This window comes from Streptomyces sp. bgisy159 (assembly GCF_965341775.1).
GTDB lineage: Bacteria > Actinomycetota > Actinomycetes > Streptomycetales > Streptomycetaceae > Streptomyces.
Window position 1 is genome coordinate 111,145 of record NZ_CBDQZH010000004.1, and the last position, 56,599, is coordinate 167,743.

A 56,599-nucleotide genomic window follows, 5' to 3' on the forward strand; every position below is an offset into this window, starting at 1 on the left:
CATGTCGGCCGTTCATATGGAGGCCGCTTGTCGGTTCTCCACACGTTTGGGAATCGCGAGGCGGCGGAGACCGCGCGCCCCACAGCGAAGGGGGATGAAACCCGTGTCCGGAACCGTCACACACGACCCGCCGCCCGCCGGTCAGCAGCGCCAGGGCAGGCCGCTGATCATCACCGAGGACACCGAACTCCTCGACGACCTGCTCCGGCTGTGCGCCGCCGCGGGCGCCACCCCGGAGGTACGCCCCAGCCCGCCGGACGGCCGCGAGGGCTGGGACACCGCCCCGCTGGTCCTGGTCGGCGACGACGCCGCGCGGCGGGTGCGCGGGACCGCGCGCCGCCGCGGAGTGGTCCTGGTGGGGCGCGACCAGGACGACTCCGGGGTGTGGCGCCGAGCCGTCGAGATCGGTGCCGACCACGTCCTGGTGCTGCCCGACGGCGAGCAGTGGCTCGTCGACCGCCTCGCCGACGTCGCCGAGGGCGCCGGCCGGCCCGCACTCACCGTCGGCGTCATCGGCGGCCGCGGCGGCGCCGGCGCCTCCACGCTCGCGTGTGCCCTCGCCGTCACCTCCGCGCGGGAGGGGCTGCGCACCTTGCTGGTCGATGCCGATCCGCTCGGCGGCGGACTCGACGTACTCCTCGGCGGAGAGACCGCCGAGGGCCTGCGCTGGCCCGCGTTCGCCGCCTCCCGCGGCCGGGTCGGCGGCGGCGCGCTGGAGGAGTCGCTGCCCGAACTGCACTCGCTGCGGGTGCTCAGCTGGGACCGCGGCGACTGCGTCGCCGTACCGCCGCAGGCCGTTCGCGCCGTCCTCGCCGCGGCCCGCCGGCGCGGCGGCACGGTCGTCGTCGATCTGCCGCGCGGCCTCGACGCCGGGGTCACCGAGGTGCTCGGTCAGCTCGACCTCGCCCTGCTGGTGGTCCCCGCCGAGCTGCGGGCCGTGGCGGCGGCCGGACGGATCGCCGCCGCGGTGAGCATGGTCGTACGGGACCTGCGGGTGGCGGTTCGGGGACCGTACGCACCCGGGCTCGACGACCGTGAGGTGGCGCGACTGCTCGCCCTGCCTCTGGCCGGTGAGGTGCCGGTGGAGCCCGGCCTGGCGCGGCCCGACGACGGCAAGGCCCCGCCGGGCGCGGTGGCGCGGGGCCCGCTGGCCCGCTTCTGCCGGGGTTTCTGGGAGCGCGCACTGGTCGAGGCGGGCGGCGTATGAACGCGCTGATCGACGGCGTCGCCGGCCGGGCACTGCTGGACGGGGTACGTCAGCGGCTGGCTCAGAGCGGGGCCGAGCCGACCCCCGCGCGGGTGGCACAGGCGCTCCGGGAACAGGGCCGGGTCCTCGGCGACGCGGAGGTCCTCGGCGCCGCCGAGCGGCTGAGGTCCGAACTGGTCGGCAGCGGGCCGCTGGAGCCGCTGCTCGCCGACCCATCGGTGACCGACGTGCTGGTGTCGGCCCCCGACCGGGTCTGGGTCGACCGGGGCGGCGGCCTGGAGGCCACCGACGTCTCCTTCCCGGACGCGGCGGCCGTACGACGCCTCGCGCAGCGCCTGGCCGCCGTGGCCGGACGGCGACTGGACGACGCGCGCCCCTGGGCGGACGCACGACTGCCCGACGGCACGCGGCTGCACGCCGTCCTGCCTCCGGTCGCCGTCGGATGCACCTGTCTGTCCCTGCGGGTCGTACGTCCGCGTGCGTTCACCCTCGACGAACTCGTCGCCGCCGGGACGGTACCGCCCGGCGGGGACCGGATCCTGCGGGCCCTGCTGGAAGCCCGGGTGTCCTTCCTGGTCAGCGGCGGTACCGGGACCGGGAAGACAACGCTGCTGAGCGCGTTGCTGGGGCTGGCCGGGCCCGGGGAACGCATCGTGCTCGCGGAGGACTCGGCGGAGCTGCGCCCCGATCACCCCCACGTGGTGCGGCTGGAGACCCGGCCCGCCAACCAGGAGGGCGCGGGCCTGGTGACGTTGGAGGACCTGGTGCGCCAGGCGCTGCGGATGCGGCCCGACCGGCTGGTCGTGGGCGAGGTGCGCGGGCCCGAGGTGGTCCATCTGCTGGCCGCGCTCAACACCGGCCACGAGGGCGGCTGCGGCACCGTCCACGCCAACGCGGCGGCCGATGTGCCGGCCCGGCTGGAGGCGCTCGGAACGGCGGCCGGGCTCGACCGGGCCGCGCTGCACAGCCAGTTGGCGGCGGCGCTGTCGGTGGTGCTGCACCTGGTCCGGGACCGGGCGGGGCGGCGGCGCATCGCCGAGGTGCGGGTGCTGGAGCGGGACGCCGCCGGACTGGTGCGGACGGTGCCGGCACTGCGGTGGGGGGAGCGGGCCTTCGCGGAGGAAGCCGGGTGGGGGCGGCTGAGCGGGGTTCTGGGGCTGGACTGTCGCGGCTGAGGGTGCCGCGGGGCGGGTGACGCGAGGGCGGACGTGAAGGGAACTGAGGATGAGCGGGGCACCAGAGGTGGTGACGCCGATGTCGATGGGCGCGGCGGTGGCGTGTGCCGGAGCCGCCGTGTGGCTGCTGGGAGAGCGGGAGGCCGGTGCGCGTCGCGCCCGGGCGCTGCTGGCCGGGGGAGCGGAACTGGGCGTGGGGCCGCCGGTCTGGCGGGAGTGGTCGACGCGGGTCCGGCGGCGATGGCGGTCTGAGGGCTGGGCGTTGGTGGCCGGACTGGTCCTGGCGGTGCTGGGCGCCTCGGTGCTGCCGGTCGTCGTGGGAGTGGCCGGGGTGCCGTTGCTGCGGCGGGTGCGGCGGACCCGGGCGGCGCGGCGGGCCAGGGAAGAGCGTGGCGAGGCGGTGATCGCGCTGTGCGCGGCGCTCGCGGGGGAAGTGCGGTCGGGGCGGCAGCCCGGCGAGGCGCTGCTGCGGGCCGTCCGGGACTCCGGCGGACTGGGCCGCGCCCAGGCCGCCGTCCTGGCGGCGGCACGGTTCGGCGGGGACGTGCCCGGCGCGCTCGTGGCCGCGGCGCGGGAACCGGGGGCCGAGGGCCTGTCGGGACTCGCGGCGTGCTGGCGGGTGGCGGTGGACCAGGGCGCGGGGCTCGCGGACGGACTCGATCGTCTGGAAGGGGCGTTGCGCGCCGAGCGGGACCAGCGGGCGGACTTGCGCGCCCAGTTGGCGGGACCGCGCGCCACGGCGGTGATGCTGGCCGGCCTTCCGGTTCTGGGACTGCTGCTCGGTGCGGCGTTGGGGGCCGACCCGCTGCGGGTGCTGCTGCACACCGGGCCCGGGCTGGCCTGCCTGGCCGTCGGGTCGGCGCTGGAGGGGGTGGGGATGTGGTGGGCACTTCGGATCGTGCGGGGCGCGGAGACCGCGTGAGGGCACGAGGTACGGAACGGGAGGGTGCGATGAGCGGGGAGTTCGTCCACAGGCTGGGGGTGACGGTGGGGATCGCCTCCGCAGTGGGCCTGCCGTCCTGGTGGGTGTGGGCCGGGCGCAGGCGGCGGCGGGGACGGCAGCGGGCGGCGCGTTTGCTGGGGCGGCACGCGGACGTGCGGGTGGCCCGCCGCGAGGTCCGGGGCGCTGTGCGGCGGTGGCTGCCCGAGGCGGGTGTCGTGACGGTGGGGTGGGCGCTCGTCGGGGGCGTCGCCGGGGTCGTGGTCGGCGTGCTCGTCGCCGCCGGACTGTGGCGGTGGCGCCGGAGGCGGGAGGCGAGCGACGCCGTCCAGGCCGCGGCGGCCGAGGACCGGACTGCCGCCGCCCGACAACTCCCGCTCGCCGCAGACCTGCTGGCCGCCTGCGTCGCGGCGGGTGCGGCGCCGGTCGCGGCCGCGCGGGCCGTGGGGGAGGCGCTGGGCGGTCCCGTCGGGGAACTGCTGGCCCGGGGTGCGACCGAGGTGCGGCTCGGCGGTGAACCGGACGACGCCTGGCGGGGTTTGGCGTCGGTGCCGGGGGCCGAGGCGTTGGCCCGGCTGCTGGCACGGGCCGATGTGTCCGGGTTGCCCGCGGCCGGACCGGCGGCCCGGCTCGCGGCCGACGTCCGGGCGAGCTGGGTGCGCACGGCGACGGCACGCGCCCGGCGGGCGGCCGCCCTGGTCACCGCACCGGTGGGGCTGTGCTTCCTGCCCGCGTTCATCGCGGTCGGGGTGGCGCCGGTGGTGATCGGGCTGGCGGGCGGGGCGCTGGGAGGGGGCGGGCGGTGATGCGGTGATGCGGTGACGGTCAGGGCTCCAGCAGACGTGACCGCGCACATGACAGCAGGCGTAACAGCGGTACGGACCAGTGGAATCGGCAAGAGCGAAAACCTGAGGAGGTTGCGATGTACAAGACGGTATGCGGGGTGCGGGCGCGGATGCGTGCCCTGGTGCGCGCGGTGTGGGGACGGCCGGGGGCACGGAGGGACGCGGGGATGGTCACCTCCGAGTACGCGATGGGGATCGTCGCCGCGGTGGCGTTCGCGGTGCTGCTCTACAAGGTGGTGACCAGCCCGGCGATCGCCGAACTGCTGCAGGAGACGGTGAAGCGAGCGCTCAGTGCGGGCACGTGAGCTGGGGCGCGGTCGGCCGCGGCGGCGGGGCGGCTCGGACCAGGGGTTCGTGACGGCGGAGTCGGCGGTGGTGCTGCCGGTGCTGGTGGCGTTCGCCCTGGCCCTGGTGTGGGGACTGCTCATGGTCGCCGCCCAGATCCAGTGCGTGGATGCCGCCAGGACCGGCGCCCGGTCGGCGGCCCGACAGGATCCGCCCGACGCGGTGGTCCGGCTCGCTCGTGAAGCCGCGCCCCGGGGCGCGCGGGTGACGGTCCGACGTGAGGGAGATCGGGTGCGCGTGGTGGTCGTGGCCAAGCCCACCTCGCTGGGGGTGTTGCCGTTCGAGGTCAGGGAGGAGGCCGTGGTGGTGGTCGAGGGGTCGGAGGTGGGGCCGTGACGGGGGAGTGTGCGGGGGGCGATCCCAGGCACGGGGCGTCCTGGGGCGGGGCCGAACCCCGGCACGATCCGCCCCGGGCCGGGGCCGGGCTCAACCGGAGAGCCCCTCTCGTGGGGGCGGGGGGAACAAGGTGGGGGCCGGAACGGGGGGCGAGGCGCAGGCCGACCGCAGGGCGTGCGGGCGCGGCAGCCGACGTCTGTTCGTCCGGGGTGGGCGCGCGTGCTGCCCGGTGCGCTGGGGCGCGAGACCGCGGCGCTGGGACGAGCACGGGTGCGGCGCGCACGCTCCCCGCCCGCCCGGTCGGCGCACGCGCGGCCGGGGACGGGGGCTCGGCCACCGTCTGGAGCCTGGCCGTGATCGGGGTGCTCTGCGTGGTGTTCGGGGTGGTCCTCGCCCTGGGGCAGGCCGTGGTGGTCCGGCATCGGGCCGCCGGCGGAGCGGATCTGGCGGCGCTGGCCGCGGCGGACCACTGGGCGGAAGGCGAGGCGGTGGCCTGCGCCCGCGCGGAAGAGGCGGCCCGGGCGCAAAGGGCGCGGCTCGTGCGGTGCTCGGTCGCCGGTGAGGTGTCGGATGTGACGGCGGTGTCGGGCAGGGGCCTCTTCACGGCGGAGGTCAGGGCGCGGGCGGGCCCTCCGGCTCACCTACCGGCCGCAGGGCCTCGGGTTCAGCCTCATGGCCTCGTAGACCTCGGCGGGTCTCCTCAGCCTCCACAGCCTCTGTAGCCGCAGAAGGCTCAGGCTCCCGAGCCTCGGACGCCTCCTCACCTGCGTCCGGGACTCCCCCAGCCCGACGACCTCCCGCGTCGTCCGCTCCCTCAGCGGGTGCCCCCCGCAGCAGTTCCGTGAGCAGCCGTACCGCGCCTCTCTTGTGCAGCGGGTCGTTGCCGTTGCCGCACTTGGGTGACTGGATGCAGGAGGGACAGCCGGCGTCGCACTCGCAGGAGGCGATGGCCTGTCGGGTGGCCGTGAGCCAGGCGCGGGCGGTGTGGAAGGCGCGTTCCGCGAAGCCCGCACCACCGGGGTGGCCGTCGTAGACGAAGACGGTGGGCAGGAGCGTGTCGGGATGCAGCGGCACGGACACGCCGCCGATGTCCCAGCGGTCGCAGGTCGCGAAGAGGGGCAGCATGCCGATCGACGCGTGTTCGGCGGCATGCAGGGCGCCGCCGAGGATTTCCGGATTGACGCGGGCCGCGTCGAGCTGGTCCTCGGTGACCGTCCACCACACCGCGCGGGTGCGCAGCGTACGAGGAGGGAGGTCGAGCTTCGACTCACCGAGGACCTCGCCCGTGATGAGCCGGCGACGCAGGAAGGAGACGACCTGGTTGGTGACTTCGACCGAGCCGTAACACAGGCGGCCCCGGCCCCACGGAACTTCGACGTCCGTCTCCAGGACGGAGATGGAGGTGGTGTCGCGGGCTACCGTCGAGTACGGCGGGGCGGCCTCCTCCACGAGGGCGACCGAGTCGTCGAGGTCCAGGGAGCGCACCAGATAGGTGCGGCCCTGGTGGAGGTGGACGGCGCCCTCGTGGACCGTCGTGTGGGCGGCGCCCGCGTCGACCGTGCCGAGGAGCCGGCCGGTGCCGGTCTCGACGATCTGAACCGGCCGGCCGCCCTCGCCCCGGATGTCGGTGAGGTCGGCGGCCCGTTCGCGGCGCGTCCAGTGCCAGGCCTTGGTACGGCGGCGCAGCAGCCTGGCCACCTCCAGCTGGGGGAGCAGTTCCTCGACCGTGGGGCCGAAGAGTGGGAAGTCGTCCTCGGTGAGGGGGAGTTCCGCCGCCGCGGCACACAGGTGCGGGGCGAGGACGTACGGATTGTCGGGGTCGAGGACCGTCGACTCCACCGGCTGGTCGAACAGTGCCTCCGGGTGGTGGACGAGGAAAGTGTCCAGCGGATCGTCGCGGGCGACGAGTACCGCCAGCGCGCCCTGGCCGGAGCGTCCCGCGCGGCCGGCCTGCTGCCACAGGGACGCCCGGGTGCCCGGGTAGCCGGCGATCAGGACGGCGTCCAGACCGGAGACGTCGATGCCGAGTTCCAGCGCCGTGGTCGCGGCGAGGCCGAGCAGCTCGCCGGACTGGAGCGCCTGTTCGAGAGCGCGACGTTCCTCGGGAAGGTAGCCGCCCCGGTAAGCCGCGACACGCCGGGCCAGGGAGCGGTCGACCTCGGTCAGCCGTTCCTGGGCGATCACCGAGATCAGCTCGGCACCGCGCCGGGACCGTACGAAGGCGACGGTGCGCACGCCCTGCACGGCGAGGTCGGTGAGCAGGTCGGCGGTCTCGGCGGTGGCGGTGCGGCGGACGGGGGCGCCCTTCTCGCCCTGCATCTCGGTGAGCGGGGGCTCCCAGAGGGCGAACACCAGTTCGCCGCGTGGGGAGGCGTCATCGGCGACCTCCACGACCGGCACACCGGTCAGCCGACGGGCGGCGACCGCGGGCTCGGCGGCCGTCGCCGAGGCCAGCAGGAACACCGGCGACGCGCCGTAGCGCGCGCACAGGCGGCGCAGTCGGCGCAGCACCTGGGCGACGTGCGAGCCGAAGACGCCCCGGTAGGTGTGGCACTCGTCGATCACGACGTACTTCAGCGCCTTGAGGAAGGAGGACCAGCGGGGGTGGGACGGCAGGATCCCCCGGTGCAGCATGTCCGGGTTGGTCAGGACGTAGTTCGCGTACTGACGGATCCACTCCCGTTCCTCGAACGGAGTATCGCCGTCGTACACGGCCGGGCGTACCGCAGTGCCCAGGGGATGGGCGAGGTCCCGCACCGAGCGGTGCTGGTCGGCGGCGAGCGCCTTGGTGGGGGCCAGGTAGAGGGCGGTGGCGCCGCGGCCGTTCGGGGCCTCGGCGCCGTCCAGGAGCCGGGACAGTACCGGGACCAGGTAGGCCAGCGACTTGCCGGAGGCCGTGCCGGTGGCGACGACCACCGAGTCACCGTCCAGGGCGTGCTCGGCGGCCAGGGCCTGATGTGCCCACGGGTGCTCGATACCGGCCGTCCGGACCGCCGCGATCACTTCCGAGCGAATCCGGTCAGGCCAGACGGCATGGCGGCCCGCTCGCGGGGGCAGGTGCTCCGTATGAGTGATGCGCGACGCCCGACTCGGCCCGGAGGCGAGCCGGCCCAGGACAGTGCCCGGAGACGGGTGGTGCGCGAGGTCCGCCGAGGGTCGATCGGGTCGGTGATTCTTGGCCATTGGCATCGAGTGTGTCACTGGCGTGACGGACAATGGGGTCAAGGCGTCGTGCACGCCTGCCGGTAAGTGATTGAATGCCATCGCGGCTGGCGAACCGTCCGGGGGCTGCAAGCCCAGGTGTCCCGAGGGGCGACCGCTCGATAGCAAGGTGCTGGAGGATCCGTGGACCTGTCCCTGTCGACCCGTACCGTCGGCGATCGTACGGTCGTCGAGGTCGGTGGCGAAATCGACGTATATACCGCGCCCAAGCTGCGCGAGCAGCTGGTCGAGCTGGTGAACGACGGGAATTTTCACCTCGTCGTCGATATGGAGGGCGTGGACTTCCTCGACTCCACCGGGCTCGGCGTGCTGGTCGGCGGCCTGAAGCGGGTGCGTGCCCATGAGGGCTCGCTGCGCCTGGTCTGCAACCAGGAGCGCATTCTGAAGATCTTCCGTATCACCGGTCTGACCAAGGTGTTCCCGATCCACACCTCGGTCGACGAAGCGGTGGCGGCCACCGACTGACCCGCCGTCCCGGGCGCGTGAATCCTGCGCGCCCTGGACGGCACAGTTGAACGACCGGGGGGCCGCGCCCTGGGCGGCCCGGCCCTCCGACAGCACGCCCGTAGTCGCGAGGGGGATGCATGGCCACCGTTGAGCTCCGCTTCAGCGCGCTGCCCGAGCACGTCAGGACCGCCCGTCTGGTGGCGGCGGCGGTGGCGCGCAGGGCCGGGGTGGACGAGGCCGTCCTGGACGAGGTCAGACTCGCCGTGGGCGAGGCCTGCTCGCGCGCCGTGGGCCTGCACCAGAGCAGCGGGGTCACCGCGCCCGTGAAGGTGGCGCTGATAGAGGACGAGAAGCAGTTCTCCATCGAGGTGGGCGACGAGGCGCCGCACGCGGTGCCCGGCCGGGCCTCCGGCGGTCCCGACCCCGACACGGAGGTCGAGGAGGACGAGATGGGCCTCGCGGTCATCAGCGGCCTCGTCGACGACGTGCACGTCACCACCGGGGAGCACGGCGGCCTCATCCGCATGACGTGGCCGACCGCTCCGAGCCCGGTGACGCTTTCCTGACCGGTTCCCGAGCCGGCATCCGGACCTGAAGGGCCCCACTCGTGGGGCCCTTTGGCGTGTGCGCACCTGGGCGATCGTGCTTACAGTGGTTCCGTCAGTGAATCATGGACGAACTGAATCTTGGTCTGGAATTTCGTGAAGGAATTCACGATCAACGCCTTTGGAGCATTACCCGGCGCGAAAATCAATGCGAAGGCGAATTCCGTTTGCCGCGCACTGTTTTGATCAGGTTCCGGTACCTACAATCCGTCCACATCTTGAGCTCAGCCCAAGCGTCAAGGAGGACGAATGGCGGGGCTTTCTACCCCTCATCGGTTGGACCACTCCACTACGTTCGCAGCCGCGGTGCTCACCGACGACAACCGCATCCTCGTGATGGTCATCGGGCTCGTGGCCCTGGCCGCGCTGGTGGTCGCCGGGGTGCTGCTGCGGCAGGTGCTCGCGGCCGGCGAGGGCACCGACAGCATGAAGAAGATCGCGGCCGCCGTCCAGGAAGGCGCCAACGCCTATCTCGCCCGGCAACTGCGGACGCTCGGCGTATTCGCCGTGGTGGTGTTCTTCCTGCTCATGCTGCTTCCCGCGGACGACTGGAATCAGCGGATCGGCCGGTCGGTGTTCTTCTTGATCGGCGCCGCGTTCTCCGCCGCCACCGGCTATATCGGCATGTGGCTCGCGGTCCGCAGTAATGTGCGGGTCGCCGCGGCGGCCCGGGAAGCCACTCCCGCGCCGGGTGAGCCGGAAAAGGATCTCACCGCCGTGTCGCACAAAGCGATGAAGATCGCTTTTCGCACGGGTGGCGTCGTCGGGATGTTCACGGTCGGGCTCGGTCTGCTGGGCGCCACCTGCGTGGTGCTCGTCTACGCGGCCGACGCGCCCAAGGTGCTGGAGGGATTCGGCCTCGGGGCCGCGCTGATCGCGATGTTCATGCGGGTCGGCGGCGGCATCTTCACCAAGGCCGCCGACGTCGGCGCCGACCTGGTCGGCAAGGTCGAGCAGGGCATTCCGGAGGACGATCCGCGCAATGCCGCGACCATCGCCGACAACGTGGGCGACAACGTCGGCGACTGCGCGGGTATGGCGGCCGACCTGTTCGAGTCGTACGCCGTCACCCTGGTGGCCGCACTGATCCTCGGAAAAGCGGCCTTCGGCGACGCAGGACTCGCCTTCCCGCTGCTGGTGCCCGCCATCGGAGTGATCACCGCGATGATCGGCATCTTCGCCGTCGCCCCGCGACACGCCGACCGCAGCGGCATGTCGGCGATCAACCGCGGCTTCTTCGTCTCGGCGGTGATCTCACTGGCCCTGGTGGCCGTCGCGGTGTTCGTCTACCTGCCGGGCAAGTACTCCGACCTGGACGGCGTCACCGACACGGCGATCAGCGGCAAGAGCGGCGACCCGCGCGTCCTGGCGCTGGTCGCGGTCGCGATCGGCATCCTGCTGGCAGCCGTCATCCAGCAGCTGACCGGGTACTTCACCGAGACCAACCGCCGGCCGGTGCGGGACATCGGCAAGACGTCGCTGACCGGCCCCGCCACCGTCGTCCTGGCCGGCATCTCGGTCGGCCTGGAATCGGCCGTCTACACCGCCCTGCTGATCGGCCTCGGCGTCTACGGCGCCTTCCTGCTCGGCGGTACGTCGATCATGCTGGCGCTGTTCGCGGTGGCGCTGGCCGGCACCGGCCTGCTCACCACGGTCGGCGTGATCGTCGCGATGGACACCTTCGGGCCGGTCTCCGACAACGCCCAGGGCATCGCCGAGATGTCCGGGGACGTCCAGGGCGCGGGCGCTCAGGTGCTCACCAACCTGGACGCCGTCGGCAACACCACCAAGGCCATCACCAAGGGCATCGCCATCGCCACGGCCGTCCTCGCGGCGTCGGCGCTCTTCGGCTCGTACCGCGACGCCATCACCACCGGCGCCCGGGACGTCGGCGAGCAGCTCAGCGGGGACGGCGCGCCCATGAGCCTGATGATGGACATCTCGCAGCCCAACAACCTGGTCGGCCTGATCGCGGGCGCGGCGGTCGTCTTCCTCTTCTCGGGGCTGGCGATCAACGCGGTGTCGCGGTCGGCGGGCTCGGTGGTGTTCGAGGTGCGCCGGCAGTTCCGGGAGCGTCCCGGGATCATGGACTACAGCGAGCAGCCGGAGTACGGCAAAGTCGTCGACATCTGCACCAGGGACGCCCTGCGCGAGCTCGCCACGCCCGGGCTGCTCGCCGTGATGGCGCCGATCTTCGTCGGCTTCACCCTCGGTGTGGGCGCGCTCGGCGCGTACCTGGCGGGCGCGATCGGCGCGGGCACCCTGATGGCGGTGTTCCTGGCCAACTCCGGTGGCGCCTGGGACAACGCCAAGAAGCTCGTCGAGGACGGCCACCACGGCGGCAAGGGCAGCGAGGCACACGCGGCCACGGTCATCGGCGACACGGTGGGCGACCCCTTCAAGGACACCGCCGGTCCCGCCATTAACCCGCTGCTGAAGGTCATGAACCTGGTGTCGCTGCTGATCGCGCCCGCGGTCATCAAGTTCTCCTACGGCGAGGACAAGAGCATCGGCGTACGGGTGATGATCGCGGTCCTCGCGCTCCTGGTGATCGTCGGGGCGGTGTACGTCTCCAAGCGGCGCGGCATCGCCATGGGGGACGAGGGCGAGGACACCGCGGGGTCCGCCAAGTCGGCGGGGCACGCCGTGGTTTCGTAGGTCTGTCCGCGCCAGGCCGGTCAAAAGGCGGGCGGGTGACGCGAGTTCCCGCGTCACCCGCCCGCCTCGGCGTGCCCGCGGACTCGGCCGTGAGCCTTCTCTCGCATGGTGCAAATGGTTCTTATGCGACGCATATCGGTCGTTCGTCTTCGAGTTGTCACCCGTTCGCCGTGTATGTTCCGGGGCCGAGAGCCATGGAAGGGACCAAACCGGTGAACAAGAAGCTCGCGGCCGCGCTGTCCGGCGGTGCGGTACTGGTACTGGCGCTGTCGGGATGCACCAGCGGCGACGACGGCAACGACAAGGAACTGGACGCCTGGGCCAAGCAGATCTGCGACGTCCTGCCCGCGCAGAAGGCGAAGGTCACCTCGGCGAGCGCGGCGATCACCAAGGTCGCCGACCAGGACAGCGCGCCCGCCGAGGTCCAGAAGACCGACTCCCAGGCCTTCCAGGACATGTCCGACGCCTACAAGGCGCTCGCCGACGCCGTACGCCGGGCCGGGCCGCCCCCCGGTGTCGAGGACGGCAAGAAGAAGCAGGAGGACGCCGTCAAGGCGCTCACCGACCTGTCCACCTCCTACGCCGGTCTGAAGAAGGAGATCGACTCCTTCGACACCAAGAACCAGGGGACCTTCGCCGGCGAGCTGAAGAAGCTCGGCACCCGGCTCGGCAACCTCAGCAAGTCCGGCAACGCCGCCCTGCGCAACCTGGAGGAGGGTGACGTGAAGGCGGCCGTCGCCCGTCAGGACAGCTGCCAGAAGGCGTCCCGCACGGCTTCGCCGACCGCCGGGTCGACGCGGAGCTGACCCGGCCGGTCCTTCTCGTCCCGCGCTGCGGCGGAGCGGGGCCGCCACGGGAGAGAATGGGCGCGTGAGTGACACCACCCCGTCCCCCCTGCCCTCGACCGAACACCCCGAGGCCGCCGCGCGACTGCGCGAGGCCCTGCTCGCCGCCTCCTTCACCGCCGACGGACTGCTCGACCTGCTCGGCGCGCCCGCGTACGCGGCGCTGGCGCGCAGCGAGACCGTTCCCGCGCTGCGGGCGACCCGCGGGGACACACCGCTGGAGACGCTCGTCCGGCTGTTCCTGCTCCAGCAGCCCGCGCCACGCGCGCGCGTGGCGGACGTGCTGCCCCTCGCCGCGTGCCTGGACAGCGGCTGGCTGGTGCCCGTCGGCGCCGACGAAGTGGCCGCCACGGTCGACGTACGGCCGTACGGCGGACTCGACGGCGAGGACTGGTTCATCGTGTCGGACCTGGGCTGCGCGGTCGGCGGCGCCGGTGGCATCGGCGGCCGACAGGCAGGCACAGCCGTGGTGCTGGGCGTCGGCGGCGCCTCCACCACGCTCGCCGGGATCACCGTCCGTACGCCCGTCGACTCCGCGCTCGACCTGGGCACCGGATCCGGGATCCAGGCCCTGCACGCGTCCCGGCACGCCACGCGCGTGACGGCGACCGACCTCAACCCGCGCGCGCTGCACATCGCCGCGCTCACCCTCGCCCTGTCGGGCGCGCCGGCCGCGGACCTGCGCGAGGGCTCGCTGTTCGAACCGCTCAAGAACGGCGAGACCTACGACCTGATCGTCTCCAACCCGCCCTTCGTGATCTCGCCGGGCGCGCGGCTGACGTACCGGGACGGCGGGATGGGCGGGGACGATCTGTGCCGCTCGCTCGTTCAGGGAGCGGGGGAGCGGCTGAACGAGGGCGGGTTCGCGCAGTTCCTCGCCAACTGGCAGCACGTCGAAGGGGAGGACTGGCAGGACCGGCTCAGATCATGGGTGCCGAGCGGCTGCGACGCGTGGATCGTGCAGCGCGAGGTGCAGGACATCACGCAGTACGCCGAACTGTGGCTCAGGGACGCCGGGGACCACCTGCGGGACCGGGCCGAGTACCAGGCGCGCTACGACGCCTGGCTGGACGAGTTCGAGGCGCGCAAGGTGAAGGCGGTCGGCTTCGGCTGGATCACGCTGCGCCGTACGTCGGCCGAGCCCGTGATCACCGTCGAGGAGTGGCCGCACTCGGTCGAGCAGCCGCTCGGCGACACCGTGCGGGCGCACTTCGAGCGGCTCGACTATCTGCGGGCGCACGACGACGCCGCCCTGCTCGAAGGGCACTTCCGGCTGGCCGGCGAGGTCGTGCAGGAACAGGTCGGGCTGCCCGGCGCCGAGGACCCGGAGCACGTGGTGCTGCGCCAGCACCGCGGGATGCGCCGGGCCACCAGAGTCGACACCGTCGGCGCCGGGTTCGCGGGCGTGTGCGACGGCACGCTCAGCGCCGGCCGCATCCTGGACGCCATCGCCCAGCTGATGGACGAGGACCCGGTGCTGCTGCGGGATCGTACGCCGGCCCAGATCCGCCTCCTGGTGGAGCAGGGCTTCCTGGATCCGGCGTGACCGCGTCGACCGGGACTAGGGCCTTTTGCGAAAGTCCCGCCCTTCGGGCGGACGACGCGACTTTCGCAACGGGCCCTAGGCGTTCCCGGGGGCGGTGCCCGGCGCCGCCGGCCCGCTGTGGGACGCCTTCCGCAGCCTGCGCCTCGCCCGGCCGCGCCGCGGTCCCTCCTGGCCGTACCAGTAGCGGGTGGACCACGCGCGCGAGGTGATCGACGGGGACGACGGGACCGCCCCGCTGCGAGCCCTCCCGAACAGCTCGCGGCACGGCTTCCCCGACTTCATGCTTCCCGAACCGATCGGGTCGCCGAGTACTGCCCCGGGACGGCCGACGACCCGCTCACGCGGCCGCACCCGACGGGTCCGCAGGCCGTCCGTGCGGCGCTCGCGGCCACCTGCGCCGCCTACTGGGGGCGCACGCCCCGCACCGCCCCGTGGCCGGTCATGCGGCGGCTCGGCGGTTCGCCGAGGATTCCGTGTTCGCTGAGGCGGGGAGCGTGGCGAGGGGCGTCACCCGCCACCGGATCGGCCGCGGCGTGCCGGCACCGGCTGCCTGGTGCCCGCCGTGCTGCTGACCGGGTGCGACCACGGCAGCCGGCGCCGGGCGAAGCTCGAGGTGAGCAGGCGGGGACGTACGGGGCGCGGTCGCCGCCCGGATGTGAGACCGGACACCTGGCGAATGATCGAATTCGCTCGGATTTCCGATGCGGACGACCGCCTGAAGATCGCCCCGGACGCGCCGGTATCGAACGGCGACGCATTCCGGCCGGTCTCGGCGCCGGCCGGCGCGCGGGCACGGCCGGGAAATCACCGCCGTGAATCCGGTCACCAGGCGCCGGGCGCGCGCTGTGCGGCGGCGGTGGCCCGGCGTTCACCCGGGGTTCGCCCGGAGGCCGTCCGCGCGTGTCAGTCTCCCCGGGGCTGAGCATGTGCGGCGACGCGGGAACAGGGGGCGGACACGGCCATGGAGAGCGGACCGGCGATCTTCGCGGGAGGGGTGTTCTCCCTGTTCGGGGGCGCCTTGCTGGTGTGGACGGCAGTGCGCGTCCGGCGGCGGGAACCCGTGGCCCACGGCGTGTCCCCGGCGGTCTCGTCGGCCTGCGCGGCGTTGGCCGCGCTCAGCGCGCTGGCGGTCGGCGCATGGTGCCTTTCCGGGCTCTGAGGATCAGCCCGGGCCGCTCGGCGGTGCCCCGCGCGGGTGTCGGCGCGGACAATTGAGAGGGTGCACTCCGGTCGGGCGGAAAAGCGTCGGTCGGTACTCCGGGCGGCAGGAATGGCGGTAGTCGGGTTACCGTTCGAGTGGCCGTTGCGGGCTTTTCCCGTTTGACACGGGGGCGGGATGTACCGTCACACTCCGCAGCGTCACCACGAGCCACCCCCGCCTGGGGAGAGAGACCCCCGCGTCGACCGGAGAGAAGAGCGAAGTTGTCCCCGACCAGCGAGACCGCGAAGGGCGGCCGCCGACTCGTCATCGTCGAGTCGCCTGCCAAGGCGAAGACGATCAAGGGCTATCTCGGCCCCGGATACGTCGTCGAGGCGAGCGTCGGGCACATCCGCGACCTCCCCAACGGCGCCGCGGAGGTGCCCGAGAAGTACACCGGCGAGGTCCGCCGCCTCGGCGTGGACGTCGAACACGACTTCGAGCCGATCTATGTCGTCAACGCCGACAAGAAGGCCCAGGTCAAGAAGCTCAAGGACCTGCTGAAGGAGTCCGACGAGCTCTACCTCGCCACCGATGAGGACCGGGAGGGCGAGGCCATCGCCTGGCACCTCCAGGAGGTGCTCAAGCCCAAGGTTCCGGTCAAGCGGATGGTCTTCCACGAGATCACCAAGTCCGCGATCCAGGCCGCCGTGGCCAACCCGCGCCAGCTCAACCAGAAGCTGGTCGACGCCCAGGAGACCCGCCGCATCCTCGACCGCCTCTACGGCTACGAGGTCTCGCCGGTCCTGTGGAAGAAGGTCATGCCCCGGCTGTCCGCCGGCCGCGTGCAGTCCGTCGCCACCCGGCTCGTCGTGGAGCGGGAACGCGAGCGCATCGCTTTTCGTTCTGCCGAGTACTGGGACCTGACGGGCACCTTTTCCACCTCCGACTTCGCTCCGGCGGGGGGACCCCCATCCGGCCGCGCCGGTGACTCGTCGGACCCGTCGTCGCTGGTCGCCCGCCTGCAGACCGTCGACGGCAGGCGGATCGCGCAGGGCCGCGACTTCGACTCCCGCGGACAACTCAAGAGCGCGAACACCCTCCACCTCGACGAGGCGACCGCCCGCGCCCTGGTCGCCGCCCTGGAGAACACCCGCTTCTCCGTGCGGTCCGTCGAGTCCAAGCCCTACCGCCGCTCGCCCTACGCCCCGTTCCGTACGACGACGCTGCAGCAGGAGGCCAGCCGCAAGCTCGGCTTCGGCGCGAAGGCGACGATGCAGATCGCCCAGAAGCTGTACGAGAACGGCTACATCACGTACATGCGTACGGACTCCACCACCCTGAGCGAGACGGCCGTGGCCGCCGCCCGCGCCCAGGTCACGCAGCTGTACGGGGCCGACTACCTGCCGGCGCAGCCGCGCACCTACGCCGGGAAGGTCAAGAACGCCCAGGAGGCGCACGAGGCGATCCGCCCCTCGGGCGACCGTTTCCGCACGCCCGCCGAGACCGGCCTGACCGGCGACCAGTTCCGGCTCTACGAGCTCATCTGGAAGCGGACCGTCGCCTCCCAGATGAAGGACGCGACCGGCAATAGCGTGACGGTGAAGATCGGCGGCAGCGCGGCGGACGGCCGGGACGCCGAGTTCAGCGCGTCCGGAAAGACGATCACCTTCCACGGCTTCCTCAAGGCCTACGTCGAGGGTGCCGACGACCCGAACGCCGAACTGGACGACCGTGAGCGCCGGCTGCCGCAGGTCGCCGAGGGCGACGCGCTGACCGCCGAGGAGATCACCGCCGACGGCCACGCGACCAAGCCGCCCGCCCGGTACACCGAGGCATCGCTGGTCAAGGAGCTGGAGGAGCGCGAGATCGGCCGCCCGTCGACGTACGCGTCGATCATCGGCACGATCCTCGACCGCGGCTACGTCTTCAAGAAGGGCACGGCCCTGGTGCCCTCCTTCCTGTCCTTCGCCGTCGTGAACCTCCTGGAGAAGCACTTCGGGCGGCTCGTCGACTACGACTTCACCGCCAAGATGGAGGACGACCTCGACGCCATCGCGCGCGGCGAGGCCAAGGCCGTGCCGTGGCTGAAGCGTTTCTACTTCGGGGAGGGCACCGGCAACGGTGGCGCGGCCGACGCCGGCAACGGCGACGGGGACCACCTCGGCGGCCTCAAGGAACTGGTCACCGACCTGGGCGCGATCGACGCCCGAGAGGTGTCCACGTTCCCGGTCGGCAACGACATCGTGCTCCGCGTCGGCCGCTATGGCCCCTACATCGAGCGCGGTGAGAAGGACGCGGAGAACCACCAGCGCGCCGACATCCCCGAGGACCTCGCCCCCGACGAGCTGTCCGTCGAGCTGGCGGAGGAGCTGCTGGCCAAGCCCAGCGGCGACTTCGAGCTGGGCACCGACCCGGCGACCGGCCACCAGATCGTCGCCAAGGCCGGCCGCTACGGGCCGTACGTCACCGAGGTGCTCCCCGAAGGCACCCCGAAGACCGGCAAGAACGCCGTCAAGCCGCGCACCGCCTCCCTGTTCAAGTCGATGTCCCTGGACACGGTGACCCTCGACGACGCGCTGCGCCTGATGTCGCTGCCCCGCGTCGTCGGCACCGACGCGGACGGCCAGGAGATCACCGCGCAGAACGGCCGCTACGGGCCGTATCTGAAGAAGGGCACCGACTCCCGGTCCCTGCAGGCCGAGGACCAGATCTTCACGATCACGCTGGAGGAGGCGCAGGCGATCTACGCCCAGCCCAAGCAGCGTGGCCGCGCGGCCGCCAAGCCGCCGCTGAAGGAACTCGGCGAGGACCCGGTCAGCGGGAAGCCGGTCGTCGTCAAGGACGGCCGGTTCGGCCCGTACGTCACCGACGGGGAGACCAACGCGACCCTGCGCTCCGGCGACAGCGTCGAGGAGATCACCCCGGAGCGCGGGTTCGAGCTGCTCGCCGAGAAGCGGGCCAAGGGACCGGCCAAGAAGACGGCGAAGAAGACCGCCGCGAAGAAGACGACCGCCAAGAAGGCCGCCCCGGCCAAGAAGACGGCCGCGAAGAAGACCGCCGCCAAGACGACGACCGCGAAGAAGACGACCGCGGCGAAGAAGACCGCCACCAAGACGACCGTGGCCAAGAAGACGGCCGCGAAGTCGGCGGCGTCCGCGACGCCGTCGGGTTCGTCAGGTTCATCGAGTTCGTCGGGTTCGTCGGTGGAGTGAGTACACGGCGGGTCCACTCGGCCCGCCGGTTCGCACAGCGAACGCCCCGGCGCCGCACCGGTGCCGGGGCGCCCCTGTGTCCGGGACGGACGCGGCGGCGTGTCAGTCGCTGCCGATAGGCTGAACGCATGACCCCAGCCGAGCAGCCAACGGCCCCTACTCCGGTACCGGACGAGACCCTGGTCGCCGACTCACGCGAGCGTGCCGTCCGCGCGCTGCTGCGCCAGCCGCAGTTGAAACGGCTGTGGAGCGCCCAACTGGTGGGAGGTGTGGGCGACACCCTCGCACTGCTGGTGTTCGTCCTGCTCGCCCTCCAGGCGGCCGTCGCCGAAGGCTCCCTCGGGGGCGGCTATCGGGGCGTGGCGTTCGCAGTGGCGATCGTCTTCGCGGTGCGCGTCCTGGCCACCCTGCTCTTCGGCGCGGTCCTCCTCGGACCGCTGACCACGCTCACCGCCAAGGACGGTCCCCTCGACCGGCGCTGGACCATGGTCGGCGCCGACGGAGTGCGGGCCGCCCTGCTGATCGTCGCCCCCCTGTGGATCGACTGGACGCCGGACAACGCCCTGCTGCTGCTCCTGGTCACCGTGTTCGTGACCGGGTTCGCCGAACGGCTGTGGACGATAGCGCGGGAGAGCGCCGCCCCCGCCCTGCTGCCCGGTCCGCCGCCCGAGGGCGCGGCCGTACGACCGCTGCCCGACCACCTGGACGCCCTGCGCCGCCTGGCGTTGCGCACCACCTTCCTGGCGATCCCGCTCGGCGCCGCCGCACTGGTCACCGCCGGGCTGCTCAACAACCTGCTGGGCGCGGGCATCGACTGGTTCGCCCAGCACCAGGCGGCGCTCTCCTCGTACGTGGCGGCCGGACTGTTCGCCGCCTCCCTGTCCGTCGTGGTCCTGCTGGAACTGCCCGACGCGCGCACCCCGCGCGCTCGGTCCCCGCTGGAGGGCCTGCGCAGGCCACGGACCGCCGCGGGCGTCGACCGCGGCCGCACCGGCGCCGTCCCGCTGCTGGTGCTCGCCTGCGCCGCCGTCGCCGGGGCGATCTCCGCCGCCGTCGGTGTGGCCGTGCTGCACGCCGCCGACCTCGGTGGCGGCCCCGTGCTCTACGGGCTGCTGGTGCTCGGCCTGACCGGCGGCGTCGTCGTCGGCATCCGCACGGCCCCCGCCCTGCTGCCCGCCCTGTCCCGGCGCCGCCTGCTCGCCCTGGCGATCGCCTTCACCGGAGTCGCGCTGCTCGCCGCCGGGCTGGTCCCGGACGTCGCCACCGTGCTGCTGATCGTCGCCCTGGCGGGTGTCGGCGCGGGGGTCTCCGCCAACACCGGGCACGCCCTGCTCGACCAGGAGATCGAGGACCACCGCCGGGCGCGCACCACCGAGCACCTGCACGCCGTCGTCCGGGTCGTGGTGGCGCTCGGCGCGGTGATCGCCCCGCTGGTGGCCGCGCTGATCGGGCCGCACCGGCTGGAGAACGGCAAGTTCGTCTTCGCCCACGGCGGTGCCGCGTTCACCCTGATGCTGGTCGGCGCGCTGCTGCTGCCGGTGGCCGTACTGGTGCTCGCCAAGATCGACGACCGCTCCGGGGTGCCGCTGGGCAAGGATCTGCGGGACGCGGTGCTCCGCGGTGACGACCCCGCGCAGGCGCCCGCGACGAGCGGCTTCTTCATCGCCCTGGAAGGCGGTGACGGCGCAGGCAAGTCCACCCAGGCCGAGGCGCTCGCCGAGTGGATCCGGGCCAAGGGCCACGAGGTCGTCCTCACCCGCGAGCCGGGGGCCACGCCCGTCGGCAAGCGGCTGCGCTCGATCCTTCTCGACGTGTCGTCGGCCGGGCTGTCCCACCGGGCCGAGGCCCTGCTGTACGCGGCGGACCGCGCCGAGCACGTCGACACCGTCGTACGGCCCGCCCTGGAGCGCGGTGCCGTGGTGATCTCCGACCGGTACATCGACTCCTCGGTGGCGTACCAGGGAGCGGGACGCGATCTCTCACCGGTCGAGATCGCACGGATCTCCCGCTGGGCGACCGACGGGCTGGTGCCGCACCTGACGGTGCTGCTGGACGTGGCCCCCGAGACCGCCCGCGAGCGGTTCACCGAGGCGCCTGACCGGCTGGAGTCGGAGCCCGCGGAGTTCCACGCGCGCGTGCGGTCCGGGTTCCTGACGCTGGCCGCCGGCGACCCCGGCCGCTACCTGGTGGTGGACGCCGGTCAGGAGCCGGAGGCGGTGACGACCGTGATCCGGCACCGGCTGGACCGCATGCTGCCGCTCTCCGAGGCCGAGGTGAAAGCCCGCGAGGAGGCTCGCCGCAAGGCCGAGGAGGAAGCACGCCGCAAGGCCGAGGAAGAGGCCCGGCGCAAGGCCGAGGAGGAGCGCCTGGAGCGTGAGCGCCAGGAGCAGCTCGCCAAGCTGCGCGCCGAGGAGGAGGAGCGCAAGCGGCGCGAGCTGGAGGAGGCACAGCGGCGCGAGGCGGAGCGTCAGGCCGAGGAGGCCCGTCAGCGCGCCGAGGAGGCACGCCGTCGCGCCGAGGAGGAGCGCGCCCGGCTCCTTGCCGAGGAGAAGGCCCGCGCCGAGGAGGAGGCCCGCCGCAAGGCGGAGGAGGAACGGCGGCGCAGGCAGGCCGAGGAGGAGGCCCGGCTGCGCGCCGAGGCCGAGGCGCTGCGGCTGGAGAAGCAGCGCAAGGCCGAGGAGGCGCTGCTGCGGGCCGAGGAGGCCCGGCGGGCGGCCGAAGCGGCGGCCGCGGCCGCCCAGGCGGGCCCGAAGGTCCCGACCGGTCCGGCGGTCCGGCCGGACGCGGCGACCGTGCCGACGCCCGTGGTCAAGCCGGAGCGGCCCGCGGAGGAGACCGTCACCCTGCCCAAGGTGCGGATGGACAAGGATCCGGCGGACCAGGAGCCCTCGGGCCAGGACCGCTTGGACAGGGATCGCCAGGACAAGGATCGCCTGGACGAGGACGGTGCCGGCACGGATTCGGTGGGCTCGGAGGCGGAAGGGGCGTCGACGCGCGGGTCGCGGTCGTCGACCCCGTCGCGGTCGGCGTCCGATGCCGACGCCGAGGTGACCGCCGAACTGCCGCAGCCGCCGTCGCCGCCGACGGGGGCCGCCGACGAGACGGCGGTGCTTCCGCCGGTCCGTGACGCCGACGAGACGGCGGTGCTGCCTCCCGTCCGCGACGCCGACGAGACGGCCGTCCTGCCGCCGGTGCGCGGCGACTCACCCGCGGACCGGGTCCCCTCGGGCTTCTTCCGCGAGGAGGCCGCCTCCGGCACCGACGACCGCACCCGTGAGCTGCCCCAGCTCGACGAGGACGGCACACCCCGCCGGCGCGCCCGCCCGGACTGGGCCGAGGAGACTCCCCTCGACGACCTGCCCTCCCTGGCGGACGAACTGCTCGGCCCACGCGGCGAGGACGACGGTTACGGCAACGGCCACGACCACGGGAACGGCGACGGAGGCGACGACCGGGGTTGGGGCCGTCGCCGCTGACGGCCGCTGCCGTTGGGGTCTCCCCTCGCCGCTGAAGGTCCCCTCCGCTGCCGATGCGGCGCCCGCCGCCGCACCCGCCGAGGCTGCGCGGGCGCGGCAGGGGTGCGGGGAGCTGCGCGGGCGACGGGTCAGGAGGCGCACCGGTGCCGTACTCGCGCCCGGCGGCGGATGTGCCCCGGTGCCGGGTGTCGCCCGGCCTCGGCGGACGCCCCAGGACGGACGTCGCCTGGGGCCGGCGGATGCCGCTGGGGCCGGCGGATGCCGCTGGGGCCGGCGGATGTCGCCCGGGGCCGGCGGACGTCCGTCACGCCCCGCTGTCAGTGCCGACCCGCACAATGGAACCGGCAACACGAAACGTGACGAAAGGGCGGCCTGACCCATGACCGTGTGGGACGACCTCGTCGGACAGGAGAAGCTGTCCGAGCAACTGGCCGCGGCCGCCCGCGACGCCGACACGCTCGTCACCGCGGCCGCCTCACCCGACACCCCCGCTCCGAGGACGGCCGCTCCGGAGCCGGCCGCTTCGGCGTCGAAGATGACCCACGCATGGCTGTTCACCGGCCCCCCGGGCGCCGGCCGCACCCAGGCCGCACGGGCCTTCGCAGCCGCCCTGCAGTGCGTCAGCCCCGACCGCGCGCTCGGCGGAGCCCCGGGCTGCGGCTTCTGCGACGGCTGCCACACGGCCCTCGTCGGCACCCACGCCGACGTCACCACCGTCGCCGCCGTCGGCACCCAGATCCTCGCCGAGGACATGCGCGACACCGTCCGCAAGTCCTACACCTCACCGGCGAACGGCCGCTGGCAGATCATCCTCGTCGAGGACGCCGAGCGGCTGAACGAGAAGTCGGCCAACGCGGTCCTCAAGGCGGTCGAGGAGCCCGCCCCCCGGACGGTCTGGCTGCTGTGCGCACCGTCCCTGGAGGACGTCCTGCCCACCATCCGCTCCCGCTGCCGCCACCTGAACCTGCGCACGCCGTCCGTCGCCGCCGTCGCCGACATGCTGGTCCGGCGCGAGGGCGTCGAACCGGACGTCGCCTCGGCCGCCGCCCGGGCCACGCAGGGCCATGTCGACCGCGCCCGCCGCCTGGCCACCGACCCGGCCGCGCGAGAGCGCCGGGCCGCCGTACTGAAGCTGCCGCTACGGGTGTCGGACATCGGCGGCGCGCTGAGGGCGGCGCAGGAACTAGTCGACGCAGCCGCCGAGGACGCCAAGGTGCTCGCAGAGGAGGTCGACGCCAAGGAGACCGAGGAGCTGAAGGCGGCGCTGGGCGCGGCGCAGGGCGGACGGATGCCGCGCGGCACGGCTGGCGTGATGAAGGACCTGGAGGACAAGCAGAAGCGGCGCCGTACCCGCACCCAGCGCGACAGCCTCGACCTCGCGCTCACCGACCTCACCGCCTTCTACCGCGATGTCCTCGCCCTCCAGCTCGGCTCGCGGATCGCCCTGGCCAACGAGGACGCCGAGGACGCCCTGCAGCGGCTGGCCCGCGAGGGCACCCCCGAGGCCACTCTGCGCCGCATCGAGGCGGTCGCCGCGTGCCGCGGGGCCCTCGACCGCAATGTGGCACCGCTGCTGGCCGTGGAGGCGATGACGATGGCACTGAGATCCGGCTGAGAGCGGCCGGTCCGGGCTGACCGCCCCGGCGTTCACTCGTCCGTGGCGGTTACCGCACGCACCGCATCCACCTGACCGCACAGCGTTACGCTCGTTCGATGCATGCCAGGCGTTCCCCCCACCGCAAAGCCCTCGTCGGCCTTCCCCGCCCAGGCCTCACCTTCCTGGCCGTGGCCGCCCTGCTCGCCTCCGCCTGTTCCGCCGGCTCGGCGGGCGGCTCGGCCGGCTCGGGGCCGTCCGACGCGTCCACCGCGGCGCAGGCGGCCCACGCCGCGCTGGCTCCCCTGCCGGAGGCCACCCCCTCGGCCCTCTCGCCGTACTACACCCAGCGGCTCGGCTGGCGCGGCTGCGGAGTGCCCGGCTTCGAGTGCGCCACGCTGAAGGCGCCGCTGGACTACAAGAAGCCGGGCGCGGGCGACGTACGGCTCGCCGTGGCCCGCAGGAAGGCGACCGGCCCGGGCAGGCGCATCGGCTCCCTGCTCGTCAACCCCGGCGGGCCCGGCGGCTCCGCCATCGGGTACCTCCAGCAGTACGCCGGCATCGGCTACCCGGCCGAGGTCCGCGCCCGCTACGACATGGTCGCAGTGGACCCACGGGGCGTGGCCCGCAGCGAGCCCGTGGAGTGCCTGGACGGGCGTGAGATGGACACGTACACGCAGACCGACGTCACGCCCGACGACGACCGGGAGACGACGCGGCTGGTCGAGGCGTACAAGGAGTTCGCGGAGGGCTGCGGCGCCGACGCGCCGAAGCTGCTGCGCCATGTGTCCACGGTGGAGGCGGCCCGCGACATGGACCTCCTGCGGGCGGTGCTGGGCGACGAGAAGCTGCACTACGTGGGCGCGTCGTACGGGACGTTCCTCGGGGCGACGTACGCCGGTCTGTTCCCGGACCGCGTGGGCCGCCTGGTGCTGGACGGCGCGATGGACCCGTCGCTGCCCGCGCGCCGGCTGAACCTCGACCAGACGCAGGGCTTCGAGACGGCGTTCCGGTCGTTCGCGCGGGACTGCGTACGACAGCCCGACTGCCCGCTCGGCGGCCAGGGCACGACACCAGACCAGGTCGGCCGGAACCTGCGCGCCTTCTTCGACCGCCTGGACGCCCGGCCCATTCCCACCGGCGACCCCGACGGCCGCACCCTCGGCGAGTCCCTGGCGACGACCGGTGTGATCGCGGCGATGTACGACGAGAGCGCGTGGGAGCAGCTGCGCGAGGCGCTGACGTCGGCGATGGACGAGAACGACGGCGCCGGCCTGCTGATGCTCTCGGACAGCTACTACGAGCGGGACGCCGGCGGCGACTACGCCAACCTGATGTCCGCCAACGCGGCCGTGAACTGCCTCGACCTCCCCCCGGCCTTCGAGACCCCGGACGAGGTGCGCCGAGCCCTACCGGCCTTCACCAAGGCGTCCCCGGTCTTCGGCGGCGGCCTGGCCTGGTCCGCCCTGAACTGCGCGTACTGGCCGGTCGCCGCGACCGGTGAGCCGCACCGCATCGAGGCGAAGGGCGCAGCCCCCATCCTGGTGGTCGGCACCACCCGCGACCCGGCGACCCCGTACCGCTGGGCCCAGTCCCTGGCCGGCCAGCTCTCCTCCGGCCGCCTCCTCACCTACGAGGGCGACGGCCACACTGCCTACGGCCGGGGCAGCGCCTGCATCGACACCGCGATCAACACCTACCTGCTGCGCGGCACGCCCCCGGCCGACGGCAAACGCTGCCGCTGACCCGGGCCCGGCCGCCCCCCGGAAGTCCTCCGTCCGGGGGTGGTCGGACCACTCCGGGAAACTGTGTAGACTTACCGACGTTGCTGATCGCACCATGGTGCGCACGGCGCGCCGCCTTAGCTCAGATGGCCAGAGCAACGCACTCGTAATGCGTAGGTCTCGGGTTCGAATCCCGAAGGCGGCTCCAGAGAAGTCCTGGTCACCTAGCCCGTGACCAGGGCTTTTTCTTATGCACTGGCCGCGCGGGGTCGGAACGCGATGATCTTCGCGCCCTCATGTGAGGCCGACGTGAGGCCATCCTGCTCGTTCGCCTGCTCGACCGCCCGCTGCTGGGGCAGGCGAGCGCTACCGCGCGGGACCATGGCGGCGGTTGCCTCGGCGGCCTCGGCGGCGGCCTTGGGCATGACCGACTGATAGATGTCTCGCGTGATCCGGCTGTCACTGTGACCGAGGGTCTCGGACACGATCTTGACGTCGACGCCGGCGGCGAGCATGAGCGAGGCGGCGACGTGCCGCAGGTCGTGCAGCCGGATCGGCGGCAGTCCGGAGAGGTCGACGAGCCGCTCGAACTGATCGGTCAGCCACCCGGGGTGAATCCGGTCGCCGTCCTCTTGGGTGAACATCCGGCCCGACTCGATCCACGCGCGCCCCCACTGGCAACGCTCGGCGGCCTGCTTGGTCCGGTGCGCGTCGAGCACCTCGGCGGTGTACTCGTCGATCGAGAACACGCGCTCGCCGCTGTCGGTCTTGGGCAGGCTCTCTATGACCTCCCATCCATCCTGTACGAGTTGAGTGGCAACCGTCATCGTGCGACTCGGTGCCGAGTAGTCGGCCCACCGGACGCCGCACGCCTCGCCGCGGCGCAGACCCCGGAACGTGATCAGGTGGAACAGCGGCAGCAGTCGGTGTTTCGTCTCGGCGAGGTAGTCGAGGAACTGCCCGGCCTGCTCCGGGGTCCACACCATGACCGCCGAGGGCCGCTCGCCGGTCCGCACCCATGCCTCGACCCGCTCGGGCGTCCAGACCATCGCTTTGGGCCGCTTGGCCGGAGTGAGCTCGACGTATGAGGCGGGGTTGAAGGTGATCGCCCCGCGCGCGATGGCGGTGTTCAGCGCGGCCCGCAGCGTGTCGCGGACGTGCTTCTGAGTCGACGGTCCGGTGATGCGGCGGAACGGCGGCATCGCGTCTATGGCGTCCTTGAGGAACTTCCTTCGGCCTCGGTTCTCGATCCCCTTCCACGGGATCGTTTTCAGCTCGTCGAGCGCGGCGCGGCGCTGCACGTTCGCTTCGTGAATGTCGGCGTTGGTCTCGGCGATGCCGGCGAACATCTCGTCGAGGTGCTGCACCGTGAGGCGGTCGAGGCGGATGTGCCCGATCCGGGGTTTCAGGTGGCACCTGATGTCGACCTCGTACCGGGTTTCTCCGCTCTTGCGGAGTGCCTTCTTTCCGGCGAGCCACACGTCGAGCCACTCGGCGACCGTCATGTGCTGAGTCAGAGACTGCCCGGTCGCGAAACGGCGCTTCGTCTCGTCGTAATCGGGGATGTCCTCGCCGCTCGCGGACACGGTTTCGAGCAGGTCGGCGAGGCGGCGGCGGCCGTCGGGGTCCGACTTCTTGTCGGCGATGTCGAGCAGCGCGGCAAGCGCGGTGATGTCGGTCTGCGCGTCCGTCTTGGTCTTGTACCCGCTGCGCCGGAAGCGGCGCCGGGTGCCGTCCTCGCGGGGCGGCAGTTCCTGAACCAGGCTCCACACGCCGTGTGTTCGCTGGGTCAGCTTCTTGCACGCTGCGCCGAGCTGCTTGTCGGTCTGCGGGTCGCGGCATCCGCAGCGCTTGGTGATCGTTCCGTTCATCTAGTCGTTCTCCTCGGGTGTGACTGAGTTGGGGGCGTCGAGCATGTCGAGCCCCCGCATGTCCTCGATCAGGTGGTGCGGTAGGGCGGGGACCTTGAGCCCTGCGCGCACCATGTCGTCGATGTGGCGTGCGAGTTCTTCGAGGCGGTGCACAAAGTCGGTCTCGGCGTCGGGATCACCTCCCCTCGCTTGGTTGGCCTCGGTGCGGAGATAGGCCCTGCGGACGATCGCGAGGCGTCGCTCGAACTCGGGGTACAGCGAGGCCGGATACGCCGCTGTAGCCCACGCTGCGGCCCATGTCTGGCCCGTTCCGGCGATCCGCCGGGAGTCGGTGACGTACCGCCCGTCGAGGGGTCCGTCGAGTGTCGGTGTCGTCTCGCCGGTCATCCACTGCCACACCGTGTAGGGGTCGCGCGGATCGGCGGCCGGGACGGTGGGCACGGTCTCTTCGCTCCCGAGGGGGAGCAGCAAGAGCAGAGGGGGAGTGGCGAGGGCGAGGCCGAGCACGAGCAGGTCGTCGACGGTCACCGGACGGCGTTTCTTGCCCTCGGCGCCTGATCGGCCGGTCTCGATGCTGACGATCACGGCGTACGTGATGTCGGGGCGCCCGAGGCGGGCGCACTCGGCGGCGAGGTCGTTTCGGTTCATGCCGAGGCGTTCGCGGTGCCGGCGGATCTGTGCGGCGACGATGTCGCCCGCTGTCTGGTGACTGTGCATATTGCAAAGCTAGCTATGTTGCTTGCAAAGGTCCAGTCGGAATCGTACGTTTCTGGTCTGGCACTGCTCGACACCATCGGTCCGCAGTGCACACCGATGTCACAGGGGGTAGACCATGACGACTACAGAGCAGGGGATGACACACGACGAGCTGATGCACCTACCCGTCGCCGTCCCGCTGGAGACGGCAAACCGTGCGCTGCACCTCGGCCGCACGACCGGGTATCACCTCGCCCGGACCGGCCGGTACCCCGTGCGGGTCCTGCGCCATGGGCGGGCGTACAAGGTGTCGCGCTATGACCTGCACCGGCACCTCGGCGTCGAGGCGGACGCACCGGCCGACGGGGGAGCCTAGGCAGGAAAGCCCCCGCCCGCCGGGCCTTGAGGGCGCGACGGGCGGAGACATGGGGTTGACCGTGGTCTACGACCAACCGTGCTCGGTGAGCGGCTCGGCGTCCTTGAGATAGCCGAGCAGCCCGGCGGCGGGGTACTCGATGATGTCCTCGGGCAGCTCGTGCACGGACCACCATCGCAGGTCGAGGCACTTTTCGGGCTCTCGGTTCACCGGCTCGCCCGTCCACGTGGTGGCCAGGAAGAACAGACCGATTCGCTCGGTGTCGGCGTCCTGCTTGTGGTGCACGACGTGCACGAGCCGCAGGTGCTCGGGGTCGACCTCGACGCCGGTCTCTTCGAGCAGTTCGCGCGCGGCACCCGAGGTGAGCGGCTCGCCGGCGTCGAGCTTGCCCGAGGGGGCGTGCCACCGGCCGTAGCCGTACGGCCCCCCGCGCTGCGACAACAGCACCTTGTCGCCATCACGCAGAATCACGTGCGTGTCGATCACGGGGGTTGCGAGTGCTGCGTTCATGAGTTCACCGTGCGGTCGTCGGGGTCGGTGGGGTTGTCGACGCTACCCCCGGATGGGGGCAGCGCGTCGGCGATTCGCTTCGCTACATCCGTAGGGGTGGCGTCGGTCGAGTCGAGCACGAGCACCTCGACGCCGAGGGTCATCAAAGTCTGTGCGGCCTCGCGGTAGAGCGCGACCTCGCGGGCGGGCCCGTCGGGGTCGTCATGGAAGCGGTGGCGCTTCCCGCGCTCAGCGAGACGGGCCGCGATGCTTGCCGGGTCCGCAGTGAGGATCACGGCCAGGTCGGGCAGCAGGATGTGCCGGTTCAAGGCGAGCACGAACGGCTCGGGTACGCCGTCGAGCTGCTGGAGAACGAGACTCGACGCGAGGTAGCGGTCACAGATCACGGTCTCGCCGGCCTTGAGCAGCGGATCGAGCTCGACCTCGATGTGCTCATACCGGTTCGCGGCGACGAGACAGGCGAGGGCGCGGCCGTGAATGTGGTTCGCCTTGGCCCGGGTGAACTCGCCGAGCTCGCTCGTCGAGGGCTCCGTCGTCGTGTGGACACGTCTTCTGCGGTCGACGAGCAGGCGGCCGAGCTCGGCGACCGTGGTCGACTTCCCGACCGCGCTCGGGCCGTCGACCGTGACGAACACGCCGGGGTGGACGGTCACGCGGCGACCCCCAGACGGTTGCGGTCGTGCTGCTCGCGGGTGAGCTCGGCGAGCGTCGCGCGGAGCTTCGGGAGAGGGACGGTCCCGAACTGGACGCCGACCGAAAAATTGAACTCGTCGCGGGCGCGCATCGACTCGTCGGCACCGTCGGCGGTCAGGTCGACGTCGGAGTACGCGAGCAGTGTGTCGGGCTCGTGTCCGGCGTCGGTGAGCGTCTTCCAGATCGGCGTACCGGGGTAGGGCCGGAACTCGAACACGCTCGCCCGAAAGCGGCCCGCTCCGTACCGGTCGGCGATGGCCCACAGGTTGTGGATGTGGCGCACCGTGGCGTCGAGGTCTTCCTGCTGCTCCCCGGGGTACCCGAGGATGAAATAGCCCTTCACGCCGATGCCGCGCGCGAGCAGCCGGGCGGCGACCTGCTCGGTCATCTTGGCGGTAATCCGCTTGTCCATGCCGGCGAGCACGCGGTCGCTGCCCGACTCGATGCCGAGGGCGACCTCGCGTAGTCCGTTCGCCTTGAGTGTGTCGAGCATGGCGTCGTCGAGGCGGTCGAACACGTTGATCCGTCCGGTGGCGTCCCACACGTACCGGTCGCCGATCCGGTGTCGGGTGAACGCTTCCATCTGCGGCACGATCACCCGCTTCGCACCGAGGAACAGATCGTCGACGAACCGGTACGCGGTGGTGCCGTAGGTCTCGTGCAGGTGGTCGAGCTCGTCGACGATGCCCTCGGGCGACCGGGGGCGGATCTTGACGTCGGGGTTCGCCGATACAGCGGCACCGCAGAACCCGCAGTCGTACGGGCACCCGCGCGATCCGACGATGTTCGCCTCGGTCCGGCCGTCGTCGGCGATGTACGGATCTTGCGGCAGGAACGCGCGGTTCACGAGCGGTAGCGCGTCGATGTCCGGGCTCAGCCAGTCGGCGGCCCTGTCGCGGGCGATGCCGGCGGCGTGCGTGCCGAGCAGCCGGTCGCGCCACATCACCCCGGGCAACTCGGCGCGGCGGCGCTCGTCTGCCAGTAGCGCGGCGACTCGTGGCTCGCCCTCGCCGATCACCAGGGCGCGCAGGTTGCCCATACGCGGATCGTCGAGGATGCGGGCGGGCATCGCGCGGGCGTGGTGCCCACCGACCATGAGCGAGATACCGGGGTCGAGCCCGGCGGCGATCCGGGCCGACATCTCGTACGTGGGGGCGAGCAGGTTCATCCCCACCCAACGGGGCCGGACGCCGTTGATCAGGTGCGCGGTTTCGTCGACGCCGAGCCCCTGCGCCTCGGCGTCCAGCACACCCACGTTGAAACCGGCCTGCTGCGCGTAGGTGGCGATGTACGCCATCCCGAGCACGGGCAGGGTGTAGTCGTTCGTTCGGGGCCGCAGGGCGTAGTCGCGGAGCGGCGCATTCACGAACAAGGCGTCGAGCACCCGGTTCGGGTCGGCGCCGGCGATCAGGTCAGAGGCTGCTCGGTCCTCCGTGGCCGTTAAGGTCATTGCTCCCCCACGTGAGAGTGAAAAGGGTCAGGGCGTGCAGTTGCGTGCGTGCGGGCGCCCATCGGCGCCACAGGGCCTCGAACTCACTGTCAGAGCTCGGGAAATCGAGTGCGGGGGCCGCTTTGCGGGCCCACGTGCGCACGGCGAGGTCGCCGTGCGGGTAGATCGAAAAGTCGCCGGTGAAGTCGGCCGCGGCGGCTGCTGCGGTCCATGGCCCGATTCGGCGCACCTCGACGAGCTCTTTGATCAGGCTTTCGGGGTCGAGAGTGGCCCAGTGCTCGCCCCGGTCGAGGTACGCCTCGGCGGCGGCGCGCAGCGCGTTGCGGTTGAACTTCGCCCCGACGGCGGCGAATCCGTCGTCGTCGATCCCGAGCACGGTCTCGGGAGTGGGCACGGTCGCGAACTCGCCGGCCACCGTGTTGAAGGTGCGCCCGTAGGCGGTGTAGAAGGCCCGGTGCTTGCGCGCGGCCTGCTTTGCAGTCACGACCTGGCGGAGAACGGCGGTCACGATCGCATCCCACAACGACGTGTTGGTGAGACGAGCGACCGTGCCGAGGCGTACCAACGCGTCGAGCAGTGGCGCGGCTTGCTCGGGGGCGGCGGGTAGCTCGATCGGTGATGTGTAGGCGACGGGCGGCTGCTCGGCGGCGGGGTCGCCAGTAACGGGCCACAGGGCGAGGTGTTCGCTCCGGTGGTTCCAGACGGCGAGCCATGCGGCGCCCCCGTGCTCGACGAGACGGGCGCGTTCCTCCTTGGCGGTCGTCTGCCATGCGGGGTGTTCAGTGATGATCTTCGTGCTCATGGGCTCAATTCCGGTCGAGGGGGCGCGGGTTAGGGGGCGCGATGACGGCGTGCGTGCGCAGTTCGAGGAAGCGCACGGGGGTAATCGTCCACTCGACGACCGCCCCACTTCCCACTACCACGGTGAACCCGCAGCGCGTGCCCGAGTTGAGCAGAGCGAGGGCGTGCAGCCATCCCGACTCGGCCCACTCGACCGCCCGTTCGACCTCGCGCGGCGTCATCCCGAGCATGTGAGCCGTGCGCACCTGAACGCGCAACGCGCGTATGGCGGCACGCGGCGTCGGAAACACGCGCGGCTGATCGAGTGGCGAGGCCCTGCACGCGTACGGCGAGTCGTACCGCAGCACCTCGAACAGAAACCCGTGTTCGACGAGTGCCTCGGCCTGCTGGGGATGGCTGGACAACCTTGCCCCGTTGACGGTGATCACACCGGCTGGCGCGCTCATTCCCTCACCCTCCGGACGCGGTTACATGGTTGCCCCTGTCCGGCAGTGAGGCGTAAGTGCGCCGGCCAGGGTGGACCCTCGGGGGTTCTCCCTAACAGGCGTGCGAATAGGGAGCTTTCGGCATGTATGGGTGCGGCGTTGCTGCGATTGGGGCATCGCTGCGTCGCAGAGTGACCGTACTGCCACGGAAGAGAGAGCGGCAAGTGTGCAACGGGGCATACTTGTCACGGCTGGGGATTGGCATATGCCGGTGCCCCCCGTCCCAGATGGAACGGGGGGCACCGTTGCTACGCGGACGCCGAGCGCTAGCTGAGCATGTGGTCGAACTCGCCCGCCTTGACGCCGGCGATGAAGGCGGCGAGCTTGTCGCGGCTTGTGGTGACGACGACGCTCGGATCGTCACTCTCGCGCACCTTGATCACGCCGCCCTCGGCGACCGCGAGCTCGACGCAGTTCTCGCCGCCGCCCCCCGAGAAAGACGACTTCTGCCACTTAATGGGTGATGCGCTCATTCCCTTTTCTCACAGTTCCCTTGCGATGTGGTGGATTAGCTGCCTCGACCCCTCGGGGTCGAGTGAAGCGTGCTCGGCGATGTCGAGCAGCGTCCGATATTTCTTCAATTCGGCCTCGGCGTCCAAGAAACGCCCGCCGAAAGCACTGTCGATCTGCACGGTGTCCAATTCGGGTACCGGGCCGCTTGCATACAGGACCGGTTGCGTCACCTCGATAAAGTCCTCGCTCGTGAAGGGGATCACGCGAATGGACACGGTGGGAAGCTTGGAAATCTCGATGAGGTATTCGAGTTGTTCGCGAACAACCTTACGGCCACCGAACCTCATCCGTAGCGCAGCCTCATGGATGATGGCTGTGTACTGGGGTGGAACCTCTCGCTCGAAGATGGTGAAGCGCTTCAAGCGGTGCTCGACGCGCGCCTCTACCTCATCCCCGGGGAGTCGCGGCGTGACGCCCGAGAACAGCGCGCGGGCGTAGTTCTCCGTCTGGAATGGTCCGGGGAACGTGATGCTCTGCATCGACCGCATTGAATCGGCGTGGTGTTCCAGCTCTGCAATATTCAGCCACGCGGGGTCTAGCTTGCCCCGGAAATCGTCGAACCAATATTGCCCCCTGTGTTCGAGGGCTATTGCGCAAAGAGCCTCGATAAGGGGTTCGTTGTCGCATTGGTAGAACGTGGCCAAGCGTCGAATGCGTTCGACGCTCACCCCGATCCGGCCCGCCTCGATGTGGCTCATCTTTGCCTGATCGGTCGACAGAAGGCCGGCAGCCTCACGCGCCGTTCTCCCCGCTCGTTCGCGCAGCTTCCGCAGCTCGACGCCGAGTCGTTGCTGCCGCGCGGTCGGGTTGTCCCTCGGTGGCATTGGTTCCTTCCCCTGTCGTTGACCTGAGTCTGCCGCGTAACCGTGCCTTGGGTCCACCTCTCGTCACCGGGAGTGGGGGGCACCCTTGCCCCGGGGCATGTATGCCCCCTACAGTCCTGGCAGCACCGTGCCACGCCAGTAAGCCCGAAGTGCAGCCGTTGCGCACGCTTTTGCGCGCCCCGGGGACGGCCAAGCCACGCATGGCGAGCGCGAGCTCAGACAGCGTTGGGAGACGACGAAATGACGACCGCAGCCTTAGCACCTCCCGCACAACCGCCCGAGCAGAACGCGAGCTACAGGTTCACCGCGCCCCGATTGCCGAGCACGCCCGCTCTCGCCCGGCACTGGGTCGCCGACCTGCTGCGTTTCGGCGGGCGCGGGCACCTCGCCGAGCGTGCCGAACTCTGCACGTCCGAGGTGGCCACGAACGCGTACCTGCACACTGCCTCGCCCCTGATGACGGTAGAGGTGTCACTCTCGACCGAGGGCGTAACCGTCTGCGTGCACGACGGCGCCCCGGGACGTAAACCGCAGGTACGGCCCACGTGGGCAGACCCGAGCTCGCTCTCGCCGACCGGGCGCGGCCTCGGGCTCGTATCCGCCTACGCCGACATGTGGTCGGCGGTGTCCGACGAGTCATCAAAGACCGTGTGGTTTCTGCTCAGTGACGACTCGACGGCGAGGTGTGCAGCGTGACCACCTATGCCGACCGAGCCTTGCTCGGCCTAGTGATCATCTTCGCGAGCCTCGGTGTGCTCGTACTCGTGGCGATCTACGCCTCGATTCCCGGCCCCCTCCACGCCGAGACGCCGCCGCCCGACACCGAGGGACAGACCTACACCTGCTACTGCTGGCGCGACCCGATCCCCGTGCGGGTCGTGGTCGGACCCAGCAAGGGCCGAGCGCCTGCCCGCGCGAGGCACGCACGCCACGCCGCCCGCTCGAAAACCCATGTCTCCCACGCGGGAGCGGGCGGCGGTGGAAGGGGCGCACCTCCCGTGCCCGCGACCGGATAGGTCGCGCGCACGGTGACCCCGAGCAGTGGGCCCTCGACGAGTGCACCGTCGAGGGCCCATTCGCCTGCCCTCACAACGACAAAGGCGCCCCCCGCAACCGGACAGACCCGGGTGCGGGGGGCGTGAGCGTTCAGTGAGTGGCGGTCTGCCACAGGGTGAGAGCGAGGCCGATGACGGCGACCAGAGCGAGGACGCTCGGGAGGGGCCACCGGGTCTTTTCGAGGGCGTCGAGTCGCTGTTCGTGGTCGGCGAGGCGGTTGTCGGTCTGGTCGCTGCGCTGCACGAGCAGGGCGAGCGAGCCGTCGGTGCGGGCGAACCCTGCCTCGACGACGCCGCGCAGCCGCTCAAGTTCGAGCGCGACGTCGCCCGGGGTCGGGTCGGTCACTGGCGCCCGCCGTGGTCGCGGTCGAGGGCGAGCAGCTCGTCGTCGGGGTGCGGGGCGGCGCGCAGCCACTGCGGCAGCAGGTTGTCGACGACCGGGAGTGCCATCACGCGCGTGATGGCACCCGCGATGGCGAGGGCCAGGCCGACGCCGGCGGCGGTCTGCGGGATGCCGGCGGCGTCGATGATCAGGGGCAGACCTGCGGCCAGGGCGAGGGCGGTCTGCACGATGGTGCGGAGGGTGCGACGCGAGGCGTCGGTCATGGGTGTACCTCTCTGTTCGTGATGGGGGAACGGGCCGCCCGCCGTGGTGCGGGCGGCCCGTGTGGTGCGGGGCGGGTCAGACCTTGGGGACCTTGAGCGCGTCCCAGGACGCGCGGCCGGGCCACCCGTCGGCGTCGTCGCCTCGGTAGCCGAGGTGTCGCTGCCACCGTGCGTAGCTCTGGCGGTCGACCTCGGTCCACTGCGGCCCCGGGCCTCGGCGGTAGGCCGAGCAGCCCTCGGCGACGAGCCGCCGGCCCATGGCGGTGATGATCGGCGAGTGCGGGTGCCGCTTGAAGAACGCGACGCCCGGGTACGGCTCGAACCTTTGCGTCGGCGGCTTGGGCTTGGGCTGCTCGGGCTTGGTGGCGAGGCGGCGGTCGATGCGCTCGCGCATGGTGGTCATGGAGAACCCGCGCGGGTCCGACTTCCAGTCGCTCCACTCCTTGTGCCCGATGACGCTCGCGCCGGTCCAGCCGTAGGCGCGGCAGATCGCGGCCGAGACGCGCTCGATCGCGTCGAGCTGCTCGTCGGGCCACGGGTCGCGGCCGTCGCCGAGGTTGACGCACTCGAACCCGTAGAAGTGCGCGTTTCCGTCGGCCGCGCCGGCCGAGCCCTCGTGTCGGTGCGTCGCCGGCAGCGACCGCTCGGCGACCACTGCGGCGAGCACGCCCGGGTCGCCGCCCCCGGCGTGGTTCGCACGTCCCGCGCTGATCAGGTAGACCGTGCCATCCTTCGCGATCACGCCATGGCACAGCGGCCCCGGGAGCGAGGCGTATCCGTCGTAGCAGAGCCGCACAGAGTGCTCGGTGCCCTCGCTCACGGTGTGGTGGATCATCACACCGTTGATCGGCCCAAACGAGCCCTTGTGGTTGCGGTTGTGGGTGCGCCACGAGTCGACCTCGACGACGCGTACGCCCTCGGCGCGCAGGATCGCGACGAGCCGATCGGGCGTGAACGGGGTTGCCATGGTGGGTGTCTCCAGACATGAAAAAACGCCCTCGGCGGGGTGCCGGGGCGTGCGGTCGGTGGGTTGGTCAGACGAGAGCGAGCGCCATGATCGCGGGATCGAGTCCTACCTCGCCCGAGCTCTGGTTGACGGTGCTCGGTAGCGACGTCTGCGCGTCGAGGCACCATGCGCGCTGAAACGCGCTGCCCAAGAAGAAGTTGGCCGGTGCGGACGGCGACTCGTTCTGTATGTGCATGTAATAGAAGTCGGTCGCGCTGCCGGCGGAGAGCAGGAACGCGCTCCAGTAGCGGCCCGGTTGCAGGGTGACCGTGCCGGACAGGGGCACGGGCACGGCGCCGATGTGGTTGTTCTTGGCGCCCGGGGCGGTGCCGGTGATCTGTCCGGCCGAGGGCAGGCTCGACACCTGCCCCGAGGTCGCCACCCGCGCCCCCGACTCGTTGTAGATCCCGGCATAGAACCGCGCGGCCGGTACCGCGCTGCTGCCCGCCCACCCGCGCGCGAAGATCGCGACGGCGTTGACCGGGGTCGGCTCGGAAATGTAGATGCCGCTCAGATAGATCCGCTTGAGTACGGCGGCCTTGGTCGTGGTGGGGTTTGTGACGTGCGCGGGGTCGCCCGACCATGCCTGAAACCCGAGCGCGTTCGGCGTCCATACGTTCCGCGTGGTGGTGGACGGGAGCTGTTCGACCGGGAGTCGGCCGGACGAGTCGAGCGAGGCGACGCCGGACGCCGCGCCCCGCGCGCTGGTCGCGATGGCGCCGACTTGCGCGGCGGTGTGCGTGTGACTGGTCGCCGCGGCGCCGACGTCGGCCGCGGCCAGGACGACGATGCCGGTCTGCCCGTTGACGGACTCGACCGCGCCGGCGCCCGAGGTGTCGGGAAGCTGCTCGGCCGGAACCTTGCCGGTCGCGTCGAGCTGCGCGACGCCCCCGGCGGTGCCGGCGGCCGTGGTGGCGAGGGCGCCGACGTCGGCGGCGCCGAGCACAATGTCGGCGGCGCTCTTGCCGTTGACGGACTGGACGACGCCCGGGGCACCGGGCGCCCCGGCGGGGCCGGTGTCGCCCTGGTCGCCCTTGGCGCCCGGGGCACCCTGGGGGCCCTTGAGATTGCCGATCGAGGCGCCCCACCCGGACGGGCCGCGCTGCCAGATGTCGCCGGTATCGGTGCGCAGCAGCATGTCGCCCGGTCGCGTGCTGGCGCTCGACGTCGAGCCGTTGTTGACGTACCAAGCGGCGCCGCGCACGTCGCCGCCGAGCTGCGTCCACGTGCCGGCGGTCTTCTGCCACGTCGAGACGGTCGTCGAGGTGACGCCGAGGAACTCGCCCGACTCGTACCGCACGTAGAGGTCGCCGTCGACGCCGAGGGCGGGGTCGGGCGCGGCGGTGCCGCTGTAGATCCTGCTGCCCGGGGTGCCGTCGGGGCCCTGCGGTCCGGGCACGCCGACGTAGTTCGGTTTCGAGGGGTCGGTCGGGGCGATGTCGGCGAGGTCGACGTCGGGGTACGCGGCCGGTAGCACGATGTTGTACGAGCGGCCCACGGGGATACCCGAGAGCTGCTCGGTCACGACGTACGCCCATCCGGACGGGTCCATGTCGGGCGCGTCGGTGGCCGGCAGGTTGACCTCGACCGCGCCCTGCGCGTCGAGCTGCACGGTCACGGGGCCGCCGAGGATCACGTCGGCTTGCGGGAAGGTGAGTTGTGCGGGCGCGCGGAACACGATCGCCCCGGACAGCGGGACGCCGTTCGGGGCGAGGAAGCGACCGCGCACGGTCACAGTGGGTATGGACGGGGGCAGCAGTGCGGGGCCCTCCCTAGTCGTCGATGGTGCGCATCCCCGGTGCGGGCGCCCCGGGGTCGGTCTTGGGGGCGGGCGGTTCGGAGAGCAGCGGTACGCCGAGATCCGCCGTCGCCGCGGCGGTGGCGCTCGCCGGCGGGTCCGGCGCTTCGTCGGCCGTGAACGTGTTCCGGGTGAAACTGCTGAACACGCGCGTTTCGATACCTGCGCCGCTGACCTTGACGCGGTGCTCGATGATCCACCCGACGTAGTCGAGGTGGCCGACGCCGTGCAGTGGCCACGTGTGGGTTTTGCTCGTCCATGTGTTGGCCGGGACGTCGTACGCGGTCATCTCGATCGTGCCGTCGGTGGGGTGGATCATGGACACGCGCACCTGTCCCCCGCCGGCACTGGCGATGCTGGACATATGCAGTTCCATGACGGCGTTGTGAGCGGGGGCACCTCCCACCCATCCGGGCTGGAAAGTGGTTCCCTCGGTGCCCTGCTGCTTGGTCGGGTACAGGGGAACGGGCATCCAGGGGCGGCCGAGGAAGCGGCGGCAGTAGTAGTCATCCATCAGGATCACGTCGCCCTCGCGGGAGAACTGCCGGATCATGTTGGAGCCCTCGCCCGAGCCGCCCACGTTGAACGCGAGGCTTCCGTCGCTGCGCTGGATCTTGACGCCGTAGGCGCCATCCCACAGAGCACCGACACCGAAAATCCCGGTGCCGTCCGGGGCGGACACCTCCAGTGAGCCGCCCTCGCCGATCCGGACCGGGCCGGCGGTGATCTCGTCGAGTGCGGGGCGGATGTTCGCGCGGCCCGTGAGGGTGCGCACCTCGCGCTCAAGCGCGCGGATGCGGTCGAGGATGTCGAGCGGGATCGCTGCCACTAGGCGGCCTCCAGACTGAGTTTCGCTGTTTCGGGTCGGCCGCGCAGCGGCGGGGAGATCGCGAGGCCGACCACCCGGTACCGGCGGTCGAGCCCCTCGGCCCACCACAGATCACGGATGCGCACACGGATGGTGGCGCCGAGCAGCGAGGGCGACAGGGGCGTGCGGTCGAGCGCGACGGTTACCTCGGGGATCGTCTGCGGGTGCAGCGCGGCGGCCAGGTCGGCGCGTGCGTGCGCGTCGAGGGTGGCCTGCTCGGTCACGGTGGAGTAGTCCGAGGTTCCGTCCAGCCGCGGCCATCCGATGCCGAGCTGCTCGTCGTCGTCGAGTAGCTCGGACATCAGGGGTAGAGATTCCTTGGTCTGGTTCTTGTTGTCGGACGCGCCCCGGGCTTGCCACGCGTTCGCCCGCACGGTCGCGTCGATGGGCCACGCGTAGGACATGACGGGGCCCGGGTGGTCGAGGACGACGTCGCTCGCCCCGGTCCGGATGACCGGGGAACCGAGTTGCAGCCGCTTGACGCGCCGGCCGCTGCCCGGATCGCGAAAGCTCGCGATCCTCCACTCGAACCCGTGCTCGACGGCGGCGAGTTGGTCGATTACCTCGCGGATGCGCGGCACGTCATAGCGGCGGTATGTGCGGTCACGCTTGACGCCCGAGAGCTGCTCGGCGTCGTACTCGATCCCGATGTCGCCGCCGGGCAGGCTCGCGGCGTAGTCGAGCAGTCCCCGCACGATGTCGTACTGGTCGACCTGTACGGCCTCCTGCGTGTGCAGGATCGCGCGGTGATCGAGGTACGACGCCCACCCGCCGGCCTGTATCTGTAGGCCGAGAAACCCCCGTTCGTTGCTGGTCAGGTTCGCGGTCCACAACACGCCGCCCCACCAGATTTCGGGGCCGCGCTCGATCCACAGGGCCGTACGCCCGGGTTCGATGGCGGCGCGCGCACGGGCGGCGACGGCTCGGTTCGGCAGAGGGACGGTGGCCGAGGCCGAGCCCGTCTTGCCGATGTAGTCGTCGAACTGGACGTCGGTCACCGGCAGGACGTCGAGCACCTGATCGGTGCGCAGGTCACACAGGATGACTCGGTACGTGGGGGCGATCAGTGCGGCACCCCCTCATGCGTCGAGCGGGTAGATCAGGCCCGACAGGGCCGCCCATGTGGTCAAGTCCGAGTTGCCGATGAAGTGCAGAGTTCCGTCGGTCTGACAGTCGACCTTGATCGGGACGCCGCCGGCGGCGATCGACGCCGAGGTGTGCAGCGCGGGCCGCAGGGCCGAGGGGAGCGGGGACGCGAGCGGCTTCCCGCTGTTCGGCGGAACCCCCTTCGTCGTCCAGGACACGCCGCCGCGCCACTGCATGTGGGGAATCCCGCCGAGCATGATCCGGCGGTACCTGATCGTGCCCTGATAGTTGCCCCCGTTGGTGTAGCCCGAGGCGAGGGCCGGCGTCGTCCACCCGATCACGGGGTCGAGGGTCTGCCACGCCGCGCCGTCCCACCGGTCGAGGCCGGTCCCGTTGTCGCGGTACTGGCCCGGGTACCCGCCGGGGAAGGACAGGCCCCACCCGCGCGGGATGATGCCCCCGTACGCCGAGGTGTAGCGGCGGCGGTCGGCGAGCGCGCTCTGCCATGCGATGCCCCCGGTACCGGCCGAGGTACCCGCCGGAACGGTGACATCCCACAGCCGCAGCGCGGGCGTGATCAGGGTCGGCGCCGTCGGCGTCGCCGTCGCCTCGCCTTGCAGCACCTCGACGGTGACCTCGGTCTGCTCGCTCGTGTCGTACAACCCGTCGCGGATCTTGAGAATGACCGAGTCGATGCGGGTGTACTGCGCGTGTCCGTCGCCGATCGTGAGCGTCTCGGGGGAGGCCACGGCCACCGGATACGCACCCTGCGCGGCAGTGCCCTGCACCACGGCGCGGCCGACGCCGATCTGTACCTGCATGGCGCCCGTGCCGGTCGCGGCGAGCGGGTCGCCGCCGGCGATCACGCCGTCGCGCGTGAGGGTCTCGGACTCGGGCGCCATGGCGCCGAGCGGCACGAGTCGGGTGTCTTCTCTGGTCTGGCCGTTGGGCAGCAGCCATCCGGCGCGCACGGTCACGTCGGGGTACCTCCTTACCAGTAGGCGGAGCGCCACCGGAGCGAGACCGAGGCGCGGGGATCGGTGGAGCCGGGCGCGGCTCGGAAGACGAGCGAGGACGCGCCCGGAGCGAGGGCGAATAGCTGCTCGGGAGCACTGCGGGCGGTGGCCGTATACAGACGCGAGGCGGTGCCGTTGAGCGTGACCGTGCCCTCGCGGGTGTCGACGAGCAGCTCGTCGTCGGCGGCGAGGTCGATGTCGTACTCGATCGCCTCGCCGGTCGCGAGGTTGGTCACGGACGGCAGGGAGACCGGCCCCCGGACCGTCACGACCGGATGGCTCGGCGCGTCGCCCGTGTTGAGCGCGAGCAGGGCCCCGGTGCTGCCCGGGGTGCCGAACATCATCGGGTAGGCGAGGTGTTCGGGCCCGGGGGCGAGGTGCCAGTCGAGACCGGCCTCGGGCGCGGGAAGGTGCGCGGTGGCCTGCTGCTCGACGACGCCGTACCGGCGCGGGTCGGTGGCCTCGAACTGCATCGCGGCCCCCGTGACGACGCCGACCGCGTACCCGCCCGTGCCGACCGGCACGGCACGGCGGATGCACCGGACCCAAGACAGCAGCGGCGGGGAGTCGTCGAGGCGGATCACGAGCGGCTGCTCGTCGTCCCGTAGCGCGGTCGCTGCGGACAGAGCACGCACGGCGCCCCCCATGTGACCGGGCTCGGTGCGGATCACGACGCCGTCGAGAGTGATCGTGCGCGGCTGCGCGAGCAGCCGGCCGAGGTAGGCGCCGTGCGCGTCGGACCGGTTGACCGTGCCCGAGTCGTATCCGGGCGTGTCCTCCCACCCGGTCAGGGACTGCCACCCGTAGGCGGTCCGGGGCCCGAGCAGCAGCTCGCCGACTTGTACGTGCCCGGGGAGGGTGACCAGATCACCGGGGGCCATCCGGTCACCCCCTGCCCTTGGCGTGCCATGCGAGCGCGACCGCCGTTTGATCGGCGGTCGCCTCGCCGGCGTGCCAGTTCTCGATGTGCACGGTCGCGCCCCAACCGCCCGACGCCGCACCGCCGTTGGCGGGTGCCCCGGCCGTGGCGAACTGCGGCGCGGCGGGAACCGAGACGAGATTGCGCATCGTTCGGTCGACGGCCGGTGCGCCCGCCTTGATGCCCTCGACGATTCCCGCAGGAATGAACTTGCCGATCTTGTCGCGCATGAGACGCGACGGGGAATGAATTCCCAGCGCCTTTGCGATCGGGCCCGGAATCAGATTCTTGGCCCATGACATCAGGGTCGAACGCAGCCAAGAGCCCATGCCCTTGATGCCGTTCCACAGGCCCGTGATCAGATCGCGGCCCTTGTCGTAGAGCATCGAGCCGAAGTTGCCGAAGTAACCGGCGATCATCCCCGGGAGCCCGCGCACCCACGAAAGCATTTCCCCGGCTTTGCGGACGGTGCCCGACTTGATCGAGTCCCAATGCTTGATGATGAGACCGACCAAAGTCCAGTTGAGGAAGAAGTCAACGATCCGGCCCGGAATGCCCTTGACCCAATCGACCGTGGCGTTCCAAATGCGGACCGTGCCCGACTTGATCGAGTCCCAATGCTTGATGATCAGGCCGACCAAAGTCCAGTTGAGGAAGAAGTCGAGGATCTTCTGCCCGACCCATTGCAGCTTTCCCCAGACCCAATCCCACGCGGCCTTTGTGGCGGAAACGATCGTGTCCCAGTTGGCCACGATCAGGGCGACGATGCCGACCACGGCAGCGATCACGAGCGCGATCGGGCCCATGGCGAGCAGCCATGCCGCAGCCATCCGGGCGCCCTGTATCAGGGACTGCGTCCCCATCAGCACCCACGACGCGACCACCCGCACAGCAGCCGCGGCGGCCCCCGCGCCCTGCGCCACCCAACCCGCGAGCATCGTCGCGTTGAGCAGCACGAACCGGGCTGCTGCGGTGACGCCGGCGGCGGTCTGCGTGGCCCATCCGGTCACAACCGCGACGGTCGTCGTCGCTGCGGTCGTGGCGAGCGCGACGAGCGTCGGCAGCATCAGGACCGTGATCACGCCGGCGGCGATCGAGAGCGCCGTCGAGTGCTCGGAGATCCACCCGACGGACGCGCGCAGCGCGCCGCCGAGCCCTCCGTCGCCGATCCAGTCGGCGGCGGTCTCAAGCGCCGGAACGAGATAAGTCCCGAGCACGCCGACGAGCTTTTGCTCTATGCCGCGCTTGAACGCTTCGAGTTTGGTCGCCGCATTGTCGTGCATGGCGTCGCCGGCGGCGTCGGTGGCGCCCTTGACGTCGCCGAGTGCCTTTACCGCGCTGGACGGATCGAGCGAGTAGAGCGCGCGCTGCATGTCCTCGGACTTGGTTCCGAAGAGACCGAGCGCGATCTCGCTCTGCTTTGCGGGGTCCTTGACACCGCGCAGTTTGTCGAGAACTTGATCGAGAGCCTTTGCCGCTTCCGGCCCGCCCTCTTGAAAAACCTTCTGCATCTTGTCGGCAGAAAATCCGAGGTCCGTAAAGGCGGTCGCCGTCGCGTCGCTCATCCCCTGCGCTTGAAGGGTGAATTCCTTCAAGCTGTCGGCGACCGAGTCGGCGTCCCGCGCGCCACCCTTGAGCCCCTGCTGCAAAAGCCCCATGGACGTCTGAGCATCGAGGCCAAGCTGCCGGAATTCCGTCGGATACTCGGCGAACGTGTCGAGGAGATCCTCGGCGACGTCGACGCCGTTCTGCGAGCCGCGCACGAGCACGTCGAGCGCTTCCTGCGCGTTCTTGGCGAGCCCGTTTTTCATCATCGTGCCCACGGCACGAGACACCTTGGACACGTCCTCGCCCATAACCGAGGCAGCGCTCGCGACTTGCGTCGCAAGCGTCTTGACCTGGCCTCGGGTCGCCTCGGGCGGCAGCAGACCGTTTCGGGCGATGCCCTTGATGATCTCGGCGCCGTCCTCGACCGAGTCGACGATCGCCCCCGCGTACAGATCGCCCGCGGCCTGGCCGTAGGTCTTGGCGACCGGGCCGGTCGCGCCGAGCTGCGCCTGCAACGTCCCGGGGATCTTGCTTTGGTCGAGGGCCTTGTCGATCCCGGCCATGAGCGCGCCGCCGATCGCCGCGCCGATCGCGGCGGCGGCGATCCCCTTCATGGCGGTCTCGATGCCGGACGACGCCCGGTCGGCGCCGTCGGCCGCGCCGTCGGCGAGACCGTCGCCGAGCCCCTCGCCCGCGCGGTCGCCGCTGCGTTCGGCGTCGGCGGCGATCCGGTCGCCGCCCGACTGCACCGCAGCGCGGGCGCGGTTCATCCCGGATACGGCGCCCGAGTCGTCGATCGTTACCGTGGCGGCGAGCTCGCCCACCATGAGCGCCATGGGGCCTCACCTCCCAGCGGTTCGGCCCCCCGACGGGGAGGGGTCAGGCGGAGGAGTGAGGACCCGCGCGAGGCGGGACTCGGCGGAGAGCAGGGCAAGCACGCGCACCCGCAGCCATCGCCACGACCGGGCGCGCAGCAGGCCCGGGGTGCCTAGGTCGATGCCGTAGACCTCGTGCAGATCGGCCTCGACGAGCGGCCACTCGGCGAGGATCTGCGCCCACGTCAGCGACGCTTGCGGCCCTTGCTGTTTCCTCGGGGCCGCGCCGGGCGGGTACTCGTACCACTCGTAGAGCCCCGAGACGGGGTCGAGCTCGCCGCACCCGATCGGTTCCGGCGGGCCGCCCGGTTCGGGGCCAGACGAGAAGGGTCGCCGGCCGCGTTCCAATAGCGCTCGGCGGCCGTCTTGTCCTGCGCGATCCACACCATGGCGGTGATCGCTGCGTGCTTGAGCGCGGGCCACTTCACGCCGTCGGCGACCATCTGATCGTGGGCAGCGCCGAGCACCTCGCGGTAGAGGTCGCGCTCGGCGGCGTCGCCGAGCACCTGCTCGTCGGCGCGTCCGCCATCGGCCGCGACGGCGGCGGCGTTGATCAGGGCCTGCGTGCGCAGACCGATCTCGGCCGACGGGGCGTCGACGGTGTACAGGCGCCCGCCGATGGGGAGTTCGAGCCGTTCGTCGAGCAGCTCGTCGAGGGCCTCGAACGCCACTACGCATCACCCCCGAGCGTCTTGGCCTCGACGGAGAGCAGGCCGGCGCCGGCGACCGGATTCGCGATCTCGGTCAACGGGCCGGACCCGGTAAGCGTGACCTTGATCGTGTCGACCGCATCCGGGCCGCCCCCGTCGGGCTCCCACGTCACCAGTGCCGTGCCTTCCTGCGCGTCTGCGGCGCCGGTCCGGTCGTAGTAGCGGACCCGCACGTACGACGCCGCCCCGAAGGACCGCGCGGCCTTCCTGAGCGCTTCCTGCGCGGCGTTGAACACGCCGGTCGTCGGGTGCGCGCGGTGCGCGATGGTGGTCTCGATCGACCACGCGAGCATGGTCACGGCCTGCTCGCTCCACCCCTCGGCGTCGTAGGTGGTCACCTCCTGCTGCGTCGGGTCGATCTTCGGAGTGAACTCGGTGACCCCGGGGACCAGCGTCCACACCGGGGTTTCGGGCGCGGTGCCCATGTCCAGCTCAAGGCGGTACCTGCGGGCGAGCGCGGTCACGGTCTCGGCCGGGGGCGTCGGCGTACTCAACGGCGCCTCCTATTCGAGGTTGGGGTGCGCGCGGTGCGCGCGGGCGTAGTAGTTGGCGGTCCGCTCCCAGCGGCCCGAGGAGTCGGCGCCGATCGGGGCGGCCGAGACGCGATAGACGAGCTGCACGGGGACGGCACCGAACCGGTGCGGTCCGGACGCGTGCAGCAGCTCGTGCACCTGGTCGTCGAGGGCGTCGACCTCGCGCGGGTCGGCGCCCGCGCGGGTGCGCACCTGAATCCCGGTGGTCGTGTCGGTCAGCACCGGGGAGTCGGCGACCGGATATGCGGACAGGCAGATGCACCGGTCGGGAGCGGGGGGAAGCGCGGAAACCGTGATCGCGGTCTCGCCCGCCACGTACGGGCCGTCGGTGCGGTAGGTGCCGAGGCCGGCGTCGTGCAGCAGGCGGGCGAGACCGTCGAGCAGGTCGACGGTGTAGGTCATCGCAGCGCGCGCCGGATCTGCGCGGCGATCAGGGCCTGCACCTCGGCCGAGGTCTCGGGCAGAACGCTTTCGAGGTACTTCGCGGTCCGTCCGGGCGCGTGCCGGGCGTTCAAGTCCTCGTGCACGCGGCGGGCGTACGGCGTGTCATAGCTGACGGCGGCCGTCATGGTTGACTCGTCGACCGAGGTCGCGCCGGAGCGTTCGAGGGTGCCCTCGTTGATCGGCACGCGCTGCCTGCTCGCGGCGAGCACGTGCTCGGCGCCGAGCAGCAGACCCCGGGCCGCGGCCTCGCGGATCGCGCCCGTGGCGGCGTCGCCGTTCCAGCGCAGACGGGTGCGGCTCATTCACACATCACCTCCGTTGACGCAGGCACCGGGAGGCCCGGGGCGGTATGCACTGCCGTACTGATCGCGGTCGTGATCCGGCCGCGCGGCAGCGTCACGCGCGACCCCGGCGGACAGTCCAGATCGGGGGCGGCGATGATCTGCGCGGTACTGGTGACCTCGCGGCCGTCGGGGGCGCGCACCATGCGCACGGCCTCGCCGACGAGTGCGGAGTGCTCGGCGGGCGGCCCGTACGTCGGTCGGTACGCGCCGTCGCCGAGGTAGGGCTCGACGCCGATCCGGTGGCGGAGCAGGGAGGGCGGGACGCGGGTCACCATGCCATCACCCGGCCCGGTTCGAGGCCGGCGCGGCGCAGCGTGCGAGCCGCGCGGGGAGCGAGCTCGACGCCGGACGCGCCCGCGGCCGAGGCGGCGCGACCGGACAGGCTGACGGGTCCGATCGAGACTGAGTCCCACTTGCCCGCGGCGCCCGTGCCGTCGTCGCCGGCGGCGAGCCAATACTCGACCTGCGCGCACGTCGCCGAGCCGAGCGCGGCGGCGATCTCGGGGTCGAGCGGGTCGCCGTCGTCGTCGACTGGGTAGATCGCGGTCAGTAGCGCACTGTCGATGTCCTCGCCGGCCCGCGCGATCAGCCGCTCGGCGTCCGGGGGTGCCGCGGTCCCGAGCCATGCGGCGAGCTGCTCGGGTGTGGTGTACGGCTGTCGGGCCACGATCACCCCCTCTTGGCTCGGGCAGCAGAACGGCCCGCCGACTTGTCGTTCGGCGGGCCGTCCGGTCCGGTGGGCTGCTCGTCGTCCGGCGGATCGTGGTCGAGGGGCTGCACGTCGTATCCGGCCCCCTGGCAGTACCCGATCACTGCCGGGTCACTGGTGGTGGCCGTGCCGTCGACGAACGGCACGCCGCCGGGGCCCTCGCCGGTGAAGTCGTCGACCGGGGCGGTAATGCGCATGGTGGTCATGTCCGGCCCCCTCACGCGCTCTTGATGTTGCGGAACACAGCAGCCGCGCGGGTGGCCTTGAGGACCGGGGCGACCGGACCCATCTCGACCTCGCCGACCTTGACGGCGCCGGACCGGTCGAACTCGGGAAGCCACGTGTTCACGAGCGGCGAGCCGCCCCCGACCGAGGCCCCGTGGAACCCGTCGAGCCCGTAGCGCACGGCGTACAGGTCGCCGAGGCCCGAGACGTTCCCGCCGGCGCCGGCGCCGTCCGGGTCGCGGGTCACGAGCTCGATCACGTCCGTGTTCGAGCCGGCCCTGCTCTTGAGGTCGACGAGCTGAATCCCGTTGTACGCGTTGACCGGGCGCCCGAAAGCGTCCGTGCCCTTGTCGAGCTGGTCGGTCCACGCCGCGATGGTCTTGAACAGAGACAGGGTCTTGCGGTTGCCGTAGATGACATCCGGGGCGTCATCCATGGTGGCGAGCCAGTCGTCGACGTGGCGCTGCGCGGCGAGCGCGCTCGCCTTGTCGTTGATCGCCGTCCAGTCGACGTATCCCTCGGCGACGCCGTTGTTCAGCGGCAGATACTCGGTGCTCGACCCCGTGAGGATCTTCGACAGACCGTCGAACCCGTTCGTCTCGACTGCCTTGTCGCCGTTGATCACGGCATCGGCGAACTTCGCACGGCTCGCCTTGATGAGCTGCTGCATGTTTAGGGTGACGGCGCCCGAGGCCGAGGGGCCGATACGGGCGATCACCCGGTCGATCTGGAAGGACCCGCCGAGCGGCACGAGATCGACGGTGTACCGCTGCGTGCTGACTTCGGCGGGCGTGTACTCGGTGTTCAGCGGGCGGAAGTCGGCCGAGCGCTGCGTGATCAGCCGGCGGTATCCGTAGGTGAGGGTGTCGCCGCCGGTCGGGCTTACGACGTTGTCGAACGTGAGGCGGTCGAGGATGTCACTCGACTTGCGGAACTCGTCGATCACCTGCACGTCGACGTCGTCCTGCGCGTTGTTCCGTGCCTCGGTAAGAGAGGTAGGCAAAGGATTCTCCTAGGTGGTTCAGGCGCCGCTCATCCGGGCGGCGACGGCGTCGTGCAGGGAGGTAGCGCGGCGGTCGCCGACGGGCGGGCCGTTGAACTCGCCGCCCCCGCGCGGTGGTCCGGCCGGCGTGGCGCGGTAGAGCTCGGGGTCGGCCTCGACTGCGGCTGTGATCGCCGCGGTGAGCGCGTCGCCGAACCCCTTGTCGGCGGGGTCGAGCTCGGCGACCGAGGCGAGGAACGAGCGGGAGTTGAGCAGGCGGTCGCCGCGGGCGCCCTGGTCGGCGGCGACGCGGGCGACGGCGAGCTCGACGCGGGCCGAGCGGAGCGCGGACCCGTTCTCGGAGAGCAGCCGGTCGCGCTCGGCGACCGCGGCGGCCAGGGCGGCGGGGTCCTGCTCGGCCTCGCCACCGTTGGGGTTGAGCGCGCGCGTCACGGCGTCCAGTGCGGCGCGCAGCTCGTCGCGCTCGGCCGCGGCCTGCTCGGCGCGCGCGGTCGCGTCGGCGAGCTGCTGCTCGCCGACGGGGTCCGGGGCCGGCGGGGCGGGCGGTGCAGGGTTCGGGTCGCCGACCGGCGGGGCAGGCAGGCCGGCAGGGTCGCCGCCCTCGCCCGAGCCGCCCTTGATGGGCCAGATCGGGCGACCGTCGCGGCGGAAGCCGAGGGCGGCCTCACCCGTGCGCGGGTGGACCGGCAGAGCGGTGTCGGGGATGTGCTCGGGCATGGATACGCCCTCCAAAGTGTCAGCGGGGCAAAGTACGGTCGGGGTTTGTGACTGAGTTGGCTGCGCGTGGGAGTTCAGAAGCCTCATGGCGAGAGTTCGAGTTGCTCGTCGCCGAGGTCGTCCGCCGGAGCGATCCGCTCGCGACCGTCGAGCATGACCAACGGTTGCGAGGGCGCAGCGGGAAGCTGCGCCAGATTGATGTCTTGGCGCGTGGCAAAGTCGCCGGCGAGGAAATCCTGATCGTGGTCGAGTGCAAGGACCACGGGCGCCCCGTCGGGGTCGCCGAGGTCGAGGCGTTCCTCGGCAAGTTGCTGGACGTCGCAGCAGACAAGGGAGTGTTGTTCTCGTCCAGCGGCTACACCGATGGCGCAGTTCGCCGGATGGAGAGCACCACCCATCCGAGAATCAACGCTTACGGATACCTTCGCCCTGCGGCGAGGGAGCGGCACTACGAAGAGATCCTCGACGGCGAGTTTTGGGAACCTACGGCGTAGCCGCGGACCCAAGCGACAGTCAGCCGCGGGTCGTTGTACCGGGGGGCGTCGGTCGGCGGCCGTCCTGCTCGTGCGGCGTCGGCGCCGTCCCGGCGGGCGCGCAGCGCGGCCTCGCGGAATCCCAACGGATCACCCCCTAAAACTTGCGGCGCTGGTTCTCGCGAGCGCTCCGGGCGGTCTCGCCGGCCCCGGTCCGCACGCCGGTTACCTGCTCGGTGAACTCGGCAAGGGTGACCCGGGGGGAGACCTCTTCCCAAAACCTGATCAGTTCCTCGCTCGCGCGGGCGTACGCCACATGTGCCGGGCCCTTGAACAACGTTCGCGGGTCGACGCCGGCGGCTCGCGCCTTCCGGTTGAGCAAATAGCCGTTGCTGTAGTCCTCCGCGGCGAGCCACTGCACGTAGATGTGTTCCTCGTACATCTCGCGTATCTCGTCGCGGCTGTAGGCGTCGCGCGCGGCCCGTGCTTCGAGCTCGCGCTCGAACACCCAACGCTCGGTGGCGGACATGTGCTCTGTGCCATCCGGGCCGCGCTCGATGTCTGCGCCGTGGGGCCCCCAGTCGTCGGGATCGGCCGGCGGCGGGTCGTCGAGGCGGATCGGGTGCATGGCGTCGTCGAGGGCCTCGCGAGCGGCGAGCGTGTCGGCGACCGTCGCGCCCGCCGCGGGCGGCGGCGGGGCGGGCGGGTGCCGGCGGTCGATCTCGGCCGCGATCCGCTCGGCGTCCTCGGGGCGCGCGTAGCGGATGCCCCACACGAGCAGCTCGTCGCCGAGCTCGGCCAGGTCGCCGGCGAGGCGCCCGCCGGGAAACAGCGCGTCGAGCAGGCGGCGACGGTGGATCTCGGCGCCGATCGCCGGCCGGTCCTCGGGCACGTGCCGTGCGCGGGTGGCGAGGGCCTGCTCGGACATGCCGACAAGGTCGCCGCGCACGCCGGGCATGGCGGCGTCGATGTCGCGCCGGTCGGCCTCGGCCATGTCGCGCAGCAGCCCGTCGTCGTCGAGCAGCAGCGCGACGCGAGCGAGCTCGTCGTCGCTGAACTCGGCGAGGCTGTCGACCATGCGCCCGCCGGGGCGGATGCGGTCGAGCAGGGCCTGCTCGTCGCGCCGGTCGGCCTCGGCCCCGATACGGCCGAGGTTGCGCTCGTCGAGCACTCCGGGCCGTATCGCGGCGCCGAGCTGCTCGTCGGTGAGCTCGGGCAGGGTGCGCTCGTCGCCGGCCCGTACCCGCGCGGCCTCGAACGTGTCCGACCCGGGGCCGCTCGGCGTCCCCGGGCGGCCGGCGGTGCCCCCCGTCGGCGGCAGGTTGCCCGCGCCGAGCTGCTCGCGCTCGCGGCGACGGATGAGCTCGGGATGCGCGGCGAGGTGCTCGCGCATCCGGCCCTGCCACTGCCGCACCCGCGCCTCGGCCGCGCGCTTGGCCTCGGGTGTGGTGGCGACGGCGGCGCGGTTCTTCCACTTCCTGATAGCGCGCTCGATCGCACGCTGCCGCTGTGAGGCTTCGTACCCGTTCGGGTCCTCGGAGTGCTCGACCGGGGCCCGGGTGACCCCGGGCAGGTAAGCGCTCGTCGAGTGGCGGCAGTTGGGATGCTGCAACCCCCGCCGACGTGCTTCGTCGAGAGAGCCGGCGACGTGCACCCGCACGGTGCGCCCGTCCTCGATGGCGTGCTTGGCCTCGATCGTCCGGGCGCCGCCCGGTCCGTCGAGGCTGAGCACCTCACCCTCGAACGGCGCGCAGAGGGGGCACTCGTGCGGGGCGTTGGAGACGATGACCAGACCGACGCCGGCGGCGCGCAGCTTGTCGCCGTGCGCCTCGACCGCGGCCCGCCCGACGGCGGTCCGCACGGCCATCTCGGCATAGCTCGTCATCTGCCATGCACGCCCGCCCTTGTCGACGAACGTCCGCAAGCCCCGGTCGGCGAACCGTTCGAGCGCGCGCTGCGTGGCCTGCCGGCGGGTGTCGATGCCGAGGATCGGTGTCGCCGACACTTCGCTGATGATCTGCCGGTAACCGTCCTCGACGCCGCGCAGAATCCCGCGGTGTGTCTCGGTGACGAGTTCGACGGTTTCTGCGGCGAGCCGGTCAACGGCCCGGGTGTTGGGGGTGGTGTCGGCGATCCGCCGGGCGTCGTCATCCGACAGGGCGCCGAGCTCGGCGAGGCCGGCCCGTGCGCCGAGGTCGTACGCCTCGGTCACGGCCGAGAACACCTCAAGGTCGAGGGAGGTACCGAGCGCGTCGACGACGCCCTGCGCTGCGCGGCGTAGCGGCTGGATGTCCCGCAGCTTGGCCACGGCCCACCCGGGGGCGTCGTACCCGTCGGCAAGTTGCCGGGCGACGACGCCGAGCAGTCGCTGCTCGGCGTCCGCGTACAGCGTGGTAATTCGGTGCGATAGATCCTCTGCCATCCATGGCGAAGCGGGCAAGTATTCATCCCCCAGTCGGTGGAGCCTCTGCGTGTCCTGGAAGGCAATCAGGGCTGAAGTGATTTGATGCCTGCGTGGACGGGAGGTGAACTCTGTTGCTTACGCGAAATGATCCTGGGGGGGAATCTATTTGGAGGGCTGCCTTCGACCGTCCATGGTCTTGGGTTGATGTCGCTGTGCTTGCTATCCTCCTGGGTTTTCAGGTGTACGTGGTAGTGAAATCCAAATCTCCAAAGAGGACTCGCGATCTAGCCCAATATGCAGATTCCTTGCGTGGTGCGGCGGGTGGCGGCCTTACTGTTGTGGGGATTCTCCTTCCTGTCTCGGTGTTGGCGGTCCAGTTGAGTGCGGGGAGTGGTGCGTTTGCCCTCCCGGATAACGCCATTGCAGACTTCTTCATGGCTGCATTTTGGCTTTTTCTATCCCTGTTCTCGGGCGTCTATGTGCTTTTCGCTGCCGCAATTCGTGGGCCAAAGGAAGACGTTGCGCGAAGGAAAGACGTCGGGATTCTTTATGGCGCTCAGTTGTTCTTCCTGCTCGTGGCCGGTTATCGGCTACTGTGGGGGGTTTCGGCCGTCACGACATCCATGCTTGTCTAGTGTGAAGGAAGTGGATCGTGGACATTTCTAGTGGTCTTCCCGTCGAAGCGATCAAGGCATTTGAGGGTGTGCTGGGCCATGAAATGGAAGCTCGCTTCGTCCCTCAGGTGCTTGAGGCAGGGGTGCATCTAGGGAACCGGAGGGCGGCCCTTCTGGGTCGGGCGATGTACCCCATTGATGTTGAGTTCGCCCTCTCTGTTATGTGCTGGTGGCCCTTCAAGCCTCCGGTGTCCGACATGTACCTGGAAGCGGCACAGCGATTTCGAAGGGAGGTAATCCGAAATTCCGCTACGCTCGATCATCATGTTCCTGATGAGGCGTTGAGGATGGACTGGGAGGAGCTCTACGAAAAGCAACGTACAGGTGACTGGCGTAAGGTATTTCAGTTGGGCGAGGCGGACTGACGAGGTCCAGCTAGGGCATGGCTCCGGCCTGCATGGGGTCAGGTACCGCGGCGCCTGTCTCGGTCAGGATGCGGTCGACCTCGGCCTGCACTGCGGTTGCGTCCCATTCGGGGTGCAGCATCCGCACGCGCGTTTCGGCCGAGACCGCTTGCGCCTGCTGGAGGAGCGTCAAGGTCTGCGCGAGCGAGGATGCGTCCTCGGTGATCGAGTCGCCGAAGGAGACACGGGGCCGCTCGGGCACGATCCGCGGCGTGAACAATGCCCGGTCGAGGAGCAGCAGCACGTACAGCATGTCGGCGACGGGCGGCGACCAGTACCTGACTTTCTTCCCCCGGGTGATCATGCTCTTTCGCTCGCGCGCCTTGATCTCGGTCGCTGTGAGCGCGGCGCCCTGGTCGCCGAGCCCGAACGTCGCCGCGGAATATCCGGCGCTCATCACGGCTTGCCGGGTGATCGCGGTCGAGGTGCGCTCGTGCTCGTCGACTCGGATCTCGAATTGGTTCAGGGTGATTCCGGCGCCGCCCTGCTCGGTCGGCGGGATGTTGAGAAGGGTCCAGATTTCCCGGTCGTCGTCAAAGCTCGCGCCGCGTCCGGGCCCGTGGTCGCGCAGGTACCCGTCGGGGACGAGCAGCCGTGCGCGGGCGAGCCGCAGGTCGCGAATCCATGACGTCCATGTCGTATCGAGCGCGTCGAACAAGTCGTACAGGGGAGCGCTGTAGTCGCTGCGCCCGAACGGCGAGCCGCGGTGCTTGCGGTGGGGCCGGATGTTGGGGCAGTAGGCGGCAGTCAGCAGGTCGATACCGGTCTCGATCGCGTCGCCGTCCGGGCCGAGCGAGTCGGCGAGGGCGGCGACCTCGGGGTGCTCGGTGAGCGGCACCCGCACGCCGAGGCTCTCGGCCGACCCCTGATAGAGCCCGTGCTCGATCCGGCCCGGGGAGTGCCGTTCGAGGTGGCGCCACACCGTGACCGAGTCTGCGGCGAGCTCGCGCCAGAACGTCACGGCGGCGAGGTGCCCCCAGCGCCATTCGGGCACGGCGGCGTCGGGGTGCACGGTCGTGAGCAGCGGCCGGCCGGCGAGCGAGCGATCCCACGTGACGCGCAGGTACACGCCGCCGAGCGCGGCGGCGACCTCGGCCGCTTCAAGCAGGGTGTTCGCGATGCCGTCGGCCGCGGCGAGCTCGTCGAGCCGGTCTTGCGTAGCGGTGTCCTCGACGGTGAACTCGGGCGGCTCGCTGAACAGCAGATCGGCGCTCGCGGTGGCGATGTCGCCGGGCAAGGGGATGTGCAGCCGGTGATCGGGGGCCCAGGGCTGCTCGGCCCGGTCGCGTCCCCACAAGCGGCGCCGGCCGTCGCGGCGCCGCGGGGCGTCGCGGTAGACGGTGGCGAGCTTGTCGCGGTCGCCGGAGTACCAAGCATCATCGACCCGCACCTCGGCGTAGTGCCGAGCGAGGGCCGGCGGCGGCCACGGCGTGCCGTTGTCAGGCAGGGGCACAGCTCACCCCCCGCCGTCGGTCTCGGGCCCGCCGCGCCGCGCACGGCCGGCAGTGCCGGGTGCCGTTCGGGGCGCGGTAGGTGTTCGCGCGGTTGAACCGGTGCCCGCGGGCGCAGTGCGTCTGACGCGCCCGACGCGCGGCGGGGCTGATCCCTCGCCGGATGTTGGTCCGGGTGGTGACCACTTCGAGGTGATCAGGGTTGACGCAGTGGCGCCGGCGGCACAGGTGGTCGATCACGAGCCCGCGGGGAATCGGCCCCCGCACGAGCTCATAGGCGACACGGTGCGCGTACTGCGGGCGGCCGGCGACCTTGAACTGCCCGTACCCGTTGGGCTTGACGTGAGCCGTCCAGTCCCAGCACCCGAGCGGGCCGGGGGCGACCTTGTCGAGGAACCGGTCGGTCAGGGAAGGGGGCACGCGATCACCCCCTCGGTGTGCTCGGGCCCGGGGCGCGGCGAGGCGCCCCGGGCGGGGTGATGGGGGAGTGATCAGGCGGCGGTCGTCAGCAGTCCGCGCCACTCGTGCACGGTGCTGTGCACCGCGTACCGCAGCGCGTCGAGCGAGTGATCGTCCTGCTTTACGGGGCGGTCCTCGCCGCGGGCCGCGGCGGCGTCGTCCCATACGTACGTGGGGAACTCGGCGAGCAGTCCCTCACACGAGCGGTGCACCAGGAGCGCGCCGGCGTCGAGGGCGTTCGCCACGCTGCGGATGCCGTCGAGCACGCTGTTATTGGCACGGGCGACGTTCGGGTACCCGTCGGCCCATAGCTGCGTGGAGTAGCTCGCCGCGCTCGGGTCGATGAACGTCCACTCGGGCCGCACGCCCTGCTCGGCGATCCACGCGCGGACGGCGCGGCTGTACTGCGCGTCGGTCATCTGCCGGCGGGTGGCTCGGGCGTCGTGTCGCCACTCACTCACCGCGTACAGCCGGCCGTCGGTGCCGAGGCCGAGCAGGATCGCCGAGAACGGGTTGCTCGTGCCGTAGTCCACGCCGACCCAATAGCGATGGATCTCGGGCAGTTCGTCGACGACGTGCCGCTGCTCGTCGTACATGTCGTAGATCGCGCCCTCGGCGACGACCCACTCGCCGAGGATCATCCGGCGCCGCCACAGTCCGGTGTACTCCGCGGACAGTGCCTTGACGTAGGCCGGTGACAGGGCGGGATTGTCGGCGAGTTTGAAGTGCCAGGAAGCGAGGTCGAGCTCGTGCTGCCGGTCGAGGTACTTCGCTTTGAGCCAGTGCCGCGGGCCGTCGGGGTTGGTGGTGCCGATCAGGATCGCGCGGGCGACGCTCAGTCGGGCGAGTAGCTGCGTGAAGAACGCTTCCGGCAGCAGCGTGACCTCGTCGGCGTATGCGACGGATGCGGTCAGTCCTCGCAGCCGGCCCTCGGACCGCGAGTCACTCGCGCCGATCAGGTGGACAACTCGGCCGAGGATCACGGCTGTTGTGGCGCCGCGGGTGTGGTGGACCTCGGCCGCGGTGTCCGAGAACAACTCGGGGTCTTGAAGCGGCTCGATCACGTTCCGCTCGATCGTGGCGAGCGACCGTCCCACGATCAGGATGAGCCCCGAGGCGGGCGCCCGCCGCACGGCGAGCAGGAAGCGCAACAGGCTGGAGATCGTCTTTCCGGAGCGCACCGACCCGTGCCACAAGTTGATACGGGCCGTGGCCTCGCGGATCGAGCGCAGTTGCTTGTCGGAGAGGTGTCCCGCCGAGGGAATCACCTCCCGTCCGGTGCACCGTCCTGCGGGCCGAGCAGGGCGTCGGCGAGGCGGTCGAGCATTCCGCCGGCGCTGCTGGTCTTGGTGCTGCGGGCGAGCTCGGCGACCTTGGCGTGCACTTCGGTGAGCGCGCGGGCGGCGGTGGCGTAGTCGCGGGCGTCGCGGGCAGAGTCGGCGACGCCGACCCGCTCGACCTGCGCGAGGGCGCCGTCGAGGGCGTCGTCGGCGAGCTGCTCGCGGCGGGCGGCGGCGTCCGCCGTGCGCGCCTCGGTCGCGGCGGCGACCCGCGCCCCGCCGGAGAACGCGAGCCCCTCGGCGGCGGCGATCTTAGAGACCGTGGCGGCGCCGCGGCCGAGCTCACGGGCGATCTGGTTACGGGACTTTCCCTCGGCGTGCAGGCGGCGAACTGCCGCTCGGTCGCGGTCACGGATCGGCTCCGGCAGGACGGCTCACCTCCTCGGCAGTACTCA

General features: G+C 71.4%; 56 protein-coding genes and 1 tRNA gene (1 of these 57 cut by a window edge). 25 read left to right on the forward strand and 32 right to left on the reverse strand.

The window, feature by feature from the left end; genetic code table 11:
* The first annotated feature begins 103 nt into the window (after positions 1–103).
* From ssd to ACSLTV_RS06150, 7 genes are all read left to right on the forward strand, one after another.
* Complete coding sequence (ssd, locus tag ACSLTV_RS06120) at positions 104–1,207, forward strand: septum site-determining protein Ssd (protein WP_432135134.1); 1,104 nt, start codon at positions 104–106, stop codon at positions 1,205–1,207.
* Positions 1,204–2,382 carry a TadA family conjugal transfer-associated ATPase gene (locus tag ACSLTV_RS06125; protein WP_432155951.1) on the forward strand — a complete coding sequence of 393 codons (1,179 nt, stop codon included), beginning with the start codon at positions 1,204–1,206 and terminating at the stop codon, positions 2,380–2,382. The genes ssd and ACSLTV_RS06125 overlap by 4 nt, the downstream gene beginning before the upstream one ends.
* Positions 2,383–2,431: 49 nt before the next feature.
* Complete coding sequence (locus ACSLTV_RS06130) at positions 2,432–3,304, forward strand: type II secretion system F family protein (protein ID WP_432135179.1); 873 nt, start codon at positions 2,432–2,434, stop codon at positions 3,302–3,304.
* Between the two features lie 29 nt (positions 3,305–3,333).
* Positions 3,334–4,128, forward strand: a complete 795-nt coding sequence (locus ACSLTV_RS06135; RefSeq protein WP_435611752.1) for a type II secretion system F family protein — start codon at positions 3,334–3,336, stop codon at positions 4,126–4,128.
* A gap of 116 nt (positions 4,129–4,244) precedes the next feature.
* Positions 4,245–4,472, forward strand: coding sequence for a DUF4244 domain-containing protein (locus ACSLTV_RS06140; protein ID WP_432155954.1), 228 nt, complete (start codon positions 4,245–4,247; stop codon positions 4,470–4,472).
* Positions 4,459–4,848 (forward strand): TadE family type IV pilus minor pilin, encoded by a 390-nt coding sequence (locus ACSLTV_RS06145; RefSeq protein WP_435611753.1) that lies wholly within the window; start codon positions 4,459–4,461, stop codon positions 4,846–4,848. The genes ACSLTV_RS06140 and ACSLTV_RS06145 overlap by 14 nt, the downstream gene beginning before the upstream one ends.
* 347 nt (positions 4,849–5,195) lie before the next feature.
* A complete protein-coding gene (locus tag ACSLTV_RS06150) occupies positions 5,196–5,570 on the forward strand; it encodes an Rv3654c family TadE-like protein (protein ID WP_432135234.1) in 375 nt (124 codons plus the stop codon).
* Here the strand turns inward: ACSLTV_RS06150 and ACSLTV_RS06155 are convergent.
* Positions 5,461–8,112 carry a DEAD/DEAH box helicase gene (locus ACSLTV_RS06155; protein WP_435611754.1) on the reverse strand — a complete coding sequence of 884 codons (2,652 nt, stop codon included), beginning with the start codon at positions 8,110–8,112 and terminating at the stop codon, positions 5,461–5,463. The genes ACSLTV_RS06150 and ACSLTV_RS06155 overlap by 110 nt on opposite strands.
* Before the next feature lie 81 nt (positions 8,113–8,193).
* Here ACSLTV_RS06155 and bldG point away from each other — a divergent pair, with 81 nt between their 5' ends.
* From bldG to ACSLTV_RS06210, 11 genes are all read left to right on the forward strand, one after another.
* Complete coding sequence (gene bldG / locus ACSLTV_RS06160; RefSeq protein ID WP_009189842.1) at positions 8,194–8,535, forward strand: anti-sigma factor antagonist BldG; 342 nt, start codon at positions 8,194–8,196, stop codon at positions 8,533–8,535.
* A 119-nt stretch (positions 8,536–8,654) separates the two neighbouring features.
* Positions 8,655–9,083: an ATP-binding protein gene (locus ACSLTV_RS06165; RefSeq protein ID WP_432135184.1), complete on the forward strand. Its 429-nt coding sequence runs from the start codon at positions 8,655–8,657 to the stop codon at positions 9,081–9,083.
* Positions 9,084–9,371: 288 nt separating this feature from the next.
* Positions 9,372–11,780, forward strand: a complete 2,409-nt coding sequence (locus ACSLTV_RS06170; protein ID WP_432135185.1) for a sodium-translocating pyrophosphatase — start codon at positions 9,372–9,374, stop codon at positions 11,778–11,780.
* Positions 11,781–11,974: 194 nt separating this feature from the next.
* Positions 11,975–12,586, forward strand: a complete 612-nt coding sequence (locus ACSLTV_RS06175; protein ID WP_432135186.1) for a small secreted protein — start codon at positions 11,975–11,977, stop codon at positions 12,584–12,586.
* A 64-nt stretch (positions 12,587–12,650) separates the two neighbouring features.
* Positions 12,651–14,171 (forward strand): DUF7059 domain-containing protein, encoded by a 1,521-nt coding sequence (locus tag ACSLTV_RS06180; protein ID WP_432135187.1) that lies wholly within the window; start codon positions 12,651–12,653, stop codon positions 14,169–14,171.
* A gap of 961 nt (positions 14,172–15,132) precedes the next feature.
* Entirely contained in the window at positions 15,133–15,330 is a 198-nt protein-coding gene (locus tag ACSLTV_RS06185) for a hypothetical protein (protein WP_432135188.1), read from the forward strand.
* A 263-nt stretch (positions 15,331–15,593) separates the two neighbouring features.
* Positions 15,594–18,524, forward strand: a complete 2,931-nt coding sequence (gene topA, locus ACSLTV_RS06190) for a type I DNA topoisomerase (protein WP_435611755.1) — start codon at positions 15,594–15,596, stop codon at positions 18,522–18,524.
* A 128-nt stretch (positions 18,525–18,652) separates the two neighbouring features.
* Entirely contained in the window at positions 18,653–22,000 is a 3,348-nt protein-coding gene (gene tmk / locus ACSLTV_RS06195; RefSeq protein ID WP_435611756.1) for a dTMP kinase, read from the forward strand.
* 379 nt (positions 22,001–22,379) lie between these two features.
* Positions 22,380–23,615 (forward strand): DNA polymerase III subunit delta', encoded by a 1,236-nt coding sequence (locus ACSLTV_RS06200; RefSeq protein ID WP_435611757.1) that lies wholly within the window; start codon positions 22,380–22,382, stop codon positions 23,613–23,615.
* 98 nt (positions 23,616–23,713) lie between these two features.
* Entirely contained in the window at positions 23,714–25,339 is a 1,626-nt protein-coding gene (locus ACSLTV_RS06205) for an alpha/beta hydrolase (RefSeq protein WP_435611758.1), read from the forward strand.
* 110 nt (positions 25,340–25,449) lie between these two features.
* Positions 25,450–25,526, forward strand: a tRNA-Thr gene (locus ACSLTV_RS06210).
* Between the two features lie 40 nt (positions 25,527–25,566).
* Here the strand turns inward: ACSLTV_RS06210 and ACSLTV_RS06215 are convergent.
* Together ACSLTV_RS06215 and ACSLTV_RS06220 are read right to left on the reverse strand one after the other, a co-directional pair.
* Complete coding sequence (locus tag ACSLTV_RS06215) at positions 25,567–27,189, reverse strand: tyrosine-type recombinase/integrase (protein ID WP_435611759.1); 1,623 nt, start codon at positions 27,187–27,189, stop codon at positions 25,567–25,569.
* Positions 27,190–27,906 (reverse strand): hypothetical protein, encoded by a 717-nt coding sequence (locus tag ACSLTV_RS06220; RefSeq protein WP_435611760.1) that lies wholly within the window; start codon positions 27,904–27,906, stop codon positions 27,190–27,192.
* 115 nt (positions 27,907–28,021) lie between these two features.
* Between ACSLTV_RS06220 and ACSLTV_RS06225 the strand changes: the two genes are divergently transcribed.
* A complete protein-coding gene (locus ACSLTV_RS06225) occupies positions 28,022–28,261 on the forward strand; it encodes an integrase (protein WP_435610790.1) in 240 nt (79 codons plus the stop codon).
* A 66-nt stretch (positions 28,262–28,327) separates the two neighbouring features.
* Here the strand turns inward: ACSLTV_RS06225 and ACSLTV_RS06230 are convergent, their stop codons facing one another.
* The 7 genes from ACSLTV_RS06230 to ACSLTV_RS06260 form a co-directional block, all read right to left on the reverse strand.
* Entirely contained in the window at positions 28,328–28,771 is a 444-nt protein-coding gene (locus tag ACSLTV_RS06230; RefSeq protein WP_173264604.1) for an NUDIX hydrolase, read from the reverse strand.
* Positions 28,768–29,424, reverse strand: coding sequence for a dTMP kinase (gene tmk / locus ACSLTV_RS06235; RefSeq protein WP_435611761.1), 657 nt, complete (start codon positions 29,422–29,424; stop codon positions 28,768–28,770). Before tmk (ACSLTV_RS06235) ends, ACSLTV_RS06230 begins: the two co-directional genes overlap by 4 nt.
* Positions 29,421–30,914: a B12-binding domain-containing radical SAM protein gene (locus ACSLTV_RS06240; RefSeq protein WP_435611762.1), complete on the reverse strand. Its 1,494-nt coding sequence runs from the start codon at positions 30,912–30,914 to the stop codon at positions 29,421–29,423. Before ACSLTV_RS06240 ends, tmk (ACSLTV_RS06235) begins: the two co-directional genes overlap by 4 nt.
* Positions 30,877–31,716, reverse strand: coding sequence for a hypothetical protein (locus tag ACSLTV_RS06245; protein WP_435611763.1), 840 nt, complete (start codon positions 31,714–31,716; stop codon positions 30,877–30,879). The genes ACSLTV_RS06240 and ACSLTV_RS06245 overlap by 38 nt, the downstream gene beginning before the upstream one ends.
* Before the next feature lie 4 nt (positions 31,717–31,720).
* On the reverse strand, positions 31,721–32,161 hold the full coding sequence (locus ACSLTV_RS06250) for a hypothetical protein (RefSeq protein WP_435611764.1): 441 nt from the start codon (positions 32,159–32,161) through the stop codon (positions 31,721–31,723).
* A 305-nt stretch (positions 32,162–32,466) separates the two neighbouring features.
* The gene (locus ACSLTV_RS06255) at positions 32,467–32,673 is read right to left on the reverse strand and encodes a DUF397 domain-containing protein (protein WP_435611765.1); all 207 of its coding nucleotides are present in this window, start codon (positions 32,671–32,673) and stop codon (positions 32,467–32,469) included.
* A 9-nt stretch (positions 32,674–32,682) separates the two neighbouring features.
* Positions 32,683–33,537 carry a helix-turn-helix domain-containing protein gene (locus ACSLTV_RS06260; RefSeq protein WP_435611766.1) on the reverse strand — a complete coding sequence of 285 codons (855 nt, stop codon included), beginning with the start codon at positions 33,535–33,537 and terminating at the stop codon, positions 32,683–32,685.
* A gap of 240 nt (positions 33,538–33,777) precedes the next feature.
* Here ACSLTV_RS06260 and ACSLTV_RS06265 point away from each other — a divergent pair, with 240 nt between their 5' ends.
* Together ACSLTV_RS06265 and ACSLTV_RS06270 are read left to right on the forward strand one after the other, a co-directional pair.
* Complete coding sequence (locus ACSLTV_RS06265; protein ID WP_435611767.1) at positions 33,778–34,233, forward strand: ATP-binding protein; 456 nt, start codon at positions 33,778–33,780, stop codon at positions 34,231–34,233.
* Positions 34,230–34,553 (forward strand): hypothetical protein, encoded by a 324-nt coding sequence (locus ACSLTV_RS06270; RefSeq protein WP_435611768.1) that lies wholly within the window; start codon positions 34,230–34,232, stop codon positions 34,551–34,553. Before ACSLTV_RS06265 ends, ACSLTV_RS06270 begins: the two co-directional genes overlap by 4 nt.
* 130 nt (positions 34,554–34,683) lie before the next feature.
* Here the strand turns inward: ACSLTV_RS06270 and ACSLTV_RS06275 are convergent, their stop codons facing one another.
* The 18 genes from ACSLTV_RS06275 to ACSLTV_RS06360 form a co-directional block, all read right to left on the reverse strand.
* Positions 34,684–34,938 carry a hypothetical protein gene (locus ACSLTV_RS06275; protein WP_388517410.1) on the reverse strand — a complete coding sequence of 85 codons (255 nt, stop codon included), beginning with the start codon at positions 34,936–34,938 and terminating at the stop codon, positions 34,684–34,686.
* Positions 34,935–35,198: a hypothetical protein gene (locus ACSLTV_RS06280; protein ID WP_435611769.1), complete on the reverse strand. Its 264-nt coding sequence runs from the start codon at positions 35,196–35,198 to the stop codon at positions 34,935–34,937. Before ACSLTV_RS06280 ends, ACSLTV_RS06275 begins: the two co-directional genes overlap by 4 nt.
* Before the next feature lie 76 nt (positions 35,199–35,274).
* Positions 35,275–36,165, reverse strand: a complete 891-nt coding sequence (locus ACSLTV_RS06285; protein WP_435611770.1) for a peptidoglycan-binding protein — start codon at positions 36,163–36,165, stop codon at positions 35,275–35,277.
* A 67-nt stretch (positions 36,166–36,232) separates the two neighbouring features.
* Entirely contained in the window at positions 36,233–37,933 is a 1,701-nt protein-coding gene (locus ACSLTV_RS06290; RefSeq protein WP_435611771.1) for a hypothetical protein, read from the reverse strand.
* Between the two features lie 43 nt (positions 37,934–37,976).
* Complete coding sequence (locus ACSLTV_RS06295) at positions 37,977–38,831, reverse strand: hypothetical protein (RefSeq protein ID WP_435611772.1); 855 nt, start codon at positions 38,829–38,831, stop codon at positions 37,977–37,979.
* Entirely contained in the window at positions 38,831–39,886 is a 1,056-nt protein-coding gene (locus tag ACSLTV_RS06300; protein WP_435611773.1) for a hypothetical protein, read from the reverse strand. The genes ACSLTV_RS06295 and ACSLTV_RS06300 overlap by 1 nt, the downstream gene beginning before the upstream one ends.
* A 63-nt stretch (positions 39,887–39,949) precedes the next feature.
* Positions 39,950–40,933 carry a hypothetical protein gene (locus ACSLTV_RS06305; protein ID WP_435611774.1) on the reverse strand — a complete coding sequence of 328 codons (984 nt, stop codon included), beginning with the start codon at positions 40,931–40,933 and terminating at the stop codon, positions 39,950–39,952.
* A 14-nt stretch (positions 40,934–40,947) separates the two neighbouring features.
* Positions 40,948–41,853 carry a phage distal tail protein gene (locus ACSLTV_RS06310; protein WP_435611775.1) on the reverse strand — a complete coding sequence of 302 codons (906 nt, stop codon included), beginning with the start codon at positions 41,851–41,853 and terminating at the stop codon, positions 40,948–40,950.
* Positions 41,854–41,857: 4 nt separating this feature from the next.
* The gene (locus ACSLTV_RS06315; RefSeq protein ID WP_435611776.1) at positions 41,858–44,275 is read right to left on the reverse strand and encodes a phage tail tape measure protein; all 2,418 of its coding nucleotides are present in this window, start codon (positions 44,273–44,275) and stop codon (positions 41,858–41,860) included.
* A 224-nt stretch (positions 44,276–44,499) separates the two neighbouring features.
* The gene (locus tag ACSLTV_RS06320; RefSeq protein ID WP_380833325.1) at positions 44,500–44,985 is read right to left on the reverse strand and encodes a DUF7426 family protein; all 486 of its coding nucleotides are present in this window, start codon (positions 44,983–44,985) and stop codon (positions 44,500–44,502) included.
* The gene (locus tag ACSLTV_RS06325) at positions 44,985–45,518 is read right to left on the reverse strand and encodes a phage tail tube protein (protein ID WP_360455548.1); all 534 of its coding nucleotides are present in this window, start codon (positions 45,516–45,518) and stop codon (positions 44,985–44,987) included. Before ACSLTV_RS06325 ends, ACSLTV_RS06320 begins: the two co-directional genes overlap by 1 nt.
* A gap of 9 nt (positions 45,519–45,527) precedes the next feature.
* Positions 45,528–45,959: a minor capsid protein gene (locus ACSLTV_RS06330; RefSeq protein WP_380833323.1), complete on the reverse strand. Its 432-nt coding sequence runs from the start codon at positions 45,957–45,959 to the stop codon at positions 45,528–45,530.
* Entirely contained in the window at positions 45,956–46,303 is a 348-nt protein-coding gene (locus tag ACSLTV_RS06335) for a hypothetical protein (protein WP_380833322.1), read from the reverse strand. The genes ACSLTV_RS06330 and ACSLTV_RS06335 overlap by 4 nt, the downstream gene beginning before the upstream one ends.
* Positions 46,300–46,620 carry a hypothetical protein gene (locus ACSLTV_RS06340; RefSeq protein ID WP_435611777.1) on the reverse strand — a complete coding sequence of 107 codons (321 nt, stop codon included), beginning with the start codon at positions 46,618–46,620 and terminating at the stop codon, positions 46,300–46,302. The genes ACSLTV_RS06335 and ACSLTV_RS06340 overlap by 4 nt, the downstream gene beginning before the upstream one ends.
* Entirely contained in the window at positions 46,614–47,012 is a 399-nt protein-coding gene (locus tag ACSLTV_RS06345; RefSeq protein ID WP_381148980.1) for a hypothetical protein, read from the reverse strand. The genes ACSLTV_RS06340 and ACSLTV_RS06345 overlap by 7 nt, the downstream gene beginning before the upstream one ends.
* A 2-nt stretch (positions 47,013–47,014) precedes the next feature.
* Positions 47,015–47,260 (reverse strand): hypothetical protein, encoded by a 246-nt coding sequence (locus ACSLTV_RS06350; RefSeq protein ID WP_360455566.1) that lies wholly within the window; start codon positions 47,258–47,260, stop codon positions 47,015–47,017.
* Between the two features lie 11 nt (positions 47,261–47,271).
* Positions 47,272–48,282: a major capsid protein gene (locus ACSLTV_RS06355; protein WP_435611778.1), complete on the reverse strand. Its 1,011-nt coding sequence runs from the start codon at positions 48,280–48,282 to the stop codon at positions 47,272–47,274.
* Positions 48,283–48,300: 18 nt separating this feature from the next.
* On the reverse strand, positions 48,301–48,999 hold the full coding sequence (locus ACSLTV_RS06360; protein ID WP_435611779.1) for a hypothetical protein: 699 nt from the start codon (positions 48,997–48,999) through the stop codon (positions 48,301–48,303).
* A gap of 47 nt (positions 49,000–49,046) precedes the next feature.
* On the opposite strand from ACSLTV_RS06360, the gene ACSLTV_RS06365 reads away from it, so the two are divergent.
* Positions 49,047–49,493: a restriction endonuclease gene (locus ACSLTV_RS06365; protein WP_435611780.1), complete on the forward strand. Its 447-nt coding sequence runs from the start codon at positions 49,047–49,049 to the stop codon at positions 49,491–49,493.
* Positions 49,494–49,629: 136 nt separating this feature from the next.
* Here ACSLTV_RS06365 and ACSLTV_RS06370 read toward each other — a convergent pair whose 3' ends face one another.
* Positions 49,630–51,894, reverse strand: coding sequence for a phage minor capsid protein (locus ACSLTV_RS06370; protein WP_435611781.1), 2,265 nt, complete (start codon positions 51,892–51,894; stop codon positions 49,630–49,632).
* A 221-nt stretch (positions 51,895–52,115) separates the two neighbouring features.
* On the opposite strand from ACSLTV_RS06370, the gene ACSLTV_RS06375 reads away from it, so the two are divergent.
* The gene (locus ACSLTV_RS06375) at positions 52,116–52,511 is read left to right on the forward strand and encodes a hypothetical protein (protein WP_435611782.1); all 396 of its coding nucleotides are present in this window, start codon (positions 52,116–52,118) and stop codon (positions 52,509–52,511) included.
* Positions 52,512–52,528: 17 nt separating this feature from the next.
* Complete coding sequence (locus ACSLTV_RS06380) at positions 52,529–52,915, forward strand: hypothetical protein (RefSeq protein WP_435611783.1); 387 nt, start codon at positions 52,529–52,531, stop codon at positions 52,913–52,915.
* Positions 52,916–52,925: 10 nt separating this feature from the next.
* Here the strand turns inward: ACSLTV_RS06380 and ACSLTV_RS06385 are convergent, their stop codons facing one another.
* From ACSLTV_RS06385 to ACSLTV_RS06395, 3 genes are all read right to left on the reverse strand, one after another.
* Positions 52,926–54,407 (reverse strand): phage portal protein, encoded by a 1,482-nt coding sequence (locus tag ACSLTV_RS06385; protein ID WP_435611784.1) that lies wholly within the window; start codon positions 54,405–54,407, stop codon positions 52,926–52,928.
* On the reverse strand, positions 54,394–54,825 hold the full coding sequence (locus ACSLTV_RS06390; RefSeq protein ID WP_435611785.1) for an HNH endonuclease signature motif containing protein: 432 nt from the start codon (positions 54,823–54,825) through the stop codon (positions 54,394–54,396). The genes ACSLTV_RS06385 and ACSLTV_RS06390 overlap by 14 nt, the downstream gene beginning before the upstream one ends.
* A 71-nt stretch (positions 54,826–54,896) precedes the next feature.
* Positions 54,897–56,129 carry a PBSX family phage terminase large subunit gene (locus ACSLTV_RS06395; protein WP_435611821.1) on the reverse strand — a complete coding sequence of 411 codons (1,233 nt, stop codon included), beginning with the start codon at positions 56,127–56,129 and terminating at the stop codon, positions 54,897–54,899.
* A gap of 113 nt (positions 56,130–56,242) precedes the next feature.
* Here ACSLTV_RS06395 and ACSLTV_RS06400 point away from each other — a divergent pair, with 113 nt between their 5' ends.
* Positions 56,243–56,599: the 5' portion of a hypothetical protein gene (locus tag ACSLTV_RS06400; protein WP_435611786.1), read on the forward strand. The gene runs 36 nt beyond the window's last position; the window shows 357 of its 393 coding nt (coding positions 1–357); the start codon lies at positions 56,243–56,245; the stop codon falls past the right edge of the window.

Coding starts and splice junctions, on each gene's coding strand:
- ACSLTV_RS06125 (WP_432155951.1), top strand. CDS start 1,204: ATGAACGCGCTGATCGACGGCGTCGCCGGCCGGGCACTGCTGGACGGG.
- ACSLTV_RS06130 (WP_432135179.1), top strand. CDS start 2,432: ATGAGCGGGGCACCAGAGGTGGTGACGCCGATGTCGATGGGCGCGGCG.
- ACSLTV_RS06135 (WP_435611752.1), top strand. CDS start 3,334: ATGAGCGGGGAGTTCGTCCACAGGCTGGGGGTGACGGTGGGGATCGCC.
- ACSLTV_RS06140 (WP_432155954.1), top strand. CDS start 4,245: ATGTACAAGACGGTATGCGGGGTGCGGGCGCGGATGCGTGCCCTGGTG.
- ACSLTV_RS06155 (WP_435611754.1), bottom strand. CDS start 8,112: ATGGCATTCAATCACTTACCGGCAGGCGTGCACGACGCCTTGACCCCA.
- ACSLTV_RS06165 (WP_432135184.1), top strand. CDS start 8,655: ATGGCCACCGTTGAGCTCCGCTTCAGCGCGCTGCCCGAGCACGTCAGG.
- ACSLTV_RS06170 (WP_432135185.1), top strand. CDS start 9,372: ATGGCGGGGCTTTCTACCCCTCATCGGTTGGACCACTCCACTACGTTC.
- ACSLTV_RS06175 (WP_432135186.1), top strand. CDS start 11,975: ATGGAAGGGACCAAACCGGTGAACAAGAAGCTCGCGGCCGCGCTGTCC.
- ACSLTV_RS06185 (WP_432135188.1), top strand. CDS start 15,133: ATGGAGAGCGGACCGGCGATCTTCGCGGGAGGGGTGTTCTCCCTGTTC.
- tmk (WP_435611756.1), top strand. CDS start 18,653: ATGACCCCAGCCGAGCAGCCAACGGCCCCTACTCCGGTACCGGACGAG.
- ACSLTV_RS06200 (WP_435611757.1), top strand. CDS start 22,380: ATGACCGTGTGGGACGACCTCGTCGGACAGGAGAAGCTGTCCGAGCAA.
- ACSLTV_RS06205 (WP_435611758.1), top strand. CDS start 23,714: ATGCATGCCAGGCGTTCCCCCCACCGCAAAGCCCTCGTCGGCCTTCCC.
- ACSLTV_RS06215 (WP_435611759.1), bottom strand. CDS start 27,189: ATGAACGGAACGATCACCAAGCGCTGCGGATGCCGCGACCCGCAGACC.
- ACSLTV_RS06220 (WP_435611760.1), bottom strand. CDS start 27,906: ATGCACAGTCACCAGACAGCGGGCGACATCGTCGCCGCACAGATCCGC.
- ACSLTV_RS06225 (WP_435610790.1), top strand. CDS start 28,022: ATGACGACTACAGAGCAGGGGATGACACACGACGAGCTGATGCACCTA.
- ACSLTV_RS06230 (WP_173264604.1), bottom strand. CDS start 28,771: ATGAACGCAGCACTCGCAACCCCCGTGATCGACACGCACGTGATTCTG.
- ACSLTV_RS06240 (WP_435611762.1), bottom strand. CDS start 30,914: ATGACCTTAACGGCCACGGAGGACCGAGCAGCCTCTGACCTGATCGCC.
- ACSLTV_RS06245 (WP_435611763.1), bottom strand. CDS start 31,716: ATGAGCACGAAGATCATCACTGAACACCCCGCATGGCAGACGACCGCC.
- ACSLTV_RS06250 (WP_435611764.1), bottom strand. CDS start 32,161: ATGAGCGCGCCAGCCGGTGTGATCACCGTCAACGGGGCAAGGTTGTCC.
- ACSLTV_RS06255 (WP_435611765.1), bottom strand. CDS start 32,673: ATGAGCGCATCACCCATTAAGTGGCAGAAGTCGTCTTTCTCGGGGGGC.
- ACSLTV_RS06260 (WP_435611766.1), bottom strand. CDS start 33,537: ATGCCACCGAGGGACAACCCGACCGCGCGGCAGCAACGACTCGGCGTC.
- ACSLTV_RS06265 (WP_435611767.1), top strand. CDS start 33,778: ATGACGACCGCAGCCTTAGCACCTCCCGCACAACCGCCCGAGCAGAAC.
- ACSLTV_RS06280 (WP_435611769.1), bottom strand. CDS start 35,198: ATGACCGACGCCTCGCGTCGCACCCTCCGCACCATCGTGCAGACCGCC.
- ACSLTV_RS06285 (WP_435611770.1), bottom strand. CDS start 36,165: ATGGCAACCCCGTTCACGCCCGATCGGCTCGTCGCGATCCTGCGCGCC.
- ACSLTV_RS06310 (WP_435611775.1), bottom strand. CDS start 41,853: ATGGCCCCCGGTGATCTGGTCACCCTCCCCGGGCACGTACAAGTCGGC.
- ACSLTV_RS06315 (WP_435611776.1), bottom strand. CDS start 44,275: ATGGCGCTCATGGTGGGCGAGCTCGCCGCCACGGTAACGATCGACGAC.
- ACSLTV_RS06330 (WP_380833323.1), bottom strand. CDS start 45,959: ATGACCTACACCGTCGACCTGCTCGACGGTCTCGCCCGCCTGCTGCAC.
- ACSLTV_RS06335 (WP_380833322.1), bottom strand. CDS start 46,303: ATGAGCCGCACCCGTCTGCGCTGGAACGGCGACGCCGCCACGGGCGCG.
- ACSLTV_RS06340 (WP_435611777.1), bottom strand. CDS start 46,620: ATGGTGACCCGCGTCCCGCCCTCCCTGCTCCGCCACCGGATCGGCGTC.
- ACSLTV_RS06350 (WP_360455566.1), bottom strand. CDS start 47,260: ATGACCACCATGCGCATTACCGCCCCGGTCGACGACTTCACCGGCGAG.
- ACSLTV_RS06360 (WP_435611779.1), bottom strand. CDS start 48,999: ATGCCCGAGCACATCCCCGACACCGCTCTGCCGGTCCACCCGCGCACG.
- ACSLTV_RS06370 (WP_435611781.1), bottom strand. CDS start 51,894: ATGGCAGAGGATCTATCGCACCGAATTACCACGCTGTACGCGGACGCC.